Source organism: Rickettsia gravesii BWI-1 (assembly GCF_000485845.1).
Lineage (GTDB): Bacteria > Pseudomonadota > Alphaproteobacteria > Rickettsiales > Rickettsiaceae > Rickettsia > Rickettsia rickettsii.
Genome location: NZ_AWXL01000022.1, coordinates 57,672 through 99,510, shown reverse-complemented (window position 1 = coordinate 99,510; position 41,839 = coordinate 57,672). Strand labels below are relative to the sequence as shown.

Here is a 41,839-nt window from a genome sequence, read left to right as displayed (position 1 = left end):
CATGCTAATATTGGCGGGTGTGATTATGTATGTTCTTCCTCCTTTTAAAGCATCTACCTCTCTATATTAATATGATGCAACTGGTATAGAAACCTTACCGTCTTTTGCTATTTTTGCACTATTTATCATAATGGTTAATAATGATTTTAGTGCTTATTTTTATAGTAGGTAGTTAATAAAATGAGATGATGATATTTTCAAGGCTATAAATCATTACTAAATATTTTTTCTAATTCTGCTAAGCGTTGTTTTATTCTTTCGATATCGCTTTTTGTTATAGGTCTTTCTAGTAAATCTGCTATCTCGGCTCTTAGATTTTTTTATTTTCATTTAAAATAAATTCTATGACGAGTCTTGAGATGATTTTAGTATTTTGGTCAGACATATTTGTTCCCGATTGATTAAACTTAAACTGCTCAAGTTTCAATCACTGAAGAGAAATAAACTCTTGGTGGTCGGGGGAGTAAGAAAACCATCAACGATAGCCATAATAGCCTTTAGGTTCTAAGCTTAAGCTTTAAACCTTGGACATAACTATTATAACCCCAACCGTGAAGTTGAGGATTGCATCAGTTTTGTGAGAAATATTCTCACTTTTGGCAGAGGTTTCGACACCCCGAAATAGCACTTTGCTACTCTAAGTATCATTTTATATATAACTTTCAAAAAGTCAATTATGGTTTGTTATGGTACTAACAACGTTCTATGCTTCTATACCTGAGGAGTCATGTGGTGATGATACATCGGCTAATAACGGTATTTCGCAATTTTGATAGTCAATATCTGTGTAACGAGGGTTAAATATCTCAAATATTTCTGTAATGCTTTCTTTATATTCTTCAGACTTGGGATTTGCTGTTCGTATAATTGTTATTAAGCGTGCAAAGTTGCTGATAGTCTTAAAACTATCATCACCGCCAAGACTATTACATATTGCATGCAATATTCCGCTTGCAGAATCTAAGTTTATTGCTATAGCGGATGGGGAATTTAATTTTATAATTTCATTATTTAAATTAGTTAGTGGTAGTATTGAGAATTCATATTCCTTAATAGATTTTGCTAGTTTTATAATATCATGTAAATTATTTATTTTTATAACTTCATCTAATATAACTGCATTATTCTTAAAATTTTCATGTAGTAGTTCTACAAATGCTAATTCTTTATTCTTCATTATTAAATCTAAATTTTCATTTTTTATATTTCTTCCCTTATACCAATTCCATCCATATTTAATGCAATACCCTAAGATAGTACCTACAGTTAATGTTCCTAATGCTATTCCAGCTATATAAGCACCGCTATATCCATCGTCATTTGTATCATCGTTAGGTCTTTCTGTAGTAGGGTCATCAGTGTAAGCTTTACCGAGTTGATCTAAAATATCTTTACCTATTTCTGTAGGAGAGACATTATCTAAAGAGAGACCTAAGTGATTTAGAGTATTTTCAAGAGTATTTATAAGCGATTCACGAGGGATTAAAGTTTCTTTATAAGCGTTATAGTTTTGTAAAGCACTCATAGCTTCTTCTTGAATGCATTCATTTAAACCTAAGAAATCAGCTCCGCTAGTTTCGGTAATATTGCCTTGAGAGAACATATAATTATTTGTTACTTTATAAAGTTGACCAAGAATACTAGCCGTACCGTTTTGATGAGGTGTTACAGTTTGTTGTAAAAGTATATGAGGATTATTTTCAGCATCGATAAAAATATTATTTATTGGAGTATTTAAACCATTGTTGCACTCTTGGTGTAGTATTGAAAAATCATTTGGGGACTCATTGAAAGATTGTTCAATGTTTTTCCAATTACACTGTGTATGATTCACTATATAACCTTTTTTAAAAGCTCCTGCAACAGTACTATATACTGATGAAAATATAGTACTGCTTAATTTATGAATGATGTGGCTTACATTACCCGGTAAACTGCTTATTATTTCACTTCCAAATATAGGCATAACGCATTTTAAATTTATATTTAATATAGATGTCATAATGTTACTCCTTTAATTAATAAAACGTGGTTTCTAAAGTATGTTAATGTTTTTGTCAAGATAAAGTTAAAATAAATTAATATATGGAAAGATTTGAGAAAGATGATTGTTATGCTGTAATGTTTCGTTTTTTCGTCATTGCGAGCGACTGTAAGGAGCGTGGCAACCTCATGAAACAGTAGACTTCTTGCATAACCTATCTTATAAAGAGGAATTTGCAGGAAACGGATGCGAGTACGGATTGACGTACAAATTATCTTTAGAAGGAGGTTATGCAAGAAGTCTACTGTTTCATGAGGTTGCCACGCTCCTTACAGTCGCTCGCAATGACGATTTGGTGTCCATGCAATAATACCTTGCGGGAATGACATAGAACGAGCTATACAATATTACTTACCTATGCAGAAATTTTTAAAGATCTCGCCTAGTATTTCTTCTACATTGATAGCACCCGTAATTGCACCGATGCAGCGTGCCGTCATTCTAATATCTTCAGTTGCTAGAACTAAATCATTATCTAAGCTAAAAGCCGTTAAATGTGAGAGAGCTTGTTGTAAATAGTTACGATGACGCTGATTTGTTATATAAGGAGTTTCGGTAAATCCTGCCATGTTTTCGGCAATATTTTCAATATTTTTTAATATACTTGAAAGAGCAATATTATTTTTTACTGAAACTCTTAAGCATTTATATTTATTTTCAATAGAAAAGATTTTACTAGCTTCGATTAAATCGATTTTATTAATTATTGTGATAGTATTTTCATCAATTAAATTAATAATATCTTCATTTATAGAGGAGTCTAATTTTTCGGCATCAAACATTATAATTTTAATATCTGCTGTTTTAGCTGAATTTATAGCTCGTTTTATACCTTCCTGCTCGATAATGTCACTACTTTCTTCTCTTATACCTGCTGTATCCTGTAAAATAATAGGATAGCCGCCAATGTCTAAATGTCCCTCAATTATATCTCTAGTAGTTCCTGCAATATTTGAGACAATCGCTATATCTCTCTGCATTAAGAAGTTTAGTAAGCTAGACTTACCAACGTTTGGCGGACCGATAATTGCAAGCTTAAGACCACTTCGTAGTAATTCTCCTGTTCTGTTATCATTAAGATATTCCGATATTGTATTTACAAGAATTGTATGAGTATTAGTAACTTCATTAAGGACGGTATCAGGTATATCTTCATCAGGGAAATCTATATAAGCTTCAAGCAGAGAGATAATTTTTAAAAGCTGACTACGCCAATTATTATATAATTCTTCAAGTTTGCCGTTTGCTTGTCTAATTGCTTGCTTATGCTGCATTATAGTTTCGGCATTAATTAAATCGGCTATCCCCTCTGCTGCCGTTAAATCAAATTTGTTATTTAAAAAAGCTCTTTTGGTAAACTCTCCTGCTTCTGCCAAACGAATACCAGCTTTTAATAATGCATTTGTCAGCATTATAGATATAGCTTTACTGCCATGCGTGTGAATTTCGACTACGTCTTCCCCGGTAAAGCTACCAGGTGACTTAAAATAAACAACCATAACATTATCGATTAGCTCCTTAGTTTCAGGGACTATAATTTGTTGATAATACATTAATCTCGATTTAAAGTCCTTTCTACCGGTAAGTAGCTGTAAAACTTCTAAACTTTTAGGACCAGAAATCCTAAAAACCGCTACGCCTGCTTTACCGAATGCAGAGCTTTGTGCAAATATCGTTTCCACTTATTTTCTATGCCTCTTGCTTAAGTTATTTTATATAATATAATAACAACAAAAATAATCATATTATTACTTAAGAAAATCATGACCCCAAAAACAACCTCTTTAAACTTTAGCCGTTTAAATTGTCAAATCCCGAATTATAAAACTAAAATTCTAGAACTTAGCAAGGAACGTGAGTCAAGTTCCATATATATAGATTTTGTTCAAAAGTTTTTCAATTATATTCCGATAGATTATGATTTTGAGAATAGAGAAAAATTATTCCAAAATTTTGCAGATGAAGCCTTTAAGTTTTTTAAACAAAGGATAGCAAGAGCAAGAAAAATAGCAATAACAAAGGCAGTTATTGAAAATGATCCGGCAATAAATGTCTTGATATTACTTGATAATAAGCCGCATATTGTTGATTTTATCATATGTCTGCTTAAAAACATGAATTTGCAAACTAAGTTTTTACTTCATCCGGTAATAAACTGTGTACGAAATAGTAAAGGAGAATTAGAAAAAATATTAGAAAATTCTGTGTCGGATGAAAAATCAGAATCAATACTACATTTAACCATTTTAGGAAATTTTGACGATAAAACTACTACATTTTTAACCGAGGCTATAAATGAAAGATTAGAAAAGTTAGAGCAAAGCTATAGCCATTTACCGCAATTACTCACAAAATTACAAGATTTATCTAAAAATATAATTGATAATTATAAATTAAATTTTAAAGAGGCTAAAGAATTCTTAAATTGGTTACAAAACGATAATTTGGTTTTATTAGGGACTCTTGATTTTGAAGTAAAATCTTTAAAATTAAGCAATGAAATAGGAGCAGCAAAAATATGGCAAGAAGTAAAAGACGAGATTGATGATATTATAAAATGTTCTGCTAATCCTTTATATCAAAATCAATTAATAATACTCGGTAAAATAAATAGTGCGTCGCTTATCCATTCAGATAATTTAATCGACTATATCTTAGTGAAAAAATTTGACTCTTTGGGTGAATATATTTCGGGCAGTATAATTTTCGGTATATATAATTCAAATATGTATTACCATTCAATAAGTAATATTCCAATCCTACGACAAAAATTTAATTTTGTAATTGAGAAAGCCGGTTTTGCATTATCTGGTTATAATGCCGATAAGTTAAGAATTTTAATGGAGTCGTTACCGAGAGAAGCTTTAATACAAATTGATCAAGGCGATTTATATTGTATGTGTTTACATATGCTCTCAAGTATGATGAGTAAGAAGCTTAAATTATTTATTCAATATGATTGGTCTAGTTCTTTTCTTAATATCATAATTTTTCTGCCACGAGAACGTTTAACGGCTGAAATGCATAATATGATAGATTGTTATTTAGCAGAAAAATTCGGTAGTAAAATTTTATCCAACTATATCACCGAAGTAGCCGGTAGTTTTTCTTATCTTTTTGTAACGCTTGAAGCACAAGGGGAACATAAAATAAATTTTGAAGCAGAAATAATACAGCAAGATTTAGATCGTATCTCTACACGTTGGAGTGAAGATTTTTATTTTAAGCTTTCTAAAAAATTCGGCGAATATCAAGTAGGTATTAATTTAAAGCTTTTTGATAATGTTTTTCCGGCAGATTATAGGCAAAAATTTTCTCCGGAAATAGCTTTAGTAGATATTGAATATCTAACGGAAGCAAGTAAGTCACAAAAATATATGTTTAATCTAGTTTCTGTAAATGAAACGGAATTTTACTTAAAAATATATAGTCCAAAAGTAAAACTTGCACTTTCTAACATATTGCCGCCAATAGAAAATTTAGGTTTTAAAGCAATTGATGAACAAACTTTTGCAATTAAGGAGGCTCTCGAAATCAAAGAAAGCTGGATATATAATTTTATCTTAACTTCTATTGTACCTGTAAAGGATAATATTACCGAATTAAAAATAAATGTTGAAGAAGCTTTAGACAAAATGGCACTTGGGATGCTTGCTAATGATTCTTTAAGTAAATTAATAGTGCTTGCCGGTTTTAACTGGAAGCAAGTTAAACTCGTCAAAGCTTTAACAAGATATTTACATCAAACGGGATTTAGTTACGGTAAAGGCTATGTACAGTTAACGTTACTTAAACATCCTGAATATACAAAAATGTTGGTAAATCTATTTGATATAAAATTTAATCCTAAACATTCGGGTAATAATTGTGACGTAATTAAAGACAAACTAAATAATTACTTAGTAACCGTTGAGATGAGTAGTGAAGATAAAGTACTACGTAATATGCTTGGTATAGTTAATGCTATTACTAGAACAAATTACTATCAACCACATAAACATATTTTTTCATTTAAGTTTGATTCTTCAAAAGTACCGGATTTACCTAAACCTGTTCCGTTTGCTGAAGCATTTGTTTATTCTAGAAATTTTGAAGCTGTTCATTTAAGAGGCGGTCCTGTATCACGCGGAGGGCTTAGATGGTCGGATAGAGCAGAAGATTATAGACTTGAGGTCCTTGGGCTTATGAAAGCACAAATGACTAAGAATTCTGTTATTGTTCCTGTCGGTTCTAAAGGCGGTTTTTATGTTCATTTTACTGAGGAAGGGCTTACTCGTGATGAATATATGGAAAAAGTGGTAGAATGCTATAAGAATTTCCTGAGAGGTTTATTAGACATAACTGATAATATCATTGACGGTAAAGTAGTACATCCAAAAGACGTTATTATTTATGATAAAGAAGATCCTTATTTAGTGGTTGCTGCCGATAAAGGTACAGCCTCATTTTCGGATTATGCTAATAGTGTGGCAAGAGAATATAATTACTGGCTTGATGATGCTTTTGCTTCCGGTGGTTCTGCAGGTTACGATCATAAAAAAATGGCTATTACTTCCAAAGGAGCTTGGATTTCCGTAACTAATCACTTTAAAACTTTAGGATTAGATGTCCAAAAAGACCCTATTACCGTCGTAGGTATAGGAGATATGTCGGGAGATGTGTTCGGTAACGGTATGCTCAGATCAGAGGCTATTAAGTTAGTTGCTGCCTTTAATCATAAACATATATTTATTGATCCTACTCCTGATCCTTTATCAAGTTTTAATGAGCGTTTGCGTTTATTTAATTTAAAGGGTTCTAATTGGTCTGATTATGATTCTAAGCTTATTTCTAAAGGAGGCAAAGTATTTGAACGCAGTAGTAAATTAATAAAATTATCACCGGAAATTAAAAAATTACTTGATATAAATGATAATGAATTATCACCGGAAGAATTAATTAAAGCTATTTTAAAAGCAGATGTTGATTTATTGTGGAATGGTGGAATAGGCACTTATATCAAAGCTAAGACGGAAAATAATTTAGAAATCGGTGATAAAGCAAATGATAACCTTAGATGTAACGGTGAAGAAATTAGAGCAAAAGTTATAGCAGAAGGCGGTAATGTTGGGGTATCACAGAGAGGTAGAGTTGAATATGCTAAAAAAGGTGGACGCATAAATGCTGACTTTATTGATAATTCAGCAGGTGTTGATTGCTCCGATCATGAGGTAAATATCAAGATTGCTTTAAGTAGTGCGATAACCTCAGGAAAAATTACTTTAGAAGAACGTAATAAACTTCTAAACGATATGACAAAGCAAGTTGAAGAGTTAGTATTACTTGATAATTATAAGCAAACCGAAGCAATAACAATTATGCAACTATCTCCTACTTTAACTGTTAATATACTTAGTCAATTTATAGATATTTTAGAAGAAGAAAAAGTATTAGAGCGGGAAAATGAATTCTTGCCTAGTGCAGAAGAATTGAATAGCAGAGCTATTAGTGGTGAAGTATTAACTCGTCCTGAGCTTTGCATATTGCTATCATATAGTAAGAGATCTGCTTATCATGAGTTAATTAATTCTACTTTTTCCCATGATAAATATTTTGATGCATATCTTATAGATTATTTTCCTGAAATGATGCAAAAAAAGTTTCGTAATGAAATTTTATCTCATCCACTTAAACATGAGATTATTAAAACCGTTACTATAAATAAAATAATTAATCAGCTTGGAGGACCGCTTATTAGTATTGTAAAGCGTGAGATTGGGGCTCCTCTTTGTGATATAATAAGGTCATATACCATTATTTGTGAAATTTTTGATCTTGATGATATATGGGAAACGATAAGTAAGCTACCTACTAATATTGATTACAATGTAAAAATCGACATGTTTACCGAAATAACGAAATTAATGCGTCGAGGTATTTCGTGGTTTATTAAAAATTTAAAACATCCTATTAATATTAGTGAAACTATAGAAGAGTTTAGAGTTCCTGCACAAAACTTAAGAAAAACGGTAGATACTTTATTAGTCGGAGAAACTAAAATAAGATTTGAAGAAAAATTAAATTATTATACCACTAGCGGGGTAGAGGAATCATTGGCTACTACTATCGCTACATTTGACAATTTAATTTCAGTATTTGACATTATATATGTAACAAAACAGACTTCAGGGAATAATAAAGAGATAGCAAAAGCCTATTTTGTTATAAGTGATATGTTTAGTCTTGATTGGTTACGTAAAGCTTGTGATAGGCAATTGAACGATTCATTTTGGCGTCGCTTAGGTATTCAATCGCTAAAAGATGATTTATATGACAAACAACGTAGATTATTAATAAAAATAATTAATAAATCTAAAACAACTATTGATTTAGATTTATGGATTGATAATAATAATAACTTAGTTAGAAATTTTCTTGATTTTATTAAAGAAATTAAAGCTCAAGAAACTATAGACTTAAATATAATTATTTTAGCAAACAAGAAATTTGAAATATTCTTACAAAAACTTGAGTAAATTATGTCGTCAATGCTTAAGCAAATTAGGTTAGATTCAGGTAAAACTTTAAATCAGGTATCTAGTGATTTAAAAATTAGAAAAAAATATTTAGTAGCTTTAGAAGAGGGTAATTTTGATGTTTTACCGGGAGAAGTATACGTAAGAGGTTACTTAAAATTATACTTGGATCATCTTAATGTAAAAGATAGAAATGCAGAGCAGATAGAAGCTACTAAACAGAACGAAACCGAAAAATTATTAAATAATAAAAGAGCTAAAGTATTGATAAATTATAAACGTAAAAAACAATTAGTACTTATATCTATTATAATGTTATCAATTATTATTGTAAGTCATCCCTTCATAATTAACGATTAAACGAAAATGGATAATGAAATATTAGACTGCTTACAGAACAAAGCTAATAAAGAGGCGTTTGAAGGAGACACGGAACGCGGCACCGCAGCGTACATAGACGTACGTGAGGATGCGAGTACAGGATCGGCGTACAAATTACCTTTAGAAGCAAGTTATGTAAGCAGTCTAAAGAAATTAATGGAAGAAGTAGAACATAAACTCGATGATTTGTTGAGTATGCTTGTAAATAATCAAAATGAAGTTCAAAAATTACAAAACGAAAATAAAGCATTAAAAGATAATTATATAACAATGCTAGATCAAATTAACATTTATATTAATGAACTTGAAGAAATAAAAAAACAGCAAAAATAATTATGTCAATTGTTACGGTAACATTAAATAACAAGAGTTTTCAATTATATTGTAATAATGGAGATGAGGAAGAATTACTATCTTTAGCGAATAAATTGAATGATAAAATAGCGGAAATTAAACTTGGTAGCCCCACAGCCTCTTTTGAGCTATTATTAGTTATGGCATCACTTAATGCGCAAGCTGAAATAGCTAGTCTAACAGAAAAACTTAATAAAAACAGTCTTCAAAAAAATCATCCCGACGAAGAAAAATTCGCAGAAACCTTAACTACCATAGCAGGTTACCTAGAAAACCTTGCATGTAAAATGGGAAAGTGATATATTAGCTCTTGGCTGCTTGGTGCGTGAGCTTAATATTAACCTAGGACTACCACTAACTTTTAGGACATCGTCCCTGTCTAATACTAATTCAGTTTAGATATATGAAGTCCACCTTTACATAAAGGTCTTTGAAGGATTTTAAGTAACGGCCAAAGCGGTCATGTATACTCGTTTAATTTGAAAAATTGGCTACGTTATCTTGTGCTGATAATCCTCACGTACTAGTATGTACGCTGCGGTTATCAGCTTCAAGACGCCTTGCTCTTTTCCAAATTAAACTTCGTCTACCTACTTTTCGTTTACTCACAGTATACCTTTAAAATGAAACAAACAAAATCACGCAATAAAGTTCTCGGTGCTTTTTTAGGCACTATTATTGAATATTACGACTATAGTTTATATGGTTTTTCAGCGGCAATTATCGCTGATAAATTCTTTTCAGCCAGTACTGATCTATTAACAAAGCTTGTAAATGTTTTTGCTGTTTATGCAGCAGCATATTTATCAAAGCCTATGGGTGCTTATATTTTTGGACGTATAGGGGATATATATGGTCGAAAAAAAGCCTTAAGTTTTACGATTATCGGTATTGTAATCCCTACCTTAATAATAGGTTTATTGCCCGATTATTCCTCGATAGGAGTTTGGAGTACAATAATTTTAGTTTTATGTCGCTTCATGCAAGGTATTTTTATTGGAGGGGAATATGACGGTGCAGCGATTTATGTTATTGAACATTTAGGAGCAAAATACCGATTTACTGCCTCGGCAATAACTAGATGTACAGGAGTAATGGGTTTATTATGCGGAATCGGTGCAACTAATTTCTTTAATTCTCATATTTTTCCGGAGTGGGGTTGGCGTATTCCGTTTTTACTAAGTTTACCACTTGCATTAATAACTCTTTATTATCGCCAGAAATTTGATGAAACACCGGAGTTTAAAAAAGCACACTATAGCCAAGATTTTATTGAAAAACTTAGCTCTATAATTAAAAAGCAATGGAAAAATATTGCACGGTTAATATTTTTAGCCGGAGGTTTTGGAGCAACATATCAAATTGCGATCATCTTTATGAAGCAATATTTACCGATCGTATTACCTTCAATCGGTATTATTATGAGTGCTTTTTCGGTCTTAATAGTAATATGTTTTGCTGTTTGTATGCCGATTGCCGGTTTTATTGCCGATCGCTTAGGAGTTAATTCAGTATTAAAAATCGCATTTATATGTACTATTACAGCAAGTGTATTTTTTGTGATAGCAGTAAAATATCAAATGACTAATTTAGGGCTTGCAGCTAGTTTAATGTTAGCTGCATCAGTTGCACCTTTTAATGCTCTTGCTCATAGTATAGTTATTAAGTCTTTTGTAGTTAAAGAACGCTATCGTGTTATAAGTTTAGGACATAATATCGGCTCAATGTTAATGTCCGGTACTGCTAATTATATTTGTGCAAAGGTAATAAAATCATTTGATTTTAACCTATTCCCGATTTTATATCTTTGCATGTTTGCCGTACTTGCTTATTCTATGACCATATTATTTAACCGTAATAGGTAAAAAATAAATCTTGACGAAAATAATGAATGTAAGTATCCTTATTTGTGTTTTTTAAACTTTAAATTTAAATGTTATGCATAAAATTTTCATAAAGCTATAATTTTTATTATCTTATCTATACAAGGAAATATTAGTTTTACCGATGCAAACGGAAGTATATACGCTAGATATTGGTAATTGCAAAGAACGTAAATATGACTATGAAGATCATTTGGAAGAATTGTTGAAGCAAGAAATTTCTTTAGCAATGCAGAAGAATGGTTTATGAGTTAAGCTATTGCACAACAAAGATATTAGAATACAAAAGCTTGATGATTTAGTATCTCGTTTCCGTAGCTCCTATAATAATACTTATACTGCTTTATATATGCCTTTATTATGGCCTGAAGAAAAAGCTTTCTCAATGACTCAAAATATAGGTGAACCTGTTATAATTTTAGGAGAAAAACAGGAGCTGATATATTTATATTACTTAATTATGTGCAAATGATAAAGACTAATGGAGTTCGTACACATGACTTTTTAATGAGTGCTTTGGGTTATTCAGTAAGTAATGCAGATAATATATTTATGTCTATAGGAATAGTAGAAGCAAAAAGTGATAGAATATTATGGACTAATGCAACGCCCCAAGCACAACCATTTAGTAGCTGTATTTTCTCTTCTCGTGATAAATCAGAAATTGGCAATTTTCATTCAGTAATAAATATGCTTTTATCTCCATTATAAACTGAATTTTGTGTCGTTCAGGGGTGGTTGGTGTGGCTTGTTATTCCTCTCTGTCATCTCGTGATTTATTCACGGGATCCAGTAAAACATATAGTATTGGTAGATAAAACACATCTAATTTATCAAATAGGAAAAATACACCTTCATAAACCATCTTGGTTCATAAGTCCCTATCGGAATAAGGCTTATTAAAATATTATGTTTTTTTCCGATCTCTTTAAAAAGAGTATCGTTATAACCCGAATTACCTATAAAACAAATATCTCCTATCTTAGTTTTAATGATAAAGGTTCCCCATAATGCTTTATTTTTATCAAATATTCCTCTAGTCGACCAATGCTGTGTCGGTTCTAAATAAAATTCTACATCGCCTTTAATTTCATCTTCTTGGAAACTTTTTGAATTTAGCTGTATTTCTTGTTCTTTATATGACTCTCCCCACCCTAAGGTAACAATTTCTGCATCGGTAATATGTTTTTTGATTATTACGTCATTCATTAGCGGTGTAATAATCTTAGGCTTATCTCGTACCCATAAACCTTTAATTGTTCTGATGTCTAAATGGTCATAGTGATTATGGCTTATTAATATAACATCTATTTTAGGTAAATCGGTAAAATTAATACGGGTTTTACCACTCTCTTTGGTCCTGCAAAAGTAAAAGGACTAACCCGCTCCGACCATACCGGATCGGTTAAGATATTTAAACCGTCTATTTGAATTCAAAAGGTTACATGCCCTACATATGCTACTCGTACAGCGTCATCTCGATCGCTTGATACTAATGAATTTCGTGGAACTCGTCTGTAGTCACGTACTAATAATGTACACTGTGCAGACTCGTCCTTAAATTCATCTTGTCTGAAGCGATCGAGATTTAGCTGTGTATTTTTATTGCTAGTTATTTTTTGTGGTAAAATATTAGTGGAAGCAAGCGCAGTGCTGTCGGCCATTTTGGTCGTTTTGAAGTTATTTTCCATTTTAGAATATCAAGTAAGGTTTTAAGTTTTATATTAGGATCAATATTGAAAAACATATTTTTATTTAGATAGATCTTCCTTTCGGTTTATTAGAACTTTTAACTTGTTTAGCAAAAGATTTTGTCTTTTTATTTGTTGGTTTATGAATAAATCCTCTAGTTTTGTCTCCTATCAACATGGCTTCTTGAAGTATATCTTTTGGTAGTTTAGCTATAGATGCCGATATTTCCGGAGTTTGTTTTATTTCTATCGTTATCTTTTTTGCTTTATTTATATCTCTGCCTATTACTTCATCTAGTGGAACATTTTTGTAATCTGCAAGAGCAACAATTGCTCCCATATCAGGCATTTTTGTACGACCATCTAGAAAATTTTTCCACGCTGTTTCATGAGTACCTGTTTTTTCACTTAACTTATACGGGGTTATATTGTCTGTTTCTAATATATTCAGTACAAATTTTTTAAAATTATTTCTAATTTCTTCTGGACCATCTTTATTTGGTTCTGATATATCGTTAATTCGATTAAATCTTTCTTTTGACCTTATATCTTGGCTCATTATTTTTTCCTGTAAAATTTACTCCTAAAAATTGAGAGTTAAAATAACTTCATAGATAGCCTCTTAGACTTATTTATTAATATATAACTAATAAATAGTAAATAGAAGATAATTATAATGAAAATAATAAATTTAAGCTATTGAATTAAGTATTTAGGTCTTATATATGAGATTTAAATTAATCTATTTTAACTTTTTTTGTCACAAATTATAAAATTTTTCTGTAGTAGGAGCCATGTCTTTTCCACTTCTTTTACTATAAATTAAATTTCAGATGCAGAATCTAAGATATTTTAAAAAGATTATATAAATTAAAAATTGTTTTTTCTGCATCTTGATCATTTATGAATAAGGTAATTTTAACTTCTGATAATTGTATCATGTTAACATTTATATTATCTTTCGTTAACTTTGATAATATCATTTCAAGTAATTTACAATCATTTTTAATCCCATAACCAATAAGAGAGATTGTAGCAATTTCGGTATCAAAAGTAAAATCTTGTATCTGCTTATCATCTTTTAAATTAGTCAGTAAAGCTTGTAAATTATTTTTATCGGTTAAATTTGTAATAAAACTATATTCTTCATTATTTTTTATCTCTTGCATAAACTCAATATGATTATTATTTTGTGTAATCATATTTGCAACTTGCAAAAAACTTAAAGAAATGCTCTTTACAGATATTTTTAATAAATTTTTATTAGAAGTAATGCTGTTAATAATCCCATGCTCCATATTTTTATCCTTTGAAGTGATTAACGTACCTTCTGTGTCCGGTGAAAATGTTGACAGAACACGCATATCTATTTTATACCGCATTACTAGCTCTCCGGCTCTAGGGTGTAGTACTTTTGCTCCACTTGATGCTAGTTCTAACATTTCTAAAAAATCTATTTCTTTTATCTTCTTGGCATTTGGAATAATTCTTGGATCAGCAGTAAATATTCCCTCTACATCAGTATAAATATCACATCTATTGGCTTTCATAGCTGCAGCGATTAAGGCGGCAGTAGTATCAGATCCTCCTCTGCCCAAAGTAGTTAACCTATTGGATTTGTTAATTCCTTGAAAACCAGCTATTATAGGGACGGTATTTAACTGTAAATATTTTTCTAGTAAATCTGTAGTAATTGATTCTACTAAAGCTTTACTATGATTATTATCGGTGAGCATCGGTAATTGCCAAGCTAGAAATGATCGCGCCTTTATGTCTTCTTCTTGAAGAGCGAGTGCTAGTAATGAAGCAGTGACTATTTCACCGCTAGAAAGTGCTACATCATATTCTGCAAATTGCGAAATGTTGTTAAGGCTTGATACTTCATTACACAATGTGACAAGTTGATTAGTAACACCTGCCATAGCCGAAACTACTACAATTACTTGGTTATTTTTAGCTATTTCGGTTTTTATGATAGGAACGATTTTTTTTATTCTATCAATATTTGCAACGGAAGTGCCACCGAACTTTTGAATTATTAAGGCCATAAGTAAAGAAAGCCTAATAGAATATTATGTTATATAATTAATTTCCGCTTGTCGTCATCTAGCTCACTTACAGACATTATTGTGTGGAACGGTTTTTAATTGTCATCTCGCGACTTGATCGCGGGATCCAGCTTAAAATACTAATAATATTAGTACTTTAAATTGTTTTTATGGACCCTGTAGTCAAGCCACGGGGTGACAAAATGGATTTTACCAATCAACGCAACAATGCCATAAAAAGCATTTTTTGTTCCACGTAACACTAGTAGATCAAACCGCAATACTTAAGCACTGGCAATTTCTTTAACATTCACGATTTTATGATTTCGCTTAGTTAAAAATTCTACTCTACCTTCTATCAAAGCAAATATTGTATGATCTTTGCCAAGCCCTACATTCGTTCCAGGATGAATTTTTGTGCCACGTTGTCTAACTATAATATTACCGGGTATTACATATTGTCCATCGGCTTTTTTAACTCCCAGCCTTCGACCGGCCGAGTCTCTTCCGTTCCTAGAACTACCACCGGCTTTTTTGGTTGCCATTTTATAATTCCTTTTAAGTTATTATTATTGTTTGGTAATATCTAATATTTTTAATTCCGTCAATTCTTGACGATGACCGGCTTTACGACGATAATTTTTTCTACGCTTTTTCTTAAAGACTATAATTTTATTATCTTTAAGTTGGTTAGTAATTTCAGCCGTAACAACAGCCCCTTTAACTATTGGAGTCCCAATAAAAGAAGGCTTTGAGTATTCGCCAATCATTAAAATTTGATCAAACTGAATTTTAGAGCCAAGTTCTCCATCAATTTTTTCGACTTTAATAATACTATTTCTGTCTACTTTATATTGTTTTCCACCTGCTTTTATAACTGCGAACATGAAAACTATCTCTTTAAAAATTTATAAATATTTATCGTATCATATTATTATATTAGAAATTAGTCAATGATCTTTTTTTATAGCAAATCTATTGTCGAATATCTATTAACACAAATATAATTGCGTATTGAGTTACCGCAGCAAATATTGCGGCTAGCAAATCATCAAGCATAACGCCGATACTGCCCTTAATATTTTTGTCCAACCAATTAATAGGCCAGGGCTTTACTATATCAAAAAATCGGAATAGACAAAAAGGTAATACGAAAAGTAATATAATATTTATTGTTAGCGGACTAAAATATTTAATTAAATACGATTCATTAGCAAATAAAGCGGAAAAAAATACTAAAACGATAGTTAGCATTTGCCCTACTACTTCATCAATTACCACTTCTTTAGGGTCTTCTGAATTTGTATAATTTAAATATATTTTAGTAAAATAAGTGCCGAGTATTAAGAGTATCAAACATAGGCTAAAGCTTATAATAAATATACTGACAAGTTGAGCTTCACCGAGAGTAAGACTTAAGAAAGGAATGATTATTTTGTTATTAACAATAAAATATATTAAGAAATAAGTTAGAGGGAAAGTGGCAATCGATCCAAAAGTGCCTGGGCAGTATTTTATTTTTCCGATATAAAAAAAAGTAGCAAAAAATTCTGAAAATTGTTTTTTAGTAAACATTTCTTTAATTATTTTATCCTAGATTAGAGCTATAATATCTTATATAATTAAATTTTAACTTATACAGCAAAAATATCATGGGAATGAGCTTTAGCCATTTATTAATAGTTTTATTAATTATTTTTGTATTATTCGGTGCCGGCAAATTACCGCAAGTCATGTCCGATCTTGCTAAAGGTCTTAAAGCTTTTAAAGACGGCATGAAAGACGACGGTAGTGATAATGATAAAAATAAATAATTAATCTTTAGTGTCCCTTTGTCATCCCGTGGCTTGACCAGCCTTGTTGCATAGCTTGAAAAACCTACTCAATGTCATTCCCGCGGAAGCGGGAATGACATCCTGAACGTTCGTACAACACATGGTCAGGCCACTGAGTGACCAAGATACAACAACGCCCTAATTTCCTGAAACAGTAGAATATATCCCATTCTCTTTCCTAATAATATCATATCGTCTCTGAGCTACTCCATCGATGAAATGAATATTACCGGATAAACCTATATAAGGTTGTCTACTGTTCATTCTATTTAAAAACCTTTCAGATGCAAATTCATTGCCTATATAGTTTGCAGTCATACGTCCTAAATCATAAGAAAGAAGATGCATGAAGCCTATATGGTTAATACCTAAGTCTTTTGCCCTATCCGGAACGTTGCTATTGAGTAAATTTAAAGAGCCGGTAAAGCTAATATCGATATTTTCAGGGTAATCGATATTAATACGATTATCACCGATTAAAATAGCCTTTTTATCTAAATTATATTTACGAATACTATCAGCGAGTAGGTTTAAATTTTTTGGATCGTCTGATAGATAAATAACCGGTTTTGTCGTGTCGCTACGTTCATTTATAATATCGGTATTGTCTGAAATATTTCTTACGGCTTTTGCTATAGATTCAGGATTATCCTCATAAAATTCAGTGTGTGATAATGATGCATTGTTCTGAATCAATATATTTTGCATTACTTGACTAATAGTTTGCGAATGCTTCCCTTTAGGTAATAATGCCATAAAATCTTTATGGTCGTTACTTGCGTAATAATTAATGATACGTATCAGTTGTTTTAAAGGTGCATGACCGAATACAAATAATTTATCTTCTGCAAGAGCCGGATTATTTGACATAGTTATTATAATAATATCATTTGCCGTTGCTTTTTCGGCTATTAGAGAGGTAAAGTTAGAATATAGAGGACCTAAAATAATCTTAGTTTTACGTGCTACTATTTTATCCATAGCGGCTAAAACGTTTTTTTCGTCTGAACCATCGTAAGAAGTAACATGTATGTAAGATTTGATTCCGTCGTTAAGTCCCATTTTAATTAAATCTTTATATTGTTTCCCGACAATACTATCAGGACTCTGATTTGGCATTAAAATTGCAATCTCAATTTCTTTTTGTTCTTTTTTAGGAAAACTTATAGGTTCTTCTTTAGGAGTTTGACAGGATGTTAAATATATCAAGCAAAAAAATGATAGAACGATTCGTAGTTTATGTTTTATACTAGCCATAATGTTACTTAAAATTAAAAAACTATGATTAGATATCTTTCCAAACCGGGATTATATATTGTTTCAACACCGATCGGTAATTTTGAAGATATAACGCTTCGTGCTATATCGACTTTAAAAAATTCGGATATTATCTTATGCGAGGATACTAGAATATCACAAAAATTGCTAGCAAAACATGACATTCATACAAAATTACAAATTTATAATGATCATAGTGACGAGAAAGATAGAGAAAATATCATAAGTTTAATAAAATCGGGCAATATAATAAGCTTAATTTCTGATGCAGGGACTCCTTTAATTTCCGATCCCGGCTATAAGTTAGTTAGAGATATACGCAATCTTAATTGTTATATAGACGTAGTACCGGGAGTATCTGCACCGGTTACTGCTCTAACTTTATCGGCTCTTCCTACTAATCGATTTTTATTTCACGGGTTTTTACCTAAAACTATAGAAAGTAAGAAAAAGATTTTTTCTGAACTAGTAAATCTTAAGGCTACTTTGATTTTTTTTGAAACGGCCCCTCGTTTGATAAATACTTTATCGGTAGCTAAGGAAATACTAGGAAACCGAGAAATATGTGTAGCTCGTGAGTTAACTAAACTGTATCAAGAAATAAAAACAGGGGATATAGATGAAATAATAGAGTTCTATCAAAATAATATTTTAAAAGGTGAGATAGTATTGTTGATTTCAGGAAATATACAGGAACAAAACCAACAAAAAAATTTAGAAAAATTTATAGAACTTTGCTTAAGTAAAAACTTAAGGAGCAAAACTACTATCGAACTTGTTTATGACAAATTCAAAGATGTTTATAGTAAAAAAGAGATATATAGATTGGTGAATAAGCAAAAGATTTAATATAAATTTATAGTAGAATATTTACCTCAGAATATGCTAAAATAAAGAGAAAATAACATTCAGTAACATAATAATATGTCAAAAGTTAATCCGAGAGTAGATTTAGCGTTTAAAAAAATCTTTGGAGTAGAAGAGAATAAAGATTTATTGATATCGCTTATTAATTCGATAGTAAATGAGAAAGATCAGATTGTAGAAGTAACATTACTTAATCCGTATAATCCAAAAAATTTTAAAGCCGATAAACTATCTATACTTGATATAAAAGCCAAAAGTGAAAGCAGTAAAAGGTATAATATCGAAATCCAAGTAACCGATGAAGCGGATTACGATAAAAGAGCTTTGTATTATTGGGCGAAAATGTATACGGAGCAACTGAAAGAGGGATCAGATTATGCGGCATTAAATAAAATAATAGGGATACACATACTTAACTTTACCAGTATTACAGATACAGATGAATATCATAATTCTTTTCAGTTAAAGGAAATAAAAAGTGGTTTAGTATATTTTAAAGATATAGAGTTACATACGATAGAGCTTAATAAATTTGCTAAGAATCCTAAGGAGGAGTTATCTGACGTCGTCAAGAAAGTTAAAAATGCTTTAGATATATGGCTAGCATTTTTAACACGTAATGATTTATTAAATAAAGATAATTTACCGAAAGAATTGGATAATGATGTATTGAAAAAAGCATTAACCGTGCTTGAGGTAATAAATTTAAATGATGCAGAAAGAGAGGAATATGAAAATCGTTTAGAGTGGCTTAGAATTGAAACTAGTGCTTTTAAAAAGATGAAAGAGGAAGGAAGAGCTGAAGGCAAAGCTAGAAGAAATATTGAAATAGCAAAAGAAATGTTAATTGATAAAGATCCTCTAGAAACAATAATTAAATATACTAAACTTTCAAAAGAAGAAATAGAAAAGCTAAAAGCAGAAATCGATAAGGCGGAAAAATAAAAAGTCATCTGCGATATATACTCCGAGTAAATGAAGAATCGGCAGACGACCCATTATAAAAAACAGTATATTTAGTTAGCTGAGCTGTAAGGACAGCCGCAACCTTTTTTAGGCTTATTGCTTTCTGCCGAATCTGTAAGTTTTTTACCGGCTGCCTGTATATCTTGACCTGCACCTTGCATTGTATTACAAGCACTTGTTAAGAAAGCTACAGCTACTAATATAGAAGTTATAAGTGCTGAACGCATAAATTTTACCTTTATCAAATTGAGCTTAGATATTATGAAGTAAGCAAAAAATTGTTAACTTGACAAAATATTAATTTTTAGTACTTCTTTAAGAATTAATATTTAAAAGATTTATAAAATGGAAGAAATCAATGATCAATTGAAAGAAGCACTATCTTCTATGAAAGACGGTGTCTTAGATTGTACAAATTTAGAGGGAATAAGCTTACAAGAGATTTTTAATTTTCTTTAAAATCCTTATATAGTAAAGGATAAAATTATCTCTCTTGATATATCAACTTATGAAAATTGGAAAGAAGTAAATGATTTTATTTTGCAATTAAATGATAATTCATCTTTTAAGCCCCAAACTATAGAAATTTATACCTTCTATAGATATATGGAAGATATTTTTAATTTAAGATTAAAAACAGGCATAATCATACTGATGTTAATATGACAGATCGCAGAAAAGAGGCTTTATTAAAAAAATTCTTAGAGAGATTTAAAAAAAAATAATTTTACTAAAGATGAAGAACAGTTAAGTCAATTTATAAAAGCTGCATGTAAAGAAGCTAAAACCCTGTATGGAATCGAAATGCAGTATGGGCAAGCTTTACGGCTTGGTTCTAAGTATAATTTCAGTAAAATAGATAAACAATATTCTGATTTACAGGGTATTTTTAAAAAGTTACAAGAGACACAAATACAAAAAGTAAATTCAGAAATTCATCATTATAAACAGGAAGATGATTTACATTTTTATATGGTAAAAGTCAACGGAGCGAATATGTCTGCTTGGCAAGATTTTGTGGGTAAGCAGAGTAGCTTTCAAAGTTCTTATCAAGGCAATGATCTGGTGATACAAAATTTTGATAAGGGGAAGTATGTCTTTTTCGCTAGCTTAGATTATCATGATCAAGGCTTAACCGATGTATTATGTAGCCTTTGTTCCCAATAATAAAATATGACAAAAAGGTGACTCGCTTGATACTTCATCTATAGAGATGTTTATAACCATGCTGACTTCTCAAAATGCAAGCTTTATTTCGTATTCTGGTATAGCAAGACTTCCAATATATCAAAAAAAACCTTTTATTATAAAACATAAAAATCTTGCAGTTAAACTTCATAGTTTTATTGCCGCCTGTGCCAAAGATATTTATTCTAATAAAAAAGAATATATGATTACTGTACCGGTAAAGGAAATGACACAAATAATTCTTAAAGAATATGAGAAAAAAGGAGTTTTAGATAAAATATATATAGGACATCAGCAAGAAAATTTAGATAATAAACAAACCCCTATAAAACTTATTGAGGATAATGGCAAAACTTTATTTAGTCTTTATGATAAAAACGGTAATATATTACATGAATTAACTAGTGCACAAATGGAAGGAGAATTCGCTTGGTTTTGCAAACATCCGTATCTATTCAGGGGGCAAGGTAAAGGTGCACCGTTCGTTACTTGTCATTTAGAAACATTAGTAACGCTTGATCCTAAACCTAATTTTATAGAACATGAATATTATTTAGAAATAATTGGTAATTTATAAGATTTACTATAACTCTTATTTTTAAGGTTAAAATAATAATCGCAATACTCTTTAATAATGCAGATGTCGCAATCGGGTTTTCTAGCTTTGCATATATATCTGCCGTGTAGAATTAGCCAGTGATGGGCATGCGTTAGCCATTTTTTATCGATAATCTGCAGTAGCTCTTTTTCTACTATTTCAGGAGTACCGCCTTTAGCAAGTCCGATCCTTTTGGCTACTCTAAAGACATGTGTATCAACTGCCATTGTAGGTATGCCGAATAAGCAATTTAGTACAACATTAGCAGTTTTTCTGCCAACGCCCGGTAGTTTAATTAATTCCTTAAAATCATTCGGTACTGAAGCTTGATAATTGCTTATCAATATTTTACATAATGCGATAATATTTTTTGCTTTGCTGTTAAATAGTCCGATAGATTTTATATATTTTTTAAGTCCTTCTTCGCTGAGTTCTAAAATTTTTTCTGGTGTATCATAAGTTTCAAATAAAGATTTAGTTGCTAAATTTACTGATATATCGGTGGCTTGAGCAGATAATATTACCGCTACTAATAAGGTAAAATCATTCTTATATATTAATTCGGTTTTTGGATTTGGATTATTCTTGCTAAAAATCTCAAAAATTTTATTAACTATTTGTGCTTGCATATATTATTATAGAAAGTGTATTTTAGAAGATAAATTATTGAGTCTTAAAATGCTAGAAAATAAAAATTTTAAATTTATAGAAAATGAAATAAAAAATAATAAAGTAGTATTGTTCATGAAAGGTACTAAAGAGTCGCCTGCATGCGGATTTTCAGGAACCGTAGTAGCTATTTTGAATAAATTAGGTGTAGAATTTCGTGATATTAATGTACTTTTTGATACTGAATTACGTGAAGATTTAAAAAAGTTTAGCGACTGGCCGACATTCCCACAATTATACATTAACGGAGAATTAGTCGGTGGGTGTGATATTGCTAGAGAGTTATATCAAAGTGGGGAACTTGAGAAGATGTTGAAAGCGTATACTCGGTGAATTAAAATTGGCGTAGTCGTCTAGTAAGTTCTGGCGGTGCTTAAGTATTCAGTATACGCTCCGCTCCTCGCCTTGTAGACTCTGTGCTCTTTTTGAAATTGACCTTCGTATACTACTACTCAACCTTAATATTTTAAGTACATAAACATATAAAAACATGAGTAAATATTTAGAATATCCCGAAGTAGAAAGTAAAGAGCAGCCGCCGAAGAAGCTAGTAGTATTACTGCACGGTGTCGGCTCGGACGGACATGATTTAATAGGACTTGTGCCTTATATCAAAAATTATTTACCCAATTGTCATTTTATTTCCCCGCATGGTATCGAGGCTTATGATATGATGCCTTATGGTAGACAATGGTTTAGTTTGCAAGACCGCAGCCCGCATATTATGGCAAAGCTAATTGCAAATAATATTTCTAAGGTTGAAGATATAATAAAGCAAAAGCAGGACAAGTTAAATCTAACCAACAAAGATACTATCATTATTGGCTTTTCTCAAGGTACGATGATAGGGTTATATTTAACACTAGTTCAAAAAGAGCCGTTTTTCTGTACTATAGGTTTTTCGGGTGCATTAATTCCACCTATGGAAGTTAATAATAAGCTTACTCCTATATGTTTGATTCATGGGGAATTAGATGATGTGGTCGGTGTTAGCGAGATGTATAATGCTTCAAACTATTTATCTAAGCTGCATATAGAGCATAGCGGACATAAATTAACGTCTCTTGCTCATTCAATAGATGGACGGGGGCTTGAGATTGCGATTAATTTTATAAATAACCGTCATTGCGAGCAGCTGTAGTCTGCGTGGCAATCTCAGGATTTTGGTACGAGATTGTTTCGTCAAAATTTTCAGTTTTTCCTCGCAATGACGATTAGATATCCACACAACAAAACCAAAAAAAATATGAGGATGAATGAATATTTTTAATAATAATTTACACGAAACGGATAAAGAGATTAATGAAATAATAAAGCATGAAAAGCTGCGTCAAAGTAGCGTAATCGAGCTTATTGCATCAGAAAATTTTGTAAGTCCTGCTGTGCTTGAAGCTCAAGGGTCGCTTCTGACTAACAAATATGCCGAAGGATACCCAAGTAAGCGATTCTATAACGGTTGCGAGGAAGTAGATAAAGCTGAAAATTTAGCTATAGAACGAGTAAAAAAACTCTTTAACTGCAAATATGCAAATGTCCAACCTCATTCAGGATCACACGCAAATCAGGCTGTATATCTTGCTTTATTACAGCCGGGTGATACGGTTCTTGGTATGTCCCTGGATAGCGGCGGGCATCTAACGCACGGTGCAGCTTCTAATATGTCCGGTAAATGGTTTAACGCCGTTTCTTATAGAGTAAATAAAGAGACTTATTTAATCGATTATTATGAGATTGAACGCTTAGCGAATTTGCATAAACCAAAATTACTTATAGCCGGTTTTTCTGCTTATCCTCGTAATATTGATTTTGCAAAATTTAGAGAAATCGTGGATAAAGTAGGAGCTTATTTTATGGCAGATATTGCTCATATTGCAGGACTTGTTGCCACAGGTGAGCATCAAAGCCCTATTCCTTACGCTCACGCTGTTACCTCTACTACTCATAAAACACTTAGAGGTCCAAGAGGCGGTTTAATTTTATCTAACGATGAAGAGATAGGTCAAAAAATAAATTCTGCATTATTTCCAGGACTACAAGGTGGTCCGTTAATGCATATAATCGCCGCAAAAGCCGTAGCTTTTTTAGAAAATTTGCAGCCTGAATATAAAAGCTATATTCAGCAGGTAATAAGTAACGCTAAAGCTTTAGCAAGTAGCTTGCAAGAAAGAGGATATGATATATTAACAGGTGGTACCGATAATCATATTGTTTTAGTGGATTTGCGTAAAGACGGAATCACGGGTAAGCTTGCCGCAAATTCTTTGGATAGAGCAGGGATTACGTGTAATAAGAATGCTATCCCGTTTGATGAAACTTCGCCTTTTATCACTTCAGGTATTCGCCTTGGTACTCCCGCATGTACTACTAGAGGCTTTAAAGAAAAGGATTTTGTATTAGTCGGTCATATGGTAGCAGATATTTTAGACGGCTTAAAAAATAATGAAGATAATAGCGATCTTGAGCAGAAAGTATTAAATGAAGTGACAAAATTAATTGAATTATTTCCGTTTTATGGCTAATTTAAATAAACGACCTGATTGGATAAAAGTAAAAGCTCCTAATTCTACAGAGTACTATAATACAAAAGATTTAATAAAGAATCTGAGATTAAATACTGTGTGCGAGGAAGCTGCTTGTCCTAATATTGGTGAGTGCTGGTCGAAAAAACATACAACTGTGATGATTTTAGGTTCGGTTTGTACTAGAGCCTGTAGGTTTTGTAACGTTAAAACGGGTAGACCGGATTTACTTGATCTGCATGAACCGCAAAGGTTAGCGGAGGCGGTACAAAAGCTAAATCTTAAGCATGTAGTAATTACTTCCGTCGATCGTGATGATCTTGAGGATGGCGGAGCTTCACATTTTGCGAAGTGTATTAGCGAAATTCGAAAATCATCGCCAAATACTACTATTGAGATTCTAACACCCGATTTTTTAAGAAAAGAAGGAGCCGCTGAAATAATAGCAAACGCAAAACCTGACGTTTTTAACCATAATGTCGAAACAGTACCGTCTTTATACAAAACGATTAGACCGGGGGCTAGATATTATAATTCTTTAAGCTTACTTCATAATATCAAAAAATTATCTCCTGAAATTTTTACAAAATCCGGTATGATGGTAGGACTTGGGGAAGAAATAAATGAAGTAGTACAGGTTATAGATGATTTAAGAGAAGCAAAGGTTGATTTCCTAACTATCGGGCAGTATCTGCAGCCTACCAAAAATCATGCTGAGGTCGCAAAATATGTTACGCCGGAAGAGTTTAAATATCTAGAGCGAATAGCAAAAACAAAAGGATTCTTGATGGTTTCGGCAAGCCCGCTAACCCGTTCTTCATACCATGCCGATGAGGATTTTCAAAAATTAAAAGAGAATTACCAACAAAAACTGGTGTCTTAAAATATCATGCTTATTGCCTGTGTGGTCAGTTTTCATAGCTATTATCTTTGTTTACTAAAAAATAATCCTCATGTTGATTAATTTATATATATAATATCATACGTGTAATACACGTGTATACGAGTATTTTATGCAGAAGAAATTGACAATTACTATAGATGCAGCGGTTTATTATAGGCTTTATTCTGTAATAGGTGAATGTAAAATTAGCAAATTTATTGAGCAACTTGTAAAACCTTATGTAATTAATGAGGAGCTTGGAGCCGCTTACAAAGCCATGACTGATCAAATAATGACAGTAAGTAAATTAAGATTAAAATCTAAAATTAACGTTATCTCTAATGAAGATATACAGCTTTTAAAATATGCTCTTAAGTTGCAGCTAAGTCTATAACGACCATTCATTCAATATTTGGTACAATGATAAACGTAGAAATTGTAAGACACTACAACAAATGGCGTGAGCATAAGCAGATAAATAAGAGTTTAATCAAAAAAATAACTCAAAATATTTTATTGCGATTTGATAATTTTAGTAAAATAAAACAATTTGAATTATCAATTTTACTAACAAATGTTGCAGAAATATTGACCTTAAACAAACAATTTCGTAATATAGAAAAAGCTACTAACGTTCTTTCTTTTCCAAGCAACGAATTAAATTGGCAGGATTTATATTCTAAACTTGAATTTTTAGGTGACTCTGATTATATGCATTTAGGTGATATAGCATTTTGTTATGAGGTAATATATAATGAATCGTGCGAGCAGCAAAAAACTTTTGAGAATCATTTTATTCATCTTTTAATACATAGTATTTTACACTTAATTGGGTTTGATCATCAAAATGACACAGAAGCAAATATTATGGAAAATCTAGAAATTGAAATATTATCATATTTCGGTATTTTTCCCCCTTATTAACTAAATAAAAAATTTATGTTAAAATCTTCAAAAAAAGAAGATTCTAGTAAAAAAAATCAAAATAATAAGTTAATTTTTACTGTACGAAAATTATTCTCTCCGATAAAAAATTTTTTTAGAAAAACAAAAACGCCCGATAATTTTTTTGGTGTCATAAAACGCCTTAAAATTAATAGCCAAAAAATGACTTTAGACGAGCGTAATATTTTAGCTAATTTATTGGAGCTAGAAGATAAAACTATTGAAGATATAATGGTACCGCGTTCCGATATTGCGGCAATAAAATTAACTACGAATCTAGAAGAATTAAGTGAGTCTATTAAGTTAGAAGTCCCACATACACGAACTCTTATATATGACGGTACTTTGGATAATGTAGTAGGATTCATTCATATCAAGGATTTATTTAAAGCATTGGCTACAAAGCAAAACGGTCGTTTAAAAAAGCTTATACGTAAGCATATAATTGCAGCTCCTTCTATGAAATTATTAGATTTGCTAGCAAAAATGCGTCGTGAGAGAACACATATTGCAATAGTTATTGATGAGTATGGCGGTACTGACGGTTTAGTTACTATTGAAGATCTTATAGAAGAAATAGTAGGACGAATAGATGATGAGCATGATCAGCAATTAGATAGTGATAATTTCAAGGTTATTAATAACTCAACAATTATTTCAAATGCACGTGTTAAAGTAGAAGTGCTTGAAGAAATAATAGGAGAAAAGCTACAAAATGATGATGATGAGTTTGATACGATAGGTGGATTAGTATTGACTAGAGTCAGTAGTGTTCCGGCTATCGGTACTAGAATAGATATTTCAGAAAATATTGAAATTGAAGTTACGGATGCAACTCCTCGTTCTTTAAAACAAGTCAAAATTAGACTAAAAAACGGTTTGAATGGTAAATGAATACGAATTTAGAGTCGGTGTGTCCTCTAAATTCGTTAAAAATATTTTATTATTATATTTCAGCTTGTGCTTCATTTCCTATCAATTCTATCGGACTTTCTTGCGAAGTTGCTTTTGTATAATGCTCATATGCTAGAATTGCTCCCATTGTTGCTACTACATCGGCACCACATTTGAGAATAAAAGCCGGAGATTTAAGTAAATCACCTGCTATCACATAAATTCCAACAGCACATGCTCCTACTACTGCAAGCTTACCATACCAAGGGGTTGTATCATCACTTCTAAATAACTCGACTATTTTGTTAAGCATAAAAATAAACTTAATTAGTTAATATTAAATTGAAACATGGACAATATAATTTTATGACATTATTTTTATTTGACTTAGCAGAGAAATTTGAGTTAAATATCGAAGCTCTATACATAAAAAATTATCATTATGAATGAATTACATATTAAACTACAAAATTACAGTAGTACATATCCTGAAGAAATTGTTACAAAAACAAAAATGCTTGAATTTTTAAATGAATATGAAAATCCTTTTAGCAGAGATTTACAAATAGGACATTTCACTGCTTCGGCTTTTTTACTTAATAATGATAAAACTAAATTTTTATTGATGCACCATAAAAAGCTTGATAAGTGGCTTCAACCAGGCGGTCATTGTGATGGAGATAGTAATATATTAAATGTAGCGGTTAAAGAAGCTGTAGAAGAATCCGGAATTAATGAAATCAAAACGATAAATAAGGAGATTTTTGATATAGACACCCATTATATTTTGCAAACTCATAAGGAGCCTGCTCATTATCACTATGATGTACGATTTTTACTAAAAACAGTAAATAATAATAATTTTATAAAAAATAACGAATCGAATGAACTTAAATGGTTTAACTTTTCTGATTATTCAAAATTAGATATTGAACTAGAACGTTCCGTTACTAGAATGATAGAAAAGTTTATGACAATTAACCATCCTGCTTGTTAAATATAAATTATTGCCCTATAATAGGGTTTTTTAAATAAAATGTAAATCAAATACCATCATCTAGAATTTTTTCATTCCGTAGTAAGAACAAGGAAGATAATACTCCAAAAAACCTAGAAATTACGCATCCAGATTCAATTAATGAGAACAGACATACGAACTCTCTAGCAGGCGAAGTTGTTACTATTAAACTTAAGGATCAGCCTCATAATTTTATAAAGAGTGAAAAAGTTACCCTAACTTCATTTAAACCGCCTTCTTCTCAAAGTAAAGACGAATTTGATCCTATCTTAAAAGATGTTGAAAATATCTTAAAGGATTTTGAGATTTTCTTAGATAATATAGAGACTAAAGGTTTAGGAGAGATTGATTCATAGTAACATCGATAGTTTTATGCTGTAAGGTTTCTAGCTAAAAAGGGCATTGCCCGCGTGGATCAAAAAACGTGTTCGGTGTCATACCGTGGTTTGACCACGGTATCTTGTGTCACAGACTGTATCCTTAGATCCCGTGATCAAGTCGCGGGATGACAATAATTTATTTTATGCTATTTTTTGATATTCAAAATATATTTTTCTTACTGCATAAATCCACGCTAAGCATACAAAAGTAAATACCACCATTAGAATTGGTGAGATTGAGGTAAAAGTAGCAGTTGGAACTAAAGTAAAAATAATAGATTGCACAAGACCGCTAGAGGATTTGCCGACTTTTGCACTTATCACGTCAACCGCAGCTTTGCCTTTGGTTTTAAGTTCCTCATCAAGAGGGATATATAACATTTCTTTTGAAGTATCCCATATAGAATATTTAGTACCTTTAGCTAAAATATTTTGAATACCACCGATCGAAACGGCAAGAGCAAGAGGTGACATTAAAATTGCTCCATCAAATAATGATAAAATTTGTTGGTCAAATACGATAAGTACAAAGAACAAAATGCCGGTCACCATTATTATAACCGGTGAAATAACTGCTGCTACAAACCAGTTGTGCATACGCATAACGTTATTACCGATGATGGTCATAACCATTATTGCCACGCCTGTCCAAAGTATATACAGACTGTTAAATTCAGCATAGGTATTTACAGTCGGATATAATTCCTTAATTTTTGCTTTCCATACGGCTTCGACTAAGTTAATAGCAAATCCGAAAGCTGCCGAACAAATTAAAAGTAGCCATAAATATTTTGATTTCGCAATATATTTAAAGCTTTTAATTAGCCCCATACGTTCTGAAGTTGATCTACCGCTTTTTGCTTTAGCATAAAATAACGGATTAGTAAAAACGTTCTTGCTAATAAATCTAACTAACAAACAACAAATAATAGCAACAATTGCCACAATTGTCGTGGATACTTGAACTAAAATGATTTTACTATCCGAAATACTCATAAACTTCTTAATAATAGTATCTTCCGATGATAGATTCATCATTAAAAAGCCGACTAATATTAAAGAAGAGTTGCCGAATAGCGAAAAGAGAGTATAAAATCTTTTTGCTTCTTCGGTAGTAGTAAGTTCATTAGCAAACTGCCAAAATAATAATACGTAAAAAATATTAGGCCAAAGCTCGGCAAGACTATAATATACTATATAACCCCAATTACCTACTAATGAGATATACCACTTAAAATGAGGATAACGTTCCATCCAGTCAGCTAGATTATCGGGATGTACATGAAAAATATGAATATTAGGATAGATTATAAAAGTGAATAAAACAAAAAAGCTGATAAAAAATGCACTTAAATAATAAAAGATCTTTTCAAAAGTAAGATAATTAATCATTTTAGCATAAATAATCACGAATAAAGCAGCGGCAGGCGTAACGCAATAAACTTTAGCAAAACCTGCTATTTCTGCACTAATCTCGGAGATTAAAATACTATCTTTTAAGATTCGTAAAACATTTTGATTAAATAAAATACAAAACATTAAGGTACTCATCGGAATAAACTTTCCGAGTTCGTAATTATGCACAGGCCAAAATGCCGCTCTGAATTTGTTTTTAAACGATCGTGATGAGGTACTTAGCATTATAAATCCCTAAGGACAAAAAAAAAACTTAAGCACTTCAAGATTTTATGAAAAGATATTTCCCCTAAAACTTTAGAGCCTATATATTGTTATTACATTCTGAAGGTGCTGAACTTATACAATATATTTAGCCTTTTGTCAAGAATTACTAATATAAGATTAGATACTCTCAATGCTAGATAGTAATAAACTACAGGAATATTTTGACCTTTATAATAATTATACAAAGACACATAATTTAGGTAATAGATATTTAAAATCAGGTAAAATAGTAATGCAAACAGAGCATTATAGGGTGTTGTATTACTCGGTGTCATCCCGTGGTTTGTCCACGGGTTCCAGTAAAAATAAATTAAAAATGGATTCCCGCTTTCGTGAGAATGACAAAGGGGAAGTCGGGAATGACATAGAAAGAAGTCAGTAGTACCATAAGTTTTGGTAATAGTTATTAATAGCCGGATCGCTCATTAGAGGGATTAGTTGCATGCATACTTTACTTAAGCCTGTACTAGCAGCATAAGTTAAAGCCGTTTCACCATTGCTATTAATAGTACTAATAGCCTGATTAGATATTTTAGAGATTAGTAATTCGCAAACTTTATCTAATCCTTTATAAGCAGCTAAAGTTAAAGCCGTATCGCCATTATCGTCTATCTTGTTAAGCGTGTCACCGTTTAGCTCTTTAACTAAATTTTCTGCTTCTTCGTCCTTACTTTCTTTTATTACTAAAATTAGTTGATTATATTTTAGCGCATCAAGCTTTAGGTTTTGTTGTTGTTTTTTTTTGTTCTTTCCATAGTTTTCTTTTTTCTTCCTCTACTTGTCGTGTTTCTAGTTCTTGCTTTTGCTGTTCTTCATATTTCTTTTTTGCTTTTTTTCGGTTATAGTTTTATTTCTGTACAGATATTCATTAATTATTTTAAATGTTGCCTCGCCTATGTTGTCCCAAGGAAGATAAAGCGACGTTAAAGATCTATTAGCTTTAAGTGCTGCAGCTAAATCTTTTGCTTGTTCATCAGTTATATTTTTATTACTAAGGTCACTTGTTGTACTTTCGGACAATCTTTTGTGCCAGTTTGTTTTAAAAATGTTTAGTATGAACATAATTATATCCTTATTACATTCTATAAATTTTAATATTTTGTTAAAAATGAGCTATAGACAGAATCATAACAAGAAACTTTAAGAATGCAATAGAAATTTAACTAAAAGTATGAATAAATAAATTGGAATTGATTTAGGGAATTTTTGAATATATAGAAGATTAAGAGAAATGATAAGAAATTTTAATAAATGATAATAATTACAATTAGTAATTTAATATATTAGTTAATTATTTTAAACAATCAGTTACTACATTTGTAGCAACCGCAATCTCATTAGCAATTGAGGCTGTGCCTGTTTCACTTAAGAACAATGATCGCTCTATTTGCCGGCGTGTCACTAAGTATAGTACCGGACAATTTTTAAAAAGCCCTAGATGTCATCCCTGCGAAAGCAGGGATCCAGGCTAAAAAATCTTAATTTTAAAGATTTTTTATTATATCATTTTTTTCGAGGTAAAACTTTTAAAAAAGCTTTAAAATACTGGATTTCCGCTTTCGCAGGAAGGCATTGTTGCGTGGACCGGTAAAATCCACTGCGTCACCCCGTGGCTTGACCACGGGGTCCATAAAAACAATAAAAAATACTAATAATTTTAGTATTTTTAACTGGATCCCACGGTCAAGCCACGGGATGACAGAGGTGAAATTGATCCACGCAACAATGCCTAGCGGGAATGACAGTAGCACCTCAAATTGTTTGATTAAATCAGTCATAATTTAATCCTTTAAATAATATCTCAACTACTAAGCTATAATTATTGTAAGTTGAGTATTGAAGTGTTATAATATCTTATGTAGGCTCGTCCTTTCCCACCAATGAGCTGAAGAGGTCGTTTACTGCGTAGCGGGATACGACCTTTTATATGTTGTGATTGCGTAGTTAATGCCTTAGATTTATTCCTTAATTTCTGCTATTTTGCATCTCGATTATATACCAGCTACCGGGTTTTTAACCTTTAAATCAAATATGCTTTTTTTCCTTTATTGAGCATAGGTACTTGCTCTATGGGCATAAACTCTATTTCTTTAATTCTAAAACCCTTCTGGAGTTCAATAACTGCATTGATACATTCCTTTAATCTCTCTAAATCACGAAAGATTTTTTTAAACAAACTATCATTCGTTGGGTCTCAATATCTTTGCATATTAATTACTACTTTTAGTATTGCTTATATTATTTCCTATATTTAGTAATTATGGCTTTTGATATCTTACTTATGTACTTTCCGAATAAACCGTAATTTTTTGGTGTATAATTGCTACTCATATATTAATTCTATTAAACCTAAGGTTACAGGAGATAAGCCTTATATTTATATAGTTTATTATAGCTTTTCCTACTTATGATTTAGCAGATTTTTATAATTTATGTTGTAATCAAAAGCTGAAATAGTTAGGCTATTTTGAATAAATAGAATTTAACTATTGTAAGAAGTAAAAAATGAAAGAACAAAAATTATTTATAAATGATATGAATTATATAAATCAACACTATACAATAAAAATTTTTGGTTTTGTTCCTAACAGTAGTTTTCAAAAGAAAACAGAGCCATTCTGTATATTTAATAATGAATCTTTTGGATTATCATACGTACCTATCACCGAAACTCCACAGTTCCTATTAACAAGAAATTTCTTCGTAAAACTAGATTTAGAACCCATAAATATTAATATATTAAATGTCCTTTCATGCGATGCTCAAAATCAATGGTATGCAGCAAAAGATGGTGAAGAGGTTAGTGTTCATTATGCTACCATACAAGAAATAAAAGAATTAAGAGAGTTAGTAGAAAGTGATAAAGTTAAATTATCATCTCATGATAAAATAGAAACAATTGAGCTTATAGATCAATATGAAAAAACTTATCCAGACTTAATTAAATTAATGGGTGAAGAAGATGACATTATATAATCTAAAATGGTTAAAGTTTTTAATAACATTTCAAAAGGTAAGGTATGACAAGACATTTTACATGTAAATCTAATTGGACTGGAGTAATTATAGCTTATACTCTCAAAAGGGAGTATGGTCTTAATAAGGAGGATATAGATGCATATAATATATTTAATAATGGAGTAGCTTTTGCAAATACAAGTTATATTACAACTCCTGGAAATACAGAAGGAGTACAAGGTTGGTGTTGGGATTTGTGTCACAAATACGATAGTAGTTTACCTTATGTTTCTTGGCGTACTAATGAAGATATAAATGATATAAGAAGGACAGTTTCGCAAGGCGTAAATAATATATTTAATGAAGTAATAGATGGTTTTCGCAACATAAGTGATATAAAATTGGCTACCTTAGAAGAAGTACACAATTAAAAGATTTAGTAGCAAATGATAAAGTAAAATTAGGATGTACCATGTGTAATAATGGTAGCACAGACTGTAGTAATAAAGAAGAAACGTTGGAATTTTTAAACCTTTATATTGCCGACCCAACCTTTGAGCTTTATTTAAGTCCTCACTCAATTCCGGTAATAGGTGAAATTTTTATACACAAAAACTGAAAAATTTTGGTATAAACAATTAATTCTATTAAAAAAATTTTTACAAAAAGCCCTCCAATCCCTTATTTTATGAGGAATAGCCCCTAGTTTGTATAGCGTACATATTTTTAGAAAAAAAATGGCTAAAGTTGGTGAAATTTGTAGAAAATAACGTATAAGGAACAGAAAATATCAGAGAAAAGTCTAGCATAAACTAACATATGAATAGCATAGAACATATTAGTAGGTTTGTATTAAGAGCTAAAATCCTTGTTAAATAAAGGAAATAAGGCGATAATTTGTATTTGCGAACCTAAATTTGAAAGGCGGAAACCTTGATTACTTCTTGGCTTTTCCGTTCGATAAACTACAAGAATTGGCTAACTGTCCAGATTGGCGGAGAGAGAGGGATTCGAACCCTCGATACGGTATGACCCGTATAACGGTTTAGCAAACCGCCGCCTTCAGCCACTCGGCCATCTCTCCGGTTATGGCTTTACTTTATATCATCTAATAAGCAAAATTTCTAGAATTATTTTATAATTGTTCTAACTAAATATAATAATTTTCCGGCTTTACGGAATTGCCCATAATCAAAGCTTCCTTATCACATCCGGGTAGCCCTTTAAAGTCCATATACCAATAACTAGGTAAATTATCCCAACTACGGAAATATTCAATATATTTGTAAAACTGTTTAGCCTGGGCTTCGATAGTTTTAATATCTGTGTTATTATCACAAATATCAAAAAGTTGTTGGGTTATATAATAAATAGATTTAGTATCATTTTTATATTTATCTATTAAGTACTCTATAATTTCGATTCGCTTGTTTAAGCTAAGATGATAAGAGTCTGAAATTAACAATTTTACAAAATTCTCACTATCACTACAGATGCTAAATAATATTTCTGAATGTTCTCAAATAATTTCTGATATTTAACTAAAAATCTATTCCAAGTTATTGCTTCAAGATTGACAAAACTCCTATAGTCTTGTGGTTGGCATTCGGGAATATGTTTTTGTAACGGTACTAAAAAATTGAGGTTATCTAAATTTTGATGAAAATTTTGTAATTCTTCAAAATGTGCAGCCATAAAAATGATTGTACACTGAGTAATAAGAAAATCTACAAAATAAAATTGATAAATAAATTTGATGATATTTGAATATCTGCTACTAACTCATTGATAAATAAATTTGATGATATTTGAATATCTGCTACTAACTCATTGATAAATAAATTTGATGATATTTGAATATCTGCTACTAACTCGCTGTCTAGTTTTCTAATATCATTTACTATATCACCTATATATTTTAACTCTTCATCCGTGTGATCTATTTAATATTTAAATCTTCAAAGGTAATCACTTTACCTTTGGCTATTTTATCTATTATTATATAGTTTTTAATTGTAGGTTCTTCATAATTAGCAATAATATAAATTTCCGGATTATATATATCTTTGAAGTTATTTCGCAGCATATTTTTTACTGCTTTTACCGTATTTTGATTTAGATAATCAAGCTCTAATATATGATATTGGTAAGTAATAAACTTGCATGATTTATTTTATTAAAAGGAGCAACATACCATGGATATTCACCTTCTTTTATGTCTTTTTGGATAAGAGCAATTTTTTTATAACATTCTTCTTTTAAAAATGTATCATTAGTATCTGTTAAGGTAAATTTTTAAAATCCTCTATTACCTTGTCTAAATAGTTCTGCCAATCACTAGTTAATAATTCTAGCAATTGCTTGAAAAAAACTAAAACTAATTTGCATATAATAATATTAAGTTAATTTAAAAACTTTATGAATCAGAAGTTATTAGAGTCAGTTATTGACTAACGTTATCTAAACAATTCTGTAGTTCTTCTAAATTACTTATATTACTTAACTTATATGGATAATTAATTTTCCGGAGCATATTTGTTAGTACGCTTCCTGCCCCTATTTCTACTATATGAGCGATTTCTAATTTGTTAAATAGTTCTAAAGTTTCACGCCATCTAACTCGCCCGCATATCTGAAGAATTAAATTTTGTTTGATTTCTGTAGGATCTAGAGTAGGTTTTGCGGTATAATTTTGGATTATCGGTATCAGAGGCTTATTAATTGCAGCTTTATCAAGAGCTACTCGCATTTTTTCTTCTGCCGGCTTCATTAAGCTACAATGAAATGGAGCACTGACTTTCAGCTTTATCGCTTTATAACCTAAATCTTTAATTATACTAATAGCATGATCTATAGCTGTGGTCTTGCCGCTAATAACTATTTGTCCTTCGATGTTATCGTTGGCAATTTGGCATAAATTTATTTTGTTGATCTCTTCTAATATTTCTTCAAGTTTTTGAAGCGGAATATTGATACAAGCCGCCATGCTTCCCCCACCTTCAGGACATGCTTCCTGCATAGATGTACTACGTATATAAAGTAGTTTTGCTGCTGTCTCAAGGTTAATACTTTCGGTACTACATAAAGCACTATATTCACCTAGTGAATGACCGGCAGCATAATCGCAAAGACTATCCAAACTTTTACCGGTTTCAGCTTTGATAATATTTATTATTGCCATAGATACTGCCATTAATGCCGGTTGTGCGTTAGTGGTTAAGGTAAGTTCTTCAGAAGGTCCATTAAAAATTATATCAGTGAGTTTTCGGTTTAGTACTTCATCAACGATTTGAAAAGTTTCTTTGGCGGGTTTAAAATTATCATAAAAATCTTTTCCCATGCCGATCAATTGCAACCCTTGACCGGGAAAGATAAAAGCTGTTTTCATATTTTGTATTATCGATTGAGTTTATTAATAGATTTTATTAAAATTTTCTAAAATAGTCAAATTATTTTAAGCATTTTAAAACTGTTTTTCAATTGTTACGCTATATATAATTTTTACAAAAGTATTAATTTTTCTTAGCTCTATAACTTGATTACTTCCAACTAGTACTATAAATTAAACTAAGAAAATATAAACAAGGAAATTAGTTATGAAGTTAAAAGAATATTTTAAAAAGTTAGAAAGTACAACTTTTGGTCCGTGGCTTGCTGCATTTAAAAAATTATTTAGTAAAGAGGTATTAGAAGAGGAAATACTGAATATAAAACTAAAGGAATCTGAAAAGCAAGAGGTTAATAAAAAAGATTTAGTTATTTTATCTAATAATGTTATTGAAATTGAACAAAAAGATACAATAGAGCATGAAATTTCAAGAGTTAACCAATATAAAGAAAATATAGGTTTGGTATTTACTCTAATTACCAATATTCAATTAGAAAAATTTGCAGAATTTATCTCTAATTTACCGAAAAAACATAGTGAATTTAAGGATTACTTTCGTAGTGAAGAACAAAAAGATGGGTTTTTTAAAGAGATGCTTATAAAAAAGTTGTTAATAAAGGTAAATTAGTTGAAAAATTCCAAAACTCATATAAATATAATTATGAAAAAATAGAACAAAATGTTCATGAATTACAAGCTTATTTAGATTCATATGAATATAATTGTGGTATTCTTAAATCTGATTTATTAGGGTATGATTATTATCATAATGCATAAATTATTATGCTATCTATTTTAGAAGTAGCGGTTTCAATAAAAATCTTATTAATTTTCTTATGACAATATCTAAATATAAATGATTTAAATTTAAGATATAGGAGTTAAATTGAAATAAAAATATTTAAGTTGAAATTTAAATAAATGTTACTACTATTATTATGTAGTATCTAACTAAATTCTGTGAAATTAATGATGTTTGATCAGTTAAATATCTTATATCCTCTGTTAATAAGTATTTTTATTTTTCTTGTTGTAGTTGTTATTTCTAAAATAACAAAGTATAAACAAGCCTTAAAAGAAAAAAATTTAAGTATTATTCCTTATTACCTTTTTCATAAGCATAATGCAGGGATGGTAATTGTTTAACCTTTCTATTTTAATTCTTGCTTTATTTTCAAAGAAACTTTCTAAAATTTTTAACATAAGACGCTATTTAAATATATGTGCGTCTTAATAGTATATTATATTTAATATAGCAGCTACTAATTGAGAAATTTATCGCAAGTTTGTTTGGCTATTTCATACCAGCAATTTTCAGGAGTGGTAGATTTATTACTAAAACCGCATATAATCAGCCTGTCTTTAGCTCTTGTCATTGCAACGTAGAGTAGTCTTATATATTCTTGCAAATCTTTAAATTTTTCAGTTTCTTTCAGCTCTTGCAAAAACTCAGGAGTATCGGTAGCATTAGCAGAGAAAAACATTTCTCCTTTATCATTCCAAATAAATTTATTGCTGCTTATCGGTAAAGTAGTAGAATCGCATAATATAACAATAGGAGTTTCAAGCCCTTTAGAGCCGTGGACGGTCATTACTCTTATTTTGTCTGAATGCTCCATATCACGTTTAATATAGATATCGTTATTCTCAAACCAAGCAACGAATCCTTGCAGTGAATTATCTATATCATTTGCATAGTTTTTGCTTAATGTTAATAGCTCATTTATCATATCATCATCGTAAATCTCTCGTAAATTTAGATTATGCACCACTAAATCAAAGAAGTTCTCAACAATCGATATTTTATAAATTTCAATTAGAGAATCTAACTTGTTATATATCTCCTCATGTGAAGAGAGTATATCCCATAAGCTATTCTCACTTTTATCTACAAGAAGTTCGTATAATTGCTGCTCGCTTATTCCAATAATCGGTGATTTTAGTAAACCGGCAAGATTTAAATCATCATCAGGTAGTAACACAAATTTAGCTAATGAAATTAAATCCATTATAGTTAGATTTTCCTTAAGGTTCATTCTATCGCTTACCTCAACTTTAAGCTTAGCTTTGCTAAGTTCTTTGATCAGATTATTACTAAATTCATCTCTCTTTCTTACTAATATCATGAAATCTTTTTCAGATATTCTGTTTGCAGTAGACGGTAAAATTTCTTCGCTTTCTATTTGTTCTTTTATAAAATTTACGATTTTTTCTATGAGTAAATCGGCAGCAGATTTAGAATTTTCATAATCTTCAGGTAGTGCCCAAAAAAGCTCTTCTTGTTTTTCACTCGTCACTAATGGCCAAACCGTTACAGAGCCTTGATGTGTACGAAATGAGGATATTAAAGGATTATTCGAAAGGAATAAACTCGGGTAATTGGATTTTATATTTTTTAAAACATTATAAGTAAATTGTAAAATCTCTGCACATGATCTATAAGAATATTCAAGGGTGATATTTTTGAATTTCTTATTAGCATTTTTAAGATTTGCTTTTAGTCGCTCATTTACTAAGTTGAAATTATGCAGATCAGCCCCTTGAAAACTGAAGATCGATTGTTTATCATCGCCGACTATGAAAACACTATTATTTGGCCTCTCTACAGCATTAAACTCTGTTATTAAAGTAGTAATAATATTCCACTGCGGGGGGCTTGTGTCTTGTGCTTCATCGACAAGAATATGATTTATCTCGTTTTCAAGCTTATGCAGTAACCACTCATGAGTAGTTTTATTATTTAGTAATTTCTCGGTGTAGTAAATTAAATCGTCGTAATCGAGTAAATTATTTTCTTCCTTATATGAATCGTATTTTTTTAAAATAATATGCGCAAGTTTAGTAAGTAAGTTCGTATGATATTCTAGCTCTTCTATGCGACGCAGCTCATCTAATCGGTAAATTTCAGAGGTAATTTTTTCTAGCTCTAGTAATAATTTAGGATATTTCCTTATTAATTCTTTCGATAAAAGGCTTTGTCGTTTTTTCCCGTCTTTGGTAAAAAAAATTTCTTTCGGTGCTATCTCCACATCATACTCGGCAAATAAGTTTTTTACCTTATCGTAAATATTATTTAATCCCCCTAACGCCAATCTTTTATTAGATATTTCTTTGGGAATTTGCTTATTTATAAATAACTTTCTGAATTTAATTTTCTGCTCGATTATCTCGGTAAAAATATCTTGCAGAGTTATTTCATGAAATCGGTTAAGTAAAATTTTAATTAAGTCATTATATTCATCGCTTAAGTAAATTTCGTTTCTGATATTTAGGAAGATATCTTGTAATTTAGTTTCTTCAAGGATTTTAAATTCTGGTGTTATGCCGGCTTCTAAGGGAAAAGTTTTAAGGATTTTTTGACAAAAAGCATGAATTGTATAGATATTTAAAAGCTTATTGCTATTTAGTATTTTATCATATAAAGTTTTTGCGTTTTCTGTTTCTTGCGGCGATGGCTTATTGCCGCTCATTAAGAAAAGTGCTTCTTCTAGTTTCTTGGCGTTGCAAAGAGAAAGATATTTAAGTCTGCTATTAATCCTTACTTGCATCTCTATAGCTGCAGCATTAGTAAAAGTAAGGCATAAAATATTGGAAGGCTCTACGCCCGTTATTAACAGACGTAAAAATCGATCGGTTAGAATTTTGGTTTTACCGGTACCGGCAGATGCCGATACCCAAACGGAGTAATTAGGATCGGATGCTTCTCTTTGTGAATCACTCATTTATGTATCGATTTTCTACTGTCACCCCATGGCTTGACCATGGGGTCCAGTCTTTTTAATTATTGTTCTGGATCCCGCTACAAGCTCGCGGGATGACATCCACAGTCATATAACGATGCCGATAAATTACATATATTACGATTAAAGAAATAGCAAGTCCAAACCAAGTTAGGGCGTATTCTAAATGGTCATTTCTGATTGCTGCTAAATGATTTATTGCAAGAGGTAATAAAATATCTAGATTGCTAATATCTTTTCCTTCCGCAATAATATAAAAATTCTCAAGATCTAAGCCTAACACTTTGGATGTTTCTTTTAAATTTAGCGTTAGCCACACATTATTTTTTATATCGTTAGCAGGTAAGTAGATATGAGTTTTTTCTGATGGCATGGTAACACCGATAATCTCGTGCTGCCGGTTGTTTGTAGCTTGCGTGATAATATTTTTATTGCGATTACTGAACCAACCTCGTGCTACTAAAATAACTTTATCTTCTATGGTGTTAAAAGGAGTAACTAAATAATATCCGTCTTTTTCACTCGACATTGACCTTCTACTGTATAAATATATGTCTTTATTAGGCAAAAATTGACCGGTAATTTTTACTTTGTGATAAGGTAAACCGTCTTGAATTTCTGCTAAATTAATTGCAGGTGAGGTTAGGTTAGCTTGCATTGAAGCTAAAAATAATTTCTTGTCTTTTAAACGACTAAGTTGCCAAAAGCCTAAAGAAATAAGTATTGTAAAGGTTATAAATACAAGAAAATTTGTTTTCATAGATAAGTTTTAAGGGGATTGTTGATAATCGTCATTGCGAGCGACTAAAAGGAGCGTGGCAATCTCATGAAATAATATAAAATTCCTGAGACTGCCAAGTCGAGGCTTTGCCCCTCTTCGCAATGACGTTTTACTAAGCAGTTTTTAAAATCCTACTGAGAAACTCTTTATGTTTTTGCAGCTCTTCTTTTGTAGGTTTAATAACAATAGTAGCTTGCTCTGTTTTGTTATTTATTTGATTAGTTGCTAAATTATTTATTCCGGCAGATTTATCAACCATTTTAAAAGCGGATTGTCTACCGCCCATTAACTCTACATATACTTCTGCAAGTAATGCTGCATCTTTCAAAGCTC

General features: G+C 31.0%; 48 protein-coding genes, 1 tRNA gene, 1 other RNA gene and 2 pseudogenes (1 of these 52 running past the window's edge). 27 read left to right on the top strand and 25 right to left on the bottom strand.

Annotated elements, in window-relative coordinates:
- Positions 1 to 703 precede the first annotated feature (703 nt).
- Together RGRA_RS0107280 and mnmE are read right to left on the bottom strand one after the other, a co-directional pair.
- Positions 704 to 2,002, bottom strand: a complete 1,299-nt coding sequence (locus RGRA_RS0107280) for a DUF5460 family protein (RefSeq protein ID WP_017442625.1) — start codon at positions 2,000 to 2,002, stop codon at positions 704 to 706.
- A 389-nt stretch (positions 2,003 to 2,391) separates the two neighbouring features.
- The gene (gene mnmE / locus RGRA_RS0107275; protein ID WP_017442624.1) at positions 2,392 to 3,726 is read right to left on the bottom strand and encodes a tRNA uridine-5-carboxymethylaminomethyl(34) synthesis GTPase MnmE; all 1,335 of its coding nucleotides are present in this window, start codon (positions 3,724 to 3,726) and stop codon (positions 2,392 to 2,394) included.
- An 81-nt stretch (positions 3,727 to 3,807) separates the two neighbouring features.
- Between mnmE and RGRA_RS0107270 the strand changes: the two genes are divergently transcribed.
- The 9 genes from RGRA_RS0107270 to RGRA_RS0107240 all read left to right on the top strand — a co-directional run bounded on the left by RGRA_RS0107270 (position 3,808) and on the right by RGRA_RS0107240 (position 11,888).
- Positions 3,808 to 8,559 carry an NAD-glutamate dehydrogenase gene (locus RGRA_RS0107270; RefSeq protein WP_017442623.1) on the top strand — a complete coding sequence of 1,584 codons (4,752 nt, stop codon included), beginning with the start codon at positions 3,808 to 3,810 and terminating at the stop codon, positions 8,557 to 8,559.
- A 3-nt stretch (positions 8,560 to 8,562) separates the two neighbouring features.
- Positions 8,563 to 8,919, top strand: coding sequence for a helix-turn-helix domain-containing protein (locus RGRA_RS0107265; protein WP_017442622.1), 357 nt, complete (start codon positions 8,563 to 8,565; stop codon positions 8,917 to 8,919).
- Between the two features lie 6 nt (positions 8,920 to 8,925).
- Complete coding sequence (locus RGRA_RS0107260; RefSeq protein WP_017442621.1) at positions 8,926 to 9,273, top strand: palindromic element RPE1 domain-containing protein; 348 nt, start codon at positions 8,926 to 8,928, stop codon at positions 9,271 to 9,273.
- A 2-nt stretch (positions 9,274 to 9,275) separates the two neighbouring features.
- Positions 9,276 to 9,593, top strand: coding sequence for a cell division protein ZapA (locus tag RGRA_RS0107255; protein WP_017442620.1), 318 nt, complete (start codon positions 9,276 to 9,278; stop codon positions 9,591 to 9,593).
- A 9-nt stretch (positions 9,594 to 9,602) separates the two neighbouring features.
- Positions 9,603 to 9,761: non-coding RNA, 6S RNA (gene ssrS / locus RGRA_RS11175), on the top strand.
- A gap of 156 nt (positions 9,762 to 9,917) precedes the next feature.
- Positions 9,918 to 11,159 carry an MFS transporter gene (locus RGRA_RS0107250; RefSeq protein WP_017442619.1) on the top strand — a complete coding sequence of 414 codons (1,242 nt, stop codon included), beginning with the start codon at positions 9,918 to 9,920 and terminating at the stop codon, positions 11,157 to 11,159.
- A gap of 142 nt (positions 11,160 to 11,301) precedes the next feature.
- Complete coding sequence (locus tag RGRA_RS14180) at positions 11,302 to 11,427, top strand: hypothetical protein (protein ID WP_017442618.1); 126 nt, start codon at positions 11,302 to 11,304, stop codon at positions 11,425 to 11,427.
- 9 nt (positions 11,428 to 11,436) lie between these two features.
- Positions 11,437 to 11,649, top strand: a complete 213-nt coding sequence (locus tag RGRA_RS11170; protein ID WP_017442617.1) for a hypothetical protein — start codon at positions 11,437 to 11,439, stop codon at positions 11,647 to 11,649.
- Entirely contained in the window at positions 11,646 to 11,888 is a 243-nt protein-coding gene (locus RGRA_RS0107240) for a hypothetical protein (protein ID WP_017442616.1), read from the top strand. Before RGRA_RS11170 ends, RGRA_RS0107240 begins: the two co-directional genes overlap by 4 nt.
- A 114-nt stretch (positions 11,889 to 12,002) precedes the next feature.
- Here RGRA_RS0107240 and RGRA_RS0107235 read toward each other — a convergent pair whose 3' ends face one another.
- The 7 genes from RGRA_RS0107235 to RGRA_RS0107205 all read right to left on the bottom strand — a co-directional run bounded on the left by RGRA_RS0107235 (position 12,003) and on the right by RGRA_RS0107205 (position 16,491).
- Positions 12,003 to 12,512 carry an MBL fold metallo-hydrolase gene (locus RGRA_RS0107235; protein ID WP_084520618.1) on the bottom strand — a complete coding sequence of 170 codons (510 nt, stop codon included), beginning with the start codon at positions 12,510 to 12,512 and terminating at the stop codon, positions 12,003 to 12,005.
- Between the two features lie 98 nt (positions 12,513 to 12,610).
- On the bottom strand, positions 12,611 to 12,841 hold the full coding sequence (locus tag RGRA_RS14740; RefSeq protein WP_236609854.1) for a palindromic element RPE3 domain-containing protein: 231 nt from the start codon (positions 12,839 to 12,841) through the stop codon (positions 12,611 to 12,613).
- A gap of 91 nt (positions 12,842 to 12,932) precedes the next feature.
- Positions 12,933 to 13,427, bottom strand: coding sequence for a helix-turn-helix domain-containing protein (locus RGRA_RS0107225; protein ID WP_017442614.1), 495 nt, complete (start codon positions 13,425 to 13,427; stop codon positions 12,933 to 12,935).
- 283 nt (positions 13,428 to 13,710) lie between these two features.
- Entirely contained in the window at positions 13,711 to 14,916 is a 1,206-nt protein-coding gene (locus tag RGRA_RS0107220) for an aspartate kinase (RefSeq protein ID WP_024547393.1), read from the bottom strand.
- Between the two features lie 284 nt (positions 14,917 to 15,200).
- Positions 15,201 to 15,461, bottom strand: coding sequence for a 50S ribosomal protein L27 (gene rpmA, locus RGRA_RS0107215; RefSeq protein WP_011271503.1), 261 nt, complete (start codon positions 15,459 to 15,461; stop codon positions 15,201 to 15,203).
- A gap of 24 nt (positions 15,462 to 15,485) precedes the next feature.
- The gene (gene rplU / locus RGRA_RS0107210; protein WP_004997480.1) at positions 15,486 to 15,803 is read right to left on the bottom strand and encodes a 50S ribosomal protein L21; all 318 of its coding nucleotides are present in this window, start codon (positions 15,801 to 15,803) and stop codon (positions 15,486 to 15,488) included.
- A gap of 88 nt (positions 15,804 to 15,891) precedes the next feature.
- The gene (locus tag RGRA_RS0107205; RefSeq protein ID WP_017442613.1) at positions 15,892 to 16,491 is read right to left on the bottom strand and encodes a phosphatidylglycerophosphatase A family protein; all 600 of its coding nucleotides are present in this window, start codon (positions 16,489 to 16,491) and stop codon (positions 15,892 to 15,894) included.
- A 77-nt stretch (positions 16,492 to 16,568) separates the two neighbouring features.
- Here RGRA_RS0107205 and tatA point away from each other — a divergent pair, with 77 nt between their 5' ends.
- Positions 16,569 to 16,730 carry a twin-arginine translocase TatA gene (tatA, locus tag RGRA_RS0107200; RefSeq protein ID WP_004997483.1) on the top strand — a complete coding sequence of 54 codons (162 nt, stop codon included), beginning with the start codon at positions 16,569 to 16,571 and terminating at the stop codon, positions 16,728 to 16,730.
- A gap of 159 nt (positions 16,731 to 16,889) precedes the next feature.
- Here tatA and RGRA_RS0107195 read toward each other — a convergent pair whose 3' ends face one another.
- Positions 16,890 to 18,008, bottom strand: coding sequence for a penicillin-binding protein activator (locus tag RGRA_RS0107195; RefSeq protein ID WP_017442612.1), 1,119 nt, complete (start codon positions 18,006 to 18,008; stop codon positions 16,890 to 16,892).
- Between the two features lie 24 nt (positions 18,009 to 18,032).
- On the opposite strand from RGRA_RS0107195, the gene rsmI reads away from it, so the two are divergent.
- Both rsmI and RGRA_RS0107185 read left to right on the top strand, forming a co-directional pair.
- The gene (rsmI, locus tag RGRA_RS0107190; protein WP_017442611.1) at positions 18,033 to 18,878 is read left to right on the top strand and encodes a 16S rRNA (cytidine(1402)-2'-O)-methyltransferase; all 846 of its coding nucleotides are present in this window, start codon (positions 18,033 to 18,035) and stop codon (positions 18,876 to 18,878) included.
- Between the two features lie 75 nt (positions 18,879 to 18,953).
- Entirely contained in the window at positions 18,954 to 19,841 is an 888-nt protein-coding gene (locus RGRA_RS0107185) for an Rpn family recombination-promoting nuclease/putative transposase (protein ID WP_017442610.1), read from the top strand.
- Positions 19,842 to 19,912: 71 nt separating this feature from the next.
- Here the strand turns inward: RGRA_RS0107185 and RGRA_RS0107180 are convergent, their stop codons facing one another.
- Positions 19,913 to 20,089 (bottom strand): entericidin A/B family lipoprotein, encoded by a 177-nt coding sequence (locus tag RGRA_RS0107180; protein ID WP_017442609.1) that lies wholly within the window; start codon positions 20,087 to 20,089, stop codon positions 19,913 to 19,915.
- Between the two features lie 577 nt (positions 20,090 to 20,666).
- On the opposite strand from RGRA_RS0107180, the gene RGRA_RS13895 reads away from it, so the two are divergent.
- Positions 20,667 to 21,029 carry a hypothetical protein gene (locus RGRA_RS13895; RefSeq protein WP_236609853.1) on the top strand — a complete coding sequence of 121 codons (363 nt, stop codon included), beginning with the start codon at positions 20,667 to 20,669 and terminating at the stop codon, positions 21,027 to 21,029.
- 58 nt (positions 21,030 to 21,087) lie between these two features.
- Entirely contained in the window at positions 21,088 to 21,627 is a 540-nt protein-coding gene (locus RGRA_RS09815; RefSeq protein ID WP_236609852.1) for a hypothetical protein, read from the top strand.
- Here RGRA_RS09815 and nth read toward each other — a convergent pair.
- On the bottom strand, positions 21,600 to 22,277 hold the full coding sequence (gene nth / locus RGRA_RS0107160) for an endonuclease III (RefSeq protein ID WP_017442606.1): 678 nt from the start codon (positions 22,275 to 22,277) through the stop codon (positions 21,600 to 21,602). The two genes, RGRA_RS09815 and nth, sit on opposite strands and share 28 nt — an antisense overlap.
- A 49-nt stretch (positions 22,278 to 22,326) precedes the next feature.
- On the opposite strand from nth, the gene grxD reads away from it, so the two are divergent.
- The 7 genes from grxD to tlyC all read left to right on the top strand — a co-directional run bounded on the left by grxD (position 22,327) and on the right by tlyC (position 27,558).
- Positions 22,327 to 22,650 (top strand): Grx4 family monothiol glutaredoxin, encoded by a 324-nt coding sequence (grxD, locus tag RGRA_RS0107155; protein WP_024547390.1) that lies wholly within the window; start codon positions 22,327 to 22,329, stop codon positions 22,648 to 22,650.
- Between the two features lie 157 nt (positions 22,651 to 22,807).
- The gene (locus RGRA_RS0107150) at positions 22,808 to 23,458 is read left to right on the top strand and encodes an alpha/beta hydrolase family protein (RefSeq protein ID WP_017442604.1); all 651 of its coding nucleotides are present in this window, start codon (positions 22,808 to 22,810) and stop codon (positions 23,456 to 23,458) included.
- A gap of 115 nt (positions 23,459 to 23,573) precedes the next feature.
- The gene (gene glyA / locus RGRA_RS0107145) at positions 23,574 to 24,836 is read left to right on the top strand and encodes a serine hydroxymethyltransferase (protein WP_017442603.1); all 1,263 of its coding nucleotides are present in this window, start codon (positions 23,574 to 23,576) and stop codon (positions 24,834 to 24,836) included.
- Positions 24,829 to 25,719, top strand: coding sequence for a lipoyl synthase (gene lipA / locus RGRA_RS0107140; protein WP_017442602.1), 891 nt, complete (start codon positions 24,829 to 24,831; stop codon positions 25,717 to 25,719). The genes glyA and lipA overlap by 8 nt, the downstream gene beginning before the upstream one ends.
- Positions 25,720 to 25,849: 130 nt before the next feature.
- Positions 25,850 to 26,113 (top strand): type II toxin-antitoxin system PemK/MazF family toxin, encoded by a 264-nt coding sequence (locus tag RGRA_RS12660; RefSeq protein ID WP_034420811.1) that lies wholly within the window; start codon positions 25,850 to 25,852, stop codon positions 26,111 to 26,113.
- 26 nt (positions 26,114 to 26,139) lie between these two features.
- Positions 26,140 to 26,643, top strand: a complete 504-nt coding sequence (gene ybeY, locus RGRA_RS0107125) for an rRNA maturation RNase YbeY (RefSeq protein WP_017442600.1) — start codon at positions 26,140 to 26,142, stop codon at positions 26,641 to 26,643.
- A gap of 15 nt (positions 26,644 to 26,658) precedes the next feature.
- Positions 26,659 to 27,558: a hemolysin C gene (gene tlyC, locus RGRA_RS0107120; RefSeq protein WP_017442599.1), complete on the top strand. Its 900-nt coding sequence runs from the start codon at positions 26,659 to 26,661 to the stop codon at positions 27,556 to 27,558.
- Between the two features lie 52 nt (positions 27,559 to 27,610).
- Here tlyC and RGRA_RS0107115 read toward each other — a convergent pair whose 3' ends face one another.
- Positions 27,611 to 27,871: a hypothetical protein gene (locus RGRA_RS0107115; RefSeq protein WP_017442598.1), complete on the bottom strand. Its 261-nt coding sequence runs from the start codon at positions 27,869 to 27,871 to the stop codon at positions 27,611 to 27,613.
- A gap of 252 nt (positions 27,872 to 28,123) precedes the next feature.
- Here RGRA_RS0107115 and RGRA_RS09450 point away from each other — a divergent pair, with 252 nt between their 5' ends.
- The gene (locus tag RGRA_RS09450) at positions 28,124 to 28,555 is read left to right on the top strand and encodes an NUDIX hydrolase (RefSeq protein WP_269077360.1); all 432 of its coding nucleotides are present in this window, start codon (positions 28,124 to 28,126) and stop codon (positions 28,553 to 28,555) included.
- Between the two features lie 542 nt (positions 28,556 to 29,097).
- Here the strand turns inward: RGRA_RS09450 and tlc5 are convergent.
- Positions 29,098 to 30,597: a GTP/GDP exchange transporter Tlc5 gene (tlc5, locus tag RGRA_RS0107105; RefSeq protein ID WP_017442597.1), complete on the bottom strand. Its 1,500-nt coding sequence runs from the start codon at positions 30,595 to 30,597 to the stop codon at positions 29,098 to 29,100.
- 172 nt (positions 30,598 to 30,769) lie between these two features.
- Here tlc5 and RGRA_RS0107100 point away from each other — a divergent pair.
- A pseudogene (locus tag RGRA_RS0107100) lies at positions 30,770 to 30,955 on the top strand (poly-beta-hydroxybutyrate polymerase); the annotation flags it as partial.
- Positions 30,956 to 31,014: 59 nt separating this feature from the next.
- Here the strand turns inward: RGRA_RS0107100 and RGRA_RS13890 are convergent.
- The 3 genes from RGRA_RS13890 to RGRA_RS12650 all read right to left on the bottom strand — a co-directional run bounded on the left by RGRA_RS13890 (position 31,015) and on the right by RGRA_RS12650 (position 32,417).
- Positions 31,015 to 31,251 carry an ankyrin repeat domain-containing protein gene (locus tag RGRA_RS13890; RefSeq protein ID WP_236609855.1) on the bottom strand — a complete coding sequence of 79 codons (237 nt, stop codon included), beginning with the start codon at positions 31,249 to 31,251 and terminating at the stop codon, positions 31,015 to 31,017.
- 177 nt (positions 31,252 to 31,428) lie between these two features.
- On the bottom strand, positions 31,429 to 31,701 hold the full coding sequence (locus RGRA_RS0107095) for a hypothetical protein (protein WP_024547388.1): 273 nt from the start codon (positions 31,699 to 31,701) through the stop codon (positions 31,429 to 31,431).
- A 464-nt stretch (positions 31,702 to 32,165) separates the two neighbouring features.
- A complete protein-coding gene (locus RGRA_RS12650; protein WP_017442594.1) occupies positions 32,166 to 32,417 on the bottom strand; it encodes a hypothetical protein in 252 nt (83 codons plus the stop codon).
- A gap of 727 nt (positions 32,418 to 33,144) precedes the next feature.
- Between RGRA_RS12650 and RGRA_RS0107085 the strand changes: the two genes are divergently transcribed.
- Both RGRA_RS0107085 and RGRA_RS12175 read left to right on the top strand, forming a co-directional pair.
- Positions 33,145 to 33,615, top strand: a complete 471-nt coding sequence (locus tag RGRA_RS0107085; RefSeq protein WP_017442592.1) for a hypothetical protein — start codon at positions 33,145 to 33,147, stop codon at positions 33,613 to 33,615.
- A gap of 44 nt (positions 33,616 to 33,659) precedes the next feature.
- On the top strand, positions 33,660 to 34,028 hold the full coding sequence (locus RGRA_RS12175) for a hypothetical protein (RefSeq protein WP_017442591.1): 369 nt from the start codon (positions 33,660 to 33,662) through the stop codon (positions 34,026 to 34,028).
- A 561-nt stretch (positions 34,029 to 34,589) separates the two neighbouring features.
- Here RGRA_RS12175 and RGRA_RS0107070 read toward each other — a convergent pair.
- The 5 genes and pseudogenes from RGRA_RS0107070 to fabD all read right to left on the bottom strand — a co-directional run bounded on the left by RGRA_RS0107070 (position 34,590) and on the right by fabD (position 36,985).
- Positions 34,590 to 34,681, bottom strand: a tRNA-Ser gene (locus RGRA_RS0107070).
- A 66-nt stretch (positions 34,682 to 34,747) separates the two neighbouring features.
- On the bottom strand, positions 34,748 to 35,062 hold the full coding sequence (locus RGRA_RS0107065; RefSeq protein WP_017442589.1) for a hypothetical protein: 315 nt from the start codon (positions 35,060 to 35,062) through the stop codon (positions 34,748 to 34,750).
- A gap of 2 nt (positions 35,063 to 35,064) precedes the next feature.
- Positions 35,065 to 35,292 (bottom strand): hypothetical protein, encoded by a 228-nt coding sequence (locus RGRA_RS0107060; protein ID WP_017442588.1) that lies wholly within the window; start codon positions 35,290 to 35,292, stop codon positions 35,065 to 35,067.
- A gap of 32 nt (positions 35,293 to 35,324) precedes the next feature.
- Positions 35,325 to 35,683: pseudogene (locus tag RGRA_RS14465) on the bottom strand (hypothetical protein).
- Positions 35,684 to 36,040: 357 nt separating this feature from the next.
- Positions 36,041 to 36,985 (bottom strand): ACP S-malonyltransferase, encoded by a 945-nt coding sequence (gene fabD / locus RGRA_RS0107050; protein WP_017442586.1) that lies wholly within the window; start codon positions 36,983 to 36,985, stop codon positions 36,041 to 36,043.
- Positions 36,986 to 37,193: 208 nt separating this feature from the next.
- Between fabD and RGRA_RS09435 the strand changes: the two genes are divergently transcribed.
- Both RGRA_RS09435 and RGRA_RS13885 read left to right on the top strand, forming a co-directional pair.
- Positions 37,194 to 37,613: a hypothetical protein gene (locus RGRA_RS09435; RefSeq protein ID WP_017442585.1), complete on the top strand. Its 420-nt coding sequence runs from the start codon at positions 37,194 to 37,196 to the stop codon at positions 37,611 to 37,613.
- Between the two features lie 341 nt (positions 37,614 to 37,954).
- A complete protein-coding gene (locus RGRA_RS13885) occupies positions 37,955 to 38,131 on the top strand; it encodes a hypothetical protein (protein ID WP_157668040.1) in 177 nt (58 codons plus the stop codon).
- 116 nt (positions 38,132 to 38,247) lie between these two features.
- On the opposite strand, the gene RGRA_RS0107035 is transcribed toward RGRA_RS13885, so the two are convergent.
- The 3 genes from RGRA_RS0107035 to dnaQ all read right to left on the bottom strand — a co-directional run.
- On the bottom strand, positions 38,248 to 40,707 hold the full coding sequence (locus RGRA_RS0107035; RefSeq protein WP_017442583.1) for a UvrD-helicase domain-containing protein: 2,460 nt from the start codon (positions 40,705 to 40,707) through the stop codon (positions 38,248 to 38,250).
- Between the two features lie 55 nt (positions 40,708 to 40,762).
- Complete coding sequence (locus RGRA_RS0107030) at positions 40,763 to 41,485, bottom strand: SURF1 family protein (protein ID WP_017442582.1); 723 nt, start codon at positions 41,483 to 41,485, stop codon at positions 40,763 to 40,765.
- A 133-nt stretch (positions 41,486 to 41,618) separates the two neighbouring features.
- On the bottom strand, positions 41,619 to 41,839 hold the end of the coding sequence (gene dnaQ, locus RGRA_RS0107025; RefSeq protein ID WP_017442581.1) for a DNA polymerase III subunit epsilon. The gene runs 469 nt beyond the window's last position; 221 of the gene's 690 nt are visible here — the last part of the coding sequence; its start codon lies off the right edge, out of view — the gene reads right to left on this strand; the stop codon is at positions 41,619 to 41,621.

Coding starts and splice junctions, on each gene's coding strand:
- RGRA_RS0107280 (WP_017442625.1), bottom strand. CDS start 2,002: ATGACATCTATATTAAATATAAATTTAAAATGCGTTATGCCTATATTT.
- RGRA_RS0107270 (WP_017442623.1), top strand. CDS start 3,808: ATGACCCCAAAAACAACCTCTTTAAACTTTAGCCGTTTAAATTGTCAA.
- RGRA_RS0107265 (WP_017442622.1), top strand. CDS start 8,563: ATGTCGTCAATGCTTAAGCAAATTAGGTTAGATTCAGGTAAAACTTTA.
- RGRA_RS0107260 (WP_017442621.1), top strand. CDS start 8,926: ATGGATAATGAAATATTAGACTGCTTACAGAACAAAGCTAATAAAGAG.
- RGRA_RS0107255 (WP_017442620.1), top strand. CDS start 9,276: ATGTCAATTGTTACGGTAACATTAAATAACAAGAGTTTTCAATTATAT.
- RGRA_RS0107250 (WP_017442619.1), top strand. CDS start 9,918: ATGAAACAAACAAAATCACGCAATAAAGTTCTCGGTGCTTTTTTAGGC.
- RGRA_RS14180 (WP_017442618.1), top strand. CDS start 11,302: ATGCAAACGGAAGTATATACGCTAGATATTGGTAATTGCAAAGAACGT.
- RGRA_RS0107240 (WP_017442616.1), top strand. CDS start 11,646: ATGATAAAGACTAATGGAGTTCGTACACATGACTTTTTAATGAGTGCT.
- RGRA_RS14740 (WP_236609854.1), bottom strand. CDS start 12,841: ATGGCCGACAGCACTGCGCTTGCTTCCACTAATATTTTACCACAAAAA.
- RGRA_RS0107225 (WP_017442614.1), bottom strand. CDS start 13,427: ATGAGCCAAGATATAAGGTCAAAAGAAAGATTTAATCGAATTAACGAT.
- RGRA_RS0107220 (WP_024547393.1), bottom strand. CDS start 14,916: ATGGCCTTAATAATTCAAAAGTTCGGTGGCACTTCCGTTGCAAATATT.
- rpmA (WP_011271503.1), bottom strand. CDS start 15,461: ATGGCAACCAAAAAAGCCGGTGGTAGTTCTAGGAACGGAAGAGACTCG.
- rplU (WP_004997480.1), bottom strand. CDS start 15,803: ATGTTCGCAGTTATAAAAGCAGGTGGAAAACAATATAAAGTAGACAGA.
- RGRA_RS0107205 (WP_017442613.1), bottom strand. CDS start 16,491: ATGTTTACTAAAAAACAATTTTCAGAATTTTTTGCTACTTTTTTTTAT.
- tatA (WP_004997483.1), top strand. CDS start 16,569: ATGGGAATGAGCTTTAGCCATTTATTAATAGTTTTATTAATTATTTTT.
- RGRA_RS0107195 (WP_017442612.1), bottom strand. CDS start 18,008: ATGGCTAGTATAAAACATAAACTACGAATCGTTCTATCATTTTTTTGC.
- rsmI (WP_017442611.1), top strand. CDS start 18,033: ATGATTAGATATCTTTCCAAACCGGGATTATATATTGTTTCAACACCG.
- RGRA_RS0107185 (WP_017442610.1), top strand. CDS start 18,954: ATGTCAAAAGTTAATCCGAGAGTAGATTTAGCGTTTAAAAAAATCTTT.
- RGRA_RS0107180 (WP_017442609.1), bottom strand. CDS start 20,089: ATGCGTTCAGCACTTATAACTTCTATATTAGTAGCTGTAGCTTTCTTA.
- RGRA_RS13895 (WP_236609853.1), top strand. CDS start 20,667: ATGCAGTATGGGCAAGCTTTACGGCTTGGTTCTAAGTATAATTTCAGT.
- RGRA_RS09815 (WP_236609852.1), top strand. CDS start 21,088: ATGCTGACTTCTCAAAATGCAAGCTTTATTTCGTATTCTGGTATAGCA.
- nth (WP_017442606.1), bottom strand. CDS start 22,277: ATGCAAGCACAAATAGTTAATAAAATTTTTGAGATTTTTAGCAAGAAT.
- grxD (WP_024547390.1), top strand. CDS start 22,327: ATGCTAGAAAATAAAAATTTTAAATTTATAGAAAATGAAATAAAAAAT.
- RGRA_RS0107150 (WP_017442604.1), top strand. CDS start 22,808: ATGAGTAAATATTTAGAATATCCCGAAGTAGAAAGTAAAGAGCAGCCG.
- glyA (WP_017442603.1), top strand. CDS start 23,574: ATGAATATTTTTAATAATAATTTACACGAAACGGATAAAGAGATTAAT.
- lipA (WP_017442602.1), top strand. CDS start 24,829: ATGGCTAATTTAAATAAACGACCTGATTGGATAAAAGTAAAAGCTCCT.
- RGRA_RS12660 (WP_034420811.1), top strand. CDS start 25,850: ATGCAGAAGAAATTGACAATTACTATAGATGCAGCGGTTTATTATAGG.
- ybeY (WP_017442600.1), top strand. CDS start 26,140: ATGATAAACGTAGAAATTGTAAGACACTACAACAAATGGCGTGAGCAT.
- tlyC (WP_017442599.1), top strand. CDS start 26,659: ATGTTAAAATCTTCAAAAAAAGAAGATTCTAGTAAAAAAAATCAAAAT.
- RGRA_RS0107115 (WP_017442598.1), bottom strand. CDS start 27,871: ATGCTTAACAAAATAGTCGAGTTATTTAGAAGTGATGATACAACCCCT.
- tlc5 (WP_017442597.1), bottom strand. CDS start 30,597: ATGCTAAGTACCTCATCACGATCGTTTAAAAACAAATTCAGAGCGGCA.
- RGRA_RS0107095 (WP_024547388.1), bottom strand. CDS start 31,701: ATGTTCATACTAAACATTTTTAAAACAAACTGGCACAAAAGATTGTCC.
- RGRA_RS12650 (WP_017442594.1), bottom strand. CDS start 32,417: ATGACTGATTTAATCAAACAATTTGAGGTGCTACTGTCATTCCCGCTA.
- RGRA_RS0107085 (WP_017442592.1), top strand. CDS start 33,145: ATGAAAGAACAAAAATTATTTATAAATGATATGAATTATATAAATCAA.
- RGRA_RS12175 (WP_017442591.1), top strand. CDS start 33,660: ATGACAAGACATTTTACATGTAAATCTAATTGGACTGGAGTAATTATA.
- RGRA_RS0107060 (WP_017442588.1), bottom strand. CDS start 35,292: ATGGCTGCACATTTTGAAGAATTACAAAATTTTCATCAAAATTTAGAT.
- fabD (WP_017442586.1), bottom strand. CDS start 36,985: ATGAAAACAGCTTTTATCTTTCCCGGTCAAGGGTTGCAATTGATCGGC.
- RGRA_RS09435 (WP_017442585.1), top strand. CDS start 37,194: ATGAAGTTAAAAGAATATTTTAAAAAGTTAGAAAGTACAACTTTTGGT.
- RGRA_RS13885 (WP_157668040.1), top strand. CDS start 37,955: ATGATGTTTGATCAGTTAAATATCTTATATCCTCTGTTAATAAGTATT.
- RGRA_RS0107035 (WP_017442583.1), bottom strand. CDS start 40,707: ATGAGTGATTCACAAAGAGAAGCATCCGATCCTAATTACTCCGTTTGG.
- RGRA_RS0107030 (WP_017442582.1), bottom strand. CDS start 41,485: ATGAAAACAAATTTTCTTGTATTTATAACCTTTACAATACTTATTTCT.